The sequence below is a fragment of the Erythrobacter sp. YT30 genome (assembly GCF_001542875.1).
Lineage (GTDB): Bacteria > Pseudomonadota > Alphaproteobacteria > Sphingomonadales > Sphingomonadaceae > Erythrobacter.
The window spans coordinates 280,264-337,934 of record NZ_LMAF01000002.1 but is presented as its reverse complement, the minus strand read 5'-3'; the positions used below and the strand labels follow the sequence as shown (position 1 = coordinate 337,934).

Sequence of the window (57,671 nt, the reverse complement as noted above, 5' to 3'; positions counted from 1 at the left end):
TCGATCCAAGCCAGTCGGGCCAGATCACGGGCGATGATGGGTTCTATCGTTTCGATATTGTCGCGGGTGCAGATGCGGCCTGCCCTGTGGGACGGACCGAATACGCGATCCAGGTCACCGCGCCGACAGGCTTTGCCGATCCCATCTCAACCATCATCCTTCCCGAAGATGGCGCGCTGAATGTCGCAGGTCTTGGTGATCCAGCAGCGGTTGTTCCCAATACGCGCGCTCCGCAGGTGGGCGACCCGACGACATATTACCTCAGCTTCCTGATCGCTCAGGGTGATGCGAATGTGGTCAACAATCACATTCCACTGGATCCGTTCACCACTCGCGCTGATCTGCTTGTCACGAAGACAAGCACGAAACGCACGGCCAGCGTTGGCGAACTCGTCCCGTATACAATCACCGTTCGCAACACTGAGGCGGCTGATCGGGCAGGCATTGATGTGGTCGATATTCTGCCGCCGGGCTTCAAATATGTGCCGGGTTCTGCCCGCGTGAACGATGTGCCCGATGAACCCGAAGAGGCCGTTCGCGAGCTGCGCTGGGAAGATCAATTCCTCGCTGGCAATGCCACCAGCACCTATTCGATCATCGCGGTGATCGGTGCCGGTGTCAGCGAAGGTGATCGGATAAACACCGCGGTCGCTCAAAACGGCGCAACCAATGCCGAAGTGTCGAACCGCGCACAGGCAGTCGTTACCATCACCGCAAGCGCGATCTTCGATTGCGCGGAAATCATTGGCAAAGTCTTCGATGATTTTAACGGCAATGGCTATCAGGACGAGGGCGAGCCGGGCGTTCCTGGCGCGCGTCTCGCCACGGTCAACGGCGAACTCATCACGGTCGATGAATTTGGCCGCTATCACATCACCTGCGCTGCGGTGCCAAACGCTCAGATCGGTTCGAACTATGTGTTGAAACTCGATCCGCGCACGATCCCTGCTGGCTACACGCCGGTGATGGACAACCCGCAGTCGATCCGCCTCACTCGCGGTAAGATCAGCGAGCTGAACTTCGGCATCGTCAAGGGCCGCGTTGTCACTATTGCGATTGATGATCGTGCCTTTGCGCAAGGGTCCGCTGATTTGAAACCGGCAATGGCTGGCAAATTGGCGCAACTCGCACAGCTCGATGAGCAGCGCCTCGTGATCCAAGTCACCTATTCGGCGAAAGATGGCGAGGACACTGGCCTCATCGAACGCCGGCTCGTCGGGGTTCGCTCCGCTGTCGATGCGGTCTTTGCCGGGGATGGATGGGACGGTCCGCCGCCAACGGTTGAAACCAACATGGTGCGCATCGCCGCCAGCAAAGCAGGCGGGGAGTAAGGGCGATGACCAAGACAACGACCATCATCCGCGCTCGCAGCACTCAGATGAACGCCTTCCGGGTGATCATGCTGGCAGGGGTTTCCACGACAGCGTGTCTGACGGTATCCGCACATGCTGCCGCCATCGACACCGCTCGATCAGCCGCGGCTGGCAAAGCGCCCGCTGTGGCCGATGAAAGCACGGCAAGTGCGCTTGAAACCATGCAATCAAGCGAGCGCGGCAACCGCGCCAATGTCTTCACCGCTGATCCGGACATCCAGGCAGAAGCCGACGTACTGGTTCTGGAAGATGGCATGCAAATCACGCTTGATGCCGAAGAAGAGCGGACGATTGAAAACCCGTACTCGGTGAAAGTGCGCACCGATCAGATCCATGTTGATCCGATACTTTCTGTTGCGCTTCGCGATGCGACGCGCACCGTTCTTGCCGGTAGCGAGGCGGTGTTCGTCACTTACTCGAACTATCCTGCTTTCATTGAAAAGGGCGAAATCCGCATCTTCCGCCAAGGTGTGAGCGCCGATTCAGAGCCGCTGCAGATCATCGAGGTGAACAAGCACGGCACTGCAAAATGGACGCCGCCGGTTCTCGATGATCCGCAGCTCTACTTTGTCTACCGCGTCTATGATGAAGACGGTCAGTTCGACCAAACGCATCCGCACGAACTGACCATCATCGAGCAGGAATTCATCGAAGAAGACGATCCGGTCCTGTCGACATTTGGCAGTCTGGATGAGGCAGCGATCCGCAATATCAGCGTGGAGCGCGGCACGACGATCACTGTCACCGGCAAGGCGAAACCCTCTGACAATCGCGTTGTCATCGCCGGACAATCGGTGCCGATCGATGAAGAAGGCTTCTTTGTCAGCCAGCAGATTATCAGCCGCGATACGGAAAGCGTCGAAGTCCTGATTGGCATTGGCGACACCGTCAACTTCGCCGCCCAGCGCGATGTAGAGGCGGAAAAGGATGACTGGTTCATCGTCGGCCAGGGCGACCTGACCTTTATCTCGGCCAATGGCGGCGCAACCGCTGTCGAGGTGAGCGGTGACCCGCTGACTGATGGCGAAAATGTAGCCTCGCGGGCGGCCTTCTATGCCAAGGGTCGGTTGAAAAGCGGGGTGACCATTACTGGCGCACTCGATACGGGCGAAACCCTGCTCGAAGACATCTTCAGCAACCTTGATCGCAAAGACCCGCGTCAATTGCTGCGGCGGCTCGATTCCGATGAGTTCTACACCACTTATGGTGACGATTCGACATTGGTTGAGGATGCCCCGACGCAAGGGCGTTTTTACCTGAAGGTTGAAAAGAACCAGTCGAGCCTGCTCATCGGTAACTTCATCGCCGATATCGAGCAGGCCGAATTGGCGCAGCTCAACCGCGGTACATTCGGCGCGATTGTCGATCACGATTCGATGGCGACAACCGAATTTGGCGCGAAAAAGTTCGAATTCACCGCGTTCGCATCCGATCCGGGCACCATTCCGGGCCGCGACGAATTCAGAGGGACGGGCGGTTCGCTCTACTTCCTCAACCGCCGCGACATCACATTGGGTTCGGAACGCTTGAGCGTCGAGATACGCGATCTTGATACAGGCCTCGTCCTGTCACGGCGCGATCTCAGGCCTCAGGAAGACTACGATATCGATTACTTCCAGGGCCGGATCGTCCTTTTAAGCCCGCTATCCTCGTTTACCGATGATGGATCGCTGGTCCGCCAAAGCTCTGCGCCAGGCAATGTGCCAGTGCTGGTAGCCCGGTATGAATACACGCCTGCTGTAGGCGATGTGTCCGGCTACACTCTGGGTGGGCGTGTGTCGGGCTGGATCGGTGACACTTTGCGTCTCGGGGCAACCGCGCAGCGCGAGACAACCGATGCCGCCGATCAAACGCTGATCGCAGCGGATGCGACCGTGCGCATTCATGCCGGCACCTATGCCAAGGCGGAATTTGCACAATCCGAAGGTCCGGGCTTTGGTCAGAACAATTCGGTCGATGGCGGTCTCAGCTTTACCAATCTGGGCGCAACGGGCGTCGCTGATATCTCCGCCAATGCCTATCGCGGCGAAATCGCGATGGATTTTGGCGAGCTTACCGGATCGAATGATGATCTGGGCAAACTAACGGCATTTTATGAGAATTTCGAAGCCGGCTTCAGCGCCAATGGTCAGCTGACGCAGACTGACACCACGCGCTGGGGCGCAGCGCTTGATGCGAAGCTTGGCGATACGACGCGCCTTGGTGCCGAGATCGAGATGCTTGATGGCGACGGCGTTGGCGATCGGACCATAGCCACGGCTGATCTTGCGCAGTCGCTCGATAATGAAACGACCGTCACCATCGGCCTGCGGCACGATGATCAAACGGCAGGCCTTCTCAACACTGGGCTCTTCAGTGCAGGCGTCATCAACAGCGCCATTCAAGAGGGGCAGCGCACCGATGCGGCCTTGCAGCTGGACTACGATCCGCAAGGCAAGAACTGGTCGATCTATGGCTTTGGCCAGGTGACACTCGATCGCGACAACACCCGTCAGCGCAACAACCGCTTTGGCGCGGGCGGTAAAGTCGAGGTGAGCGACCGGGTGACCATGAGTGGTGAGCTTTCCGAAGGCGACGGCGGATTGGGTGCAGCGGTTGAACTTGCACATCGTTATGGCAATGGATCAGAGGCGTATCTCGGATATGCCCTGCTGTCGGATCGCAACGATCTGGGCGTGCAGCCCTTGAATTCGCTCGCCAATGCGAATCGCGGGACGTTGACCCTGGGCGCGCGGCACCGATTCAACACCGCGCTCAGCATCTTTGGCGAAAACCGGATCGAACACGCCGGCCCTGCGCCAGCTCTGGTGCGCAGTTTTGGCCTCAATTGGGACCCGTCCGAACGCTGGTCGCTTTCAGGTTCGTTCGAAAACGGCCGGATTGACGATGTGAATACGGGCGAATTCAAACGCACCGCCTTCACAGTCGGGCTGGGCTACACCGATGAGAAATTCCAGTTCGCCACCAATGTCGAAGGGCGCTTTGAAGAGGGCGAAAACCGCAATCAGGATGTCTGGCTGGTGCGCAACACAGCATCGGTGCAGGTCCACACTGATTGGCGCGCATTGGGCCGGTTGAACTTCGCGCTTGCCGATAGCGAGACCGACGATGTGCGGCTGGCTGATTATGTCGAGGGCACGATTGGCTTTGCCTATCGTCCGATCCTGCATGATCGGTTCAACCTGCTCACCCGCTACACCTTCCTTCAGGATCTTGGCCCCGTTGGCCAAGTGACAGCCGGAGGCACGCTCGCAGCACCCAAACAGCGCAGCCACGTCTTCTCCATCGATGGCAATTTCGATTTGTCAAAGACGCTTGTTTTGGGCGCGAAATATGCGGTGCGCGAAGGCAGCGTATCACTGGGCCGCGAAAGCGATCAATTCGTGTCGAGCAACACGCAATTGGGCGTTTTGAGGCTCGATTGGCGCGCGATCAAGCAATGGGATCTGGTGATCGAAACCAGCTATCTCACCAATGATATCGCAGGCGATGATCGCTGGGGCGGCCTCGCCGCAATCTACCGCCATATCGGCAACAACGCGAAGATTGGCGTAGGTTACAGCCTTGCCGATTATTCAACCGATTTGACGGATCAGAGCTATACAAGCGATGGCTTTTTCGTGAACTTGCTCGGTAAATTCTGATCTGACCTTTGCAATGGCGATGGGGGGAGGGGGCCGGCACGTCTGTGCTGGCCCCTATCTTTATGTGTTCAGCCGCTGTTTCTAAGCGCTGTCGCAATCGCATTGATCGACAGCTTAATCCCCTCTGCAATCCGCTCATCTTCCTCGCCCGCGCGGTGATGCTTCAGCAGCTCCAACTGGAGGAGATTGAGCGGCTCGATATAGGGAAGGCGCAAGCGGATCGAGGCATCAAGCTTCGGGTTCTTCTCCAAAAGGAAGGTTTGCCCCGTCGCATCAAGCAGCGCGTCGTGCGTTTGCTGCCAGCCTTCATCAATACGAGCGAACACTGACTTTGCCATGTCCTGATCTTCGACAAGCTGCACATATTCAGCAGCGATCGCCATGTCGGATTTGGCAAGCACCATCTCCATATTGGCGAGCACGTTTTTGAAGAACGGCCATGTGGTAGCCATCTCGCGCAGCAGGTCTTTGTCTTCAAACTGGCCCAAGGCATGGCCGACACCATACCAGCCCGGCAGCATGACCCGCGCCTGGCTCCACGAGAAAACCCACGGAATGGCGCGCAAATCCTCAATCGCATCGGACGCTTTCCGGCTGGCAGGACGCGATCCGATCTTGAGCGTCGCAATCTCTGCAATGGGCGTCATCTGCCGGAAGAAATCGACGAATTTTGGCGTGCCGTACACGAGATCGCGATAGGCGTTGAAGGCATTGTCAGAGATCGTGTCCAGTGCCTTTGCAAAGCGGGCATAGTCCTCACTTGCAACGCGTTCCGGTTCAAGTGTTGCAAGCACGCTGGCACTCGCCATGGCTTCAAGGTTTGCAGCGGCGGTTTCAGGCGTGCCGAATTTGGCCGCAATGACTTCGCCCTGTTCGGTGATGCGAATGCGGCCATTGACGGTGCCGGGCGGTTGGCCGCGAATGGCTTCAAAGGCTGAGCCGCCTCCGCGCCCCACAGATCCGCCGCGCCCGTGGAACAGCTGCATGGTGACGCCGGCCTCCGCGAACACAGGGGCAAGCGCTTCACTTGCCCGCGCGAGCATCCAGCTGGAAGTCAGATAGCCACCATCCTTGTTCGAATCCGAATAGCCGATCATCACTTCCTGCGCGCCGCGCTGCGATGTGATGGCAGCAATTTCAGGCAAGCCAAAATACGCCTTCATCACTCCCGGCGCGTTCTCAAGGTCCCCGATGGTTTCGAACAGGGGCACGGACATGATGTCGCACTTTGGCGTATCCCCCGGCTGATACAGCCCAACTTCGCGTAGCAGCACGTGCACTTCAAGAAGGTCGGAAACCGTCTCCGCCATCGACACGATGTATTGTGAGATACAGGCCGCGCCAAATTGCGAGTGTGCCTCTGCTGCCGCATCGATGATGGCGAGTTCATTGAGCGTTTCCTCGCTGTATTCAGCCCAGGGCGTTCGCAAAGGACGCTGGCCGGACAATTCGCTGCGTAGCAGGGCGACGCGCGCATCTTCGTCAAGCGCCAGATAATCTGCCTCAACGCCGGATTTCGCGAGCAGCTCGGCCACCACTCTTTCATGCACCGAGCTATTTTGGCGCAGGTCAAGGGTCGCAAGGTGGAAGCCAAATGTCTTGACCGCGCGGATCAGTTTTCCAAGCGCTCCATTCGACGCGAGTGTCTCCCCGCCCAGCTTTTCAAGCGAGCGGGCAATCGTGCGCAGATCATGCTCGAATGCATCGGGATGATCGTATGCGGGCTGATCATTCATCGGCAGGCGAGGCGGAGCCTTGCCGCAGATTTCGGCATAAGTGGCCGCCAAGCGCCCGTAGATTCCTATCAGCGCGCGTCGGTAAGGTTCATCTGCGCGGTGCGGGGAGCCATCGCCGCTGGCGTCGGCAAGCGTGATGATGTCAGGTTCGATCGCCGCAAGCTCGCTCGAGATGGAAAGCTCTGCGCCCAGCTTGTGTACCTCTTCAAGATAGAAGCCGAGCACCGTTTCCGCCCCATGCCCCAGTGCGTATCGCAGCGATTCCGCCGTGACATTGGGGTTGCCATCGCGATCCCCGCCAATCCAGCTGCCAAGGCGCAGGAAGCTTGCGGGCCGGTCGCCCAGTGTTTCTTCCCACTGGCGGTAGAGTTCGGGGAGGACTGGCAGGAACACACCGCCCAGAAAATCGAGCGCGTTATTAACCTCATCCGTCACATAAAGCCTGTCGCGGCGCAGGGTGCGCGTGCGCCAAAGAAGCGCGATCTGCCGCAGAATGGCATCTTCGGTCGCGCCCGTGTCTCTTCCAGCGGCCAGTTCCGCATCGCGGACCTTCATCAGATCCGCAATCCGCGTCCTGTGATCGATCACGCTCTTGCGGCGAACCTCGGTTGGGTGGGCGGTAAGGACCGGAACGATCAGCGAGCCCGCCAGAAGATCCACAATCTCAGAGCGTTTGACGCCGTGTGCATCAAGCCGCTCCACCGCCTGGGCAAAATCAAGACCGCTTTCAGACATAATCCCGTCGCGATCCTCTGCCAGATTGGCGAGCATCGAAAACAGCCCAAACCCGCGTACAAAGGCGAGCGTTTCATCGAGCGACAACTGATCAAGCTCCAGATCAACCAGGTCGCCGCCCCGATGCCGATTGATGCTGGCAGAACGAATATGCTCGGTCCGTTCAAACAGCCGGTCACCCCCATGCTCTCGGATGACATCGCCCAGCAGCTTTCCAAGAAAGCGGATGTCCGGGTTCTGCTGAATGGGCGGGCGAGTGCTCAAGTCGTTCTCCTTTTTTCGAAATGCGCCGATCTTGGTTGCAAATCAGGCGCGTCAATTGCACGGGGGAGGAGCAATCTGCGATAAAGACGATATGCTGCAACGCAACAATAAAAGGGACACATAGTCTGCCATGAAAGATAAATTGGCAAATCGATTGGGCGGGGCGCCCGTTGTACCACTGATCGGTGAAAATGACCCCGCGCGCGCAGTTGCGACAGCCAAGGCTCTGGGCGAGGGCGGATTGAGCGTGATCGAAGTCGTGATGCGCAGCGATGATGCGCAGAAAGGGATGGAAGCCATCCTTGCTGAAACCGACGGATTGATTGTCGGCGCGGGCACTGTGCTCACTCTGGATCAGGCGAAATCGGTGCGCGCAAGCGGAGCGGAATTTATCGTATGCCCCGGCCTTGTCGATGAAATCGCGGAATACTGTCTTGCTGAAAACATCCCGCTTTATCCCGGCACCATGACAGCAGGCGAGGTGCAGCGCGCCTATGCCCTTGGCCTGCGCGAAGTGAAGTTCTTCCCCGCCAGCCTTGCAGGCGGTGTGCCCATGCTGAAAGCCTTGTCATCGGTGTTCAGAGAGATGCGCTTTATGCCAACGGGCGGTGTGTCGGCGGGAAATCTTGCCGATTTTCTCGCGCTTCCCAGCGTCCTTGCATGCGGTGGCAGCTGGCTTACGCCCAAGGATGCGGTGGAAGCTGGTAATTACGATCGGATCACGCAGCTGGCGAAAGAGGCCGTCGACATCGCGCAATCCGCGCGCTGAATGTAAAAACACATTTCGGTTATGGCTTCGGTGTGATTTTATGGGTGAGGGATGGTATCCATTCGCCCGAGGAGATGACCCGATATGCGTAAAGCCATACTGACAAGCCTTGCCGCTGGCTTTCTGGCGCTGACACCGGGCCACGCACTCGCTGCGCCGGATGGCTTTATCAGCTACAAGGTGAAGCCTGCCGATACGCTCTATGGTCTCACGAAAGACTACCTCGTCAACGCTGCCGCGCTTGAAGAAGTGCGGCGCATCAACCGGGTGCGAAATCCGCGGCTGATGCAGATTGGCAAGACGCTGCGTATTCCGCGGCGCCTGCTGAAACATAAGCCTGCCAGATTGTCGGTGGAGAGTTTTTCAGGTCGAGTCAGTCTCGTGAACGGGCGGCAGACATTGGCGGCAAAGCGCGGTCTTGCGTTGCTTGAAGGGGTTGAGATCACCACTGGGCGCAACAGCTTTGTCGCGATTGCGGGCGATGGAAATTCGAGCGTTTCGATTCCCTCCAATTCGCGCGTGCGGATCATCGATGCGCGCCGCTATCTCATCAACGATCAGATCGACGTGCAATTGCGCGTTCTCGAAGGGCGCGGCGAAGTGATCGCCCCTACCATAGAAGGCGATGGCCGTTACCGCGTCGGCACCCCAATTGCGGTGACGGCGGTGCGTGGCACCGGTTTTCGCGTGGGCTTTTTGCCGGATGGTGATTTGAGCCTCACCGAAGTGGTTGAAGGCGAGGTCTTTGTGGCTGCCGGAGAGGAAGAGCAGGCGACAAAGGCAGGCTTTGGTCTTGCCGCGCGTCAGGATGGATTGGGCGAACAGGAACGTCTTTTGCCGGCACCTGAATTGATTGATCCCGGCCGCATCCAGACAGATGCGCTTGCCAGATTTGCCATCACCCCGCTTGAGGGCGCGGTTGGCTACAGAACCCAGATTTCCCGCGATGCTGGCTTTATCGACATTGTCACTGAACTGGTGGACGAAGCGCAGCAGGCTGATTTTGCAGAGATTGAAGATGGCCGGTACTTCGTGCGTACCAGAGCAGTTTCAGCTTCGGGCCTCGAAGGCTTTTCCAAGGTTCACTCCTTCCGGCGCAAACGGGCCGGCGTTGAAGCAAGCGCAGAACCATCAGGGCTTGAAGACGCCTTCAAATTCGCCTGGCGCGCGCAGGGCGAAGGGGATGTCTATTACGGCTTTCAGCTTTGGAATGCGGAAGAGGAGAGCGCTCTGATCGTCGATGAAGTCGGCATGCGCGAAACCGCAGTGCTGGTGTCAAAGCTTGCGCCGGGGACCTATCGCTGGAGAGTTGCTTCCTTTCAGATCGATGAAGGCGACGTGATCAAGGTGTGGGGGCCGGTGCAAGAACTCTCGATCACCGAGTAACCGGGTGAGCGGGCCTTTGGCGTTGGTGGAGCGCAGCCAATTCATTTAAGAACACTTCGACTGTTTGCTGAATGGGCCGTCATGCTGGCGGCGACCTTGGCGCTTGTGCTGATTGCCTGGCATCAGGAATGGACAGCGCGCGTTGATGCCGCATTGCTGGACCTTGCAACCTATGTGAGCCTTGAAGAGCCGAACCCCGATATCGTCGTCGTCAGCATTGATGATCGCTCGGTCTCGGAAATCGGTAACTGGCCCTGGGATCGGGAACGGCACGCAGAACTTATCAATCAATTGTCGGGTTATGAGCCAAGACTGATCATCTTCGATGTGCTGTTCGTCGATCCTTCCGATCCGGCGAGCGATGCCCAGCTTGCCGAAGCTATCGACAGCGCCGGAAACGTCGTTCTGCCGCATTCGATCATACGAGCGCCCAACACTGAAGATGCTATTGAACCGCTGATGCCGCTTCCTCAATTTGCCGAGGGCGCGTTGGATGTTGGGCACGTTTTCGTCGCTCCTGATCCTGATGGCATCGTGCGCCGCTTTGACTTCGAGCTCGAAACATCGCGGGGCGCTCACGATCATCTCGCAAAAGTCGCCTATCTCGCGCTGAGCCGGGATGCAGCGAGCCTGCCAGAACCCGGCGCCAATCCAATCGCGCCCATGCATCAGGCCGGATCGTTCCGCGATCCGAGTGCGGTGGATGTGATCTCCGGCGCGACGCCAGAAGCAATTGTGAAGGACAAGATCGTACTGATCGGCGCCACCGCGCAAGGGCTGGGTGATCGCTATGCGGTGTCCGCTTATGCGGGCGGGATCAAGACAGGCGTCGAAATGCAGGCAAGCCTGTTGAGCGGATTGCTCGATGATGAGCTTATCACGCAAGTCAGCCCTTCGATTGTGATAGCCATCCTGATCGCGACCATCCTCGTCCTGTTTCTGGTGTTCTGGCAATTCCCACCCAGTTGGACCCTGCGCGTATCCCTGGGCCTCATCGCAGCGCTCATTGCCGCCTCAGCCACTTTGCTGATCGCTGCCGATTTGTGGCTGCCTGTTTTTCCAGCTATCCTTGGCATATTGGTCGCCTATCCGGTTTGGGGCTGGCGTCGATTGAGTTCGGTCAGTCGCTTCCTGCAGGACGAAGCTGAAGAAATGGGCGGCATCATTCCCGGCGGCGAGGCGAGCGGGGGGCGTGGTTTCGATCCGATTGCCAAGCAGGTGTCGCAAGTGCGCGGGCTGATTGGCGAGACGCGCGAGCGGTTATCCTTCCTGCGCCGGATCCTTTCAGGCTCTCCCGATCCAATGCTCGTATTCGATGCCGATGGCGGGTTGATCCTTATGAACACCCGCGCGGAAAGCGTGTTTGGCGATGAAGCCGCCTGCACCGGCAAGACGCTTGCCCAATTGCGCGATGAACAAAGTGCGGTTCTCCCAGCGGACAAGCAGGAGATCGTATTCCCCGATGGCCGCGTGTTTCTACTCGCATCGTCCGAAAGCGAGATGAGCGATGGCGGCCAGATTCTCTCTCTGCGCGATATCAGCACTATCCGTCAGGCTGAAAAGCAGCGGCGCGAAATGCTCGAATTCCTGAGCCACGATATGCGCTCACCGCAGGCAGCGATTGTCGGCTTGGTGGGCGCAACTGGCCAGGCACTTCCCGAAAAAGAGAGGCTTGCCCGGATCGAAAAGCAGGCGAGGCGGACGCTCAAACTCACCGATGACTTTGTGCAGATTGCCCGGCTCGAATATGAGGGCGTTGAACCGCAGGAAACCGATATTGGCGCGCTTTTGCATGAGGCCGTTGATCGCGCCTACTCCGCTGCGAAAAAGCGTAAGATCACCTTTGACACGACTATCCCTGACGAACCCGAATTTTGCGAAGTTGATCCATCTTCAATGTCGCGCGCAATTGACAATCTGATCGGCAATGCGATCAAGTTTTCGCCCAAGGGCGAGGCTATTTCCATATCGCTCGACCGGCTGGACAATAACAGCATCCGCATCGCTGTTGCGGACAATGGGCCGGGCCTTCCTGCCGAACGGGTGAAAGACACGTTCGCCCGGTTCGGTGCGCGCGATACGCAAGCAGGGCCAAGCGCCGGTTTGGGCCTTGCCTATGTCAAAAAGGTGATTGATGAGCATGGCGCTGTGATCGAGGTGGAAACCCGCAGCGATATCGGCACACGCTTTCAGATAACTCTGCCTTGCGGCAAAGCAGGGCGCGCCACCGCTTAATCGCTGAGGATTTCGGCGGTGAGCAGTTCTGCCATCTCATCCATAGGCGGTGCGTCGCCTTCGCATGTGATGCTTTCAACCGCTGATCGTTTGATCATTTCGCCCGAGGCGCGATCAAAAACGGCAAGAGTGGCTTTGGTCCGCGCTGCCTTGCAGGCATCATACCAGCGGCGCTTGCGAATTTGTGCGATGGGCCGGGCATTCTCATCAGAAGCGCCGTCCGCAACGGCATAAAGACCAACTGAGCTGGGGCTGTCCGCGATCGCAACTTCGCCCACCGCGCCCGCATCATCGGCAAGACCAATGCCTCTTGCCTCGAACGCGCTGCCGATTGCCGTGTTCAATTGGACGCGCTGTCTTTGATTGTCGTCAGGCGCGATCAGCGCAATCTGGGAAAAACTGGGTGAACCGGCATTGTCGGATCGAACGATGGGCGGAGCGTTAACCGCACACGCCGAAACAAGGGCACAGCCAATCGCCATTCCCGCCGATTGAAACGCACTGGAAAAGCGATTGCGCCTGTGTGTCATGCCCTATCCGTTAGCAGCTTCCTCATCGATATACGCATCCATGCGATAGCCGAAACCAAAAACTGTGCGGATAACATATCCGTTTTCGGGCTTTAGCTCCAATTTTGAGCGCAAGCGCGACACGTGAACGTCGATTGTGCGCGTCTCAAGCTCGATATTGCCGCCCCAAATGCGGGAGAACAAATAGCCGCGCGACAAGGGCCGATCGAGGTTTTGAAAGAGCAGATCGACGAGGTCGAATTCCTTGGCGGTAACAGCGACAGCTGCTCCTGAAAAATCGATTTCCTTCGATTTTCGGTTCAGCGTGTATTTGCCATACCGCACTTCTGTTTCGGGGCGATCTGCTCCGATCCGGCGGCCTGCAGCTTCGAGCCGCGCGCGGATGATTTCATCGGATTCAGGCTTGGTAATGTAATCGACCGCGCCCGCTTCCAGACCGCGCACGACGTCTTCGTTTTCGCCGCGACTGGTGATCATGATGAAAGGCGGTGCCGATGGCAGATTGTCACGTGCCCAGTGCAGAATCTCAAGGCCCGTTTGCCCCGGCATGTTCCAGTCGAGCATCACAACATCATAGGTTTCCCGCTGGAGCGCCCTTTGCAGGTCTGTCCCATTACGAAAAGTTTCAACCTCGTGTCCGGCAGACATAACAATCCCTGCGATCTGATCGAGCAAGTCCTGTTCATCATCAGCAAGTGCAACCCGCATACATTCTCCCCAACGCTGTGATTTATCATTTTTGTAAAGTTCCATTACCGCGCAGCGGCTGCCTGTTCCAGCTTTAAGGCGCTCAAACCCCTTCGAGTTTGCAAGGTTTTACAGGCACAAGGCCCGCTGTCGCTCAGGCCAGAACCGTTTGGACAAGCGGATTGGTGAAACGCCGTTTTATAGTGACAGCGTAGAAAACCTCGCTGATGTCGGGGAGCTTGGCAAATTCGGTCAGCGCGCCTGTTGCAAGTTCATCGCGCACAACGATGGGCGGGATAACGGCGAGCCCAAGATCGGCGCGTGCGAGCAAGCGGATCATCGCCATGTCATCGGCTTCGGCTGCAATTCGCGGCACGACGCCAATGCGATTGAGCAGCGCGTCAAACCCGGCGCGCAGCGCGGTTTCTGGTGTGGGCAACACGAGAGGCGATGCCGCGATCAGCCTTTCAAGAGCCTTTGGGTCATCATTGGTCTTCCCCTCAACCAGCCCCACCTCTTTCGCCCTTTCCGGGGTGCCGATCAGGCTTACGTCCTGTTCATCGAGGCGATTGATTAGATATGGGCTCTCTGCATCACGCGCAGGTGGCAAGTTGGTGAGCACGATATCAAGCGACAGCGATTGAAGATCGCGCAAGAGATCGGGCTGAGTGCCTGATCGCAGCACAACTTCCACATCATCCCGCCCTGCCAGAGGCGCAATAAAGCGCATCTGGAAATTGCGAGAGAGGGTGGCAAGCGCGCCAATCCTGAGCACTCGCCTTTGCCCTTCAGCTCGATCCAATGTCGCAGTGAGGTGTTCGGCCGTTCGGAAGATCTCATCCGCGTGATCAAGCGCAATTCGGCCCGCTTCGGTCAATTTCAGCGATCGCCCGCTTCGTTCAAACAATTCATGCCCCAGTGACGCCTCCAGCGTCTTGATCTGCGTGGACACCGCAGATTGCGAGATATTGAGCGCGCGCGCGGCCCCGGTGAGAGAGCCGTTTCTTGCCACAGCTCGGAACAGGCGCAGGTGGTGTAGGTTCATTAAGTGCATCCTCAAAAGATGGCTGAACATCTAAATTCTATAAAATAGAACGTTATGCGATAATATATGTATTTTTATTGATGCAGGCAATTGGCTAGTTGAGAGCCGATCCCAAACAGGAGCCCCCTTAATGCTTCCCTCGTTCTCGCTCGCATTTCTCGCGCCAATCGTTTTGCTTTTCGCAGCGGCCATCGCGCTCACCCGGCCTGGTAAGCGCCCCGGCTTTATCCCGAGCCTTTCAGAATGGACTGCGCTTCTTGCTGGTCTTCTGGCGGCATGCGGGCTTGCGCAGACTGTCATCACCGGGCCGATGAATGTCGCAGCTTTTGATGGAGCCTTCGCGCTTTCTCTTCGGGCCGATCTTGTCAGCGCGACGATGGCGCTGCTTGTTGGATTTATCGGATGGATCGTCATGCGCTACAGCCGGACCTATATCGATGGCGAAGAACGCGAGGGCACATTTCACGCGCTGATGATGGCCACTTTGGCCGCTGTCATGGTGTTTGTGCAGGCGGGCAGCATGGCAGTGATGATTGCCGCGACCATTGCGGTGGGCATGACGCTTCGCCGTTTGCTCCTTTTCTATCCTGACCGTCCCGAAGCGCAGCGCGCAGCCACCAAGTTCGCGCTTGTCTGGCACACGGGCGATGTGGCGCTTGTCGCCGCAGCTGCTCTGCTGATTGCCGGTTTCGGCACGACCGAGCTTTCCGTGCTCACCCGGGCTGTAAGTACGCAAGGCCTCGGCACCTTTGGCCAGATCGCCGTTGCGCTCATCATTCTTGCCGCCGCTTTGAAAACGGCATCCTTCCCTTTGCATGGCTGGCTTACCGAAGTGATGGAAGCACCGACGCCGGTTTCGGCCTTGCTGCACGCTGGCATCATCAATTCAGGCGGCGTTCTGCTGATCGCGGCATCGGGCTTCGTATCGGAAAGCTCTGGCGCGATGGCGGCTTTGGCTGCGATTGGCGGGTTTACCGCATTGTTCGGCGCGGCTGTGATGTTGACGCAGAGCGCGGTGAAAACGGCGCTCGCATGGTCCACCGTTTCGCAGATGGGCTTTATGCTGCTGCAATGCGGCCTTGGCTTGTGGACGCTCGCTCTGCTGCACATCATCGCACACTCGCTTTACAAAGCGCACGCTTTCCTTTCATCGGGCGGCGCGGTGCAGGATGTGGCGAGCATTCGTCGCCCCGGCCCTGTCGCTGCGCCAAGCGTTGCCAATGTTCTCAAAAGCTTCGCGCTCGCAATGCTGCTTTACGGCGGCATCGCTACCGCATTCGCTTTCGGCTTTGGCGCAAAAAGCCCGCAGGCTTACGCTCTTGGCGCGATGCTGATCTTCGGTGTTGCCTATCTCGTTGCGCAGGGCCTTGCCGATGCGGCACCTGAAAAGCTGGCCAAGCGCACGTTTGGTGCCGCCATGGCCGCCGCGATTGCGTACTTCCTGTTCCAGGTGGTGGCAGAGGCGATCTGGGGCGCAAACTTGCCCGCAGCACCCGTGCCGAGCCCGCTTGAATGGGCGCTGATTGTAATCGCGGTCCTTTCTTTCGGGCTGGTCGCATTTGCACAGGCGCTCTTCCCGCTGTGGGCGCATCACCCATCAACCGCCGGACTGCGCGTACACCTTGCCAACGGGCTTTACCTCAACGCTTTGCTTGATCGCGCCATTGGCGGTTTCAAGACGCAATCAGCCACCCGGCGCTCAAACTGAAATCTCGCGAAGGATTGATCCACATGTTCATGAAGCATTCCCAAATCGCCCCCTCGCGGATGTCTGAAATTCTGACGGCTGCTGAAAAGGCAGCGCGTGCGATCCCGCCGGCGTTTCCGCTGGATGCGACCGTTGCCGTGAACCCTTTCCTTGGACAGACGGGAGAGGATCTGGCGACCGCTTCTGCGCGGCTTGCAAGGGTCAGCGGGACGCCGATCACGCAATCGGCCAGCACTTACGATACGATGATCGAGGAAGGCCGCATCACCGAAGATGATCTGGCCGATGCACTCGAAGCGAGCACGGTTGCGACCAAGCCCAAATCAGTTTCGATGCTCAAACTGGCCGCCAATGCGCTCGATTACATCCCCGAAGATGAAGCACTGCCGACCATTGCCGATCTTGCGGCAGAAGCGAGCGGTACCGACTGGCCTTCAGTGATCGACAAGACGTTCGGCATCTGGGCCGCCGGTCAGTTTGATCGTGGACAAGCGTTATGGTCACCTGCGCCGGGTGAAGAGGCTTATGCTGCATGGCGCGCTTTCGCTGTTCACGATCTGACGCCCGAGATTGCCGGATTGTCGGGATTTTGCGCGGCGGTTGCGGCTGCGCCCGATACGCCGGAGCGCGCGATTGTGGCTGCATCCGACGCGCTTGGCCTCACCGACAAGGCTGCTGAAACCGCGTTTCATAGGCTCTACATCAGCCTTGGCGGATGGTCGCAGCACGCGCGCTGGCTGCTATGGCAGGCAGAGCTTGCAGAAGAGAGCGATCAAACGCTTGCAGCGATGCTCGCGATCCGTCTCATCTGGGAAGAGCAATTGCTCGCCCTATACCCCGAGATCGAGGGCAAATGGAAAATGACCGTTGAGGCGCATGCCGAGCCGATTGCGCCAAGCCGCGATCAGGCTGCTTTGGCCGTGCTGCAGGATGCCGCCGACAGATCGCATCAGCGCACGCTGCTGGAAGCGCTTACCGGAAAGAGCGAAACCGATGGCCGTGCGCTGCTTCAGGCGGCGTTTTGCATCGATGTACGCTCAGAAGTGTTCCGCCGCGCACTTGAAAGCGTGGATGGTGGTATCGAAACCATCGGTTTTGCAGGCTTCTTCGGCCTTCCACTGGCTCACAAATCGCATGGATCGGATATTGTCGAAAATCGTCTGCCCGTGCTTTTGAACCCGGCTGTTGAGACGACCAGCGAAGGCGATCCCGAAACCGATTTTGACACCCGTATCGCCGCTCGCACGACCAGAGCGTGGGGCCGCTTCCGCCAGGCAGCGGTTTCCTCCTTCGCCTTTGTCGAAGCGATGGGGCCGCTTTACGCCGTCAAACTGCTCAAGTCTTCGCTCGGGCTTACAAAATCGAGCAACAACGACCCCGCGCCCAAGGTTGTCGGCGGGATGTCATTTCCTGCCAAGGTTGATACGGCTGAAACCATCCTCAAGGCCATGAGCATGACCAAGGATTTCGGCAAGATTATCCTGCTTTTGGGCCATGGCGGCAATGTCACCAACAATCCGCACGAAAGCGCCTATCACTGCGGCGCTTGCGGCGGACATCAGGGCGATGTGTCGGCGCGTGTTCTGGCAGACCTTTTGAACGATCCCGAAACGCGTCAGGGCCTCGAAACGCGAGGCCTTTACGTGCCTGATGACACTTTGTTCGTTGCAGGCCTGCACGATACGACCACTGACAAGATCACTCTGTTCGATGCCGAGAGCCCGGAGCGCTTTGATGCCGATCTGGAGCAGGTCCACCAATGGCTGCACGAAGCATCAGCCATCGCGCGGGCAGAACGCGCACCCAAACTGCCCGGTTCGCATTGGACCGATGTCGAATTGCGCGCGCGCAACTGGGCGGAAATCCGTCCCGAATGGGGTCTTGCCGGATGCGCAGCCTTTATCGCCGCACCGCGCTCTGCAACTGCGGGCAAGGATCTGGGCGGGCGCGCTTTCCTGCACAGTTATGACTGGCAGGCCGATAGCGGCTTTACGACGCTCGAACTGATCATGACGGCTCCGGTCGTCGTTGCGAGCTGGATTTCGCTCCAATATTACGGATCATCGGTTGCGCCCGATATCTTTGGCGGCGGCAACAAGCTCATTCACAATGTCGTTGGCGGCATTGGCGTGATCGAAGGCAATAGCGGCCGCTTGCGCCCCGGCCTTCCGTGGCAGAGCGTCCACGATGGCGACAAACTGATGCACGATCCGGTGCGCCTGTCAGTGATGATAGAAGCGCCGCGTGAGGAGATTTCGAAGGTGCTGGAAGCCCATCCGCACGTGCGCGATCTTTTCGATAATGGCTGGTTGCACCTGTTTGCTCTTGCCGATGGCAAGGTGAATGCACGCTATCGCCCCGGTGAAGGTTGGCAGGATGAAGGTCGCGGACTGTTAGCTGCGTAAGGGTTGCAATACGCGGCAAGCGTTATAGGAAAGACTTCTCGCACTATTCCGGCTTGATATCGGTTCGCCTCCCTAAGTGAGCCTGCCTTCGTTCTGGCGCATCCATTGCGCACACGCGAAGTGATGAGCGCCACAACAGAAGCTTCCATGTCCAGCGATCGCGCTGCCACAACTTTTCCTGACGATTTGCCTATTGATCCGCCCATGGTCGATCTTCCGATCGATACCCATGATCGCGGGTTTTACGATGGGTTCAGCCGCGAAGTGACGATCCCGGCCAAGATCATTGTCACGCTGATTATTCTGTGGGCGCTGTTTTCGGCAGCGTCGGAAACAATCTTTGGGGCAAGCGCAGAAGATGTCTTTGGCGCGAGTGCAGAGCAGGCACTGGCTGCAGCCAATGCGAGCATTATCTCGCAGTTTTCAGGCTGGTATGTGTATCTCGTCGCTGGCTTGGTTGTTGTGTCGTTAGCCCTCGCGCTGACGCCCAAGGTTGGCTCCCTGCGCATGGGGGCGCCGGGTGAAAAGCCAGAATTCTCGCGCTTTTCCTGGTTCGCCATGCTGTTTGGCGCAGGCATCGGCATTGGCATGCTGACCTTTTCAACCGGGGAGCCGCTCGCGCATTTTGTGACCAATCCCGATGTGATTGCAGGCAAGGTCGAAGCGCAATCGGCCGAAAACGTGCGTCCAGCCTATCTTTACACCTTCCTCCACTGGGGTTTCGGCGCGTGGTGCACCTATGCGCTGGTGGGACTTGGTATTGGCTATGTCGCGCATCGCCGCGGGCTGCCGCTTACCATCCGATCGGCACTGGCGCCCTTGTTTGGTCGCTACATGTCGGGCTTTTTCGGGCATGCGGTCGATGTTGTCGCGGTTGTGGCGACTATTTTGGGCGTTGCCTACACGATGTCGCTGGGTGTGCAGCAATTCGTCGCCGGGCTATTCCGGCTTACGGGAAGCGAATGGCTGATGGACGGCGATGCCGCATCCAACAGCGCGGTTGTCATCGCGCTGATCGCGTTGGTGGGAGCCTCCACGCTCAGCGCGCTGTCCGGCGTGGGGCGCGGGATCAAATGGCTCTCGAACATCAACATGACGCTGTCTTTTGCCCTGCTCGCTCTATTCGCGCTCGTGGGATCGGGCTTTTATGCGCTCCAATTGCTGGGCGTTGGCATATGGGATTACATCGTAAACCTGCCCCGGCTCTCCCTTTCGCTTTTCAGCCGCGATGGTAGCGAAGCGGGTGACGCATTGGTCGATTGGCAGCTTGGCTGGTCTGTATCCTACTGGGCGTGGTGGATCGCGTTTTCACCCTTCGTCGGCATGTTTATTGCGCGCATTTCGAGGGGCCGCACCATTCGCGAATATATCCTCGGTGTTGCCATGGTTCCCTCGCTCATGTGCTTTGTCTGGATGGCTTTGGCAGGCGGCACGGCGATCGATCTTGAATTGAGCGGCGCTGCCGAAGGAGCTATCGTCAACGCGGCCATGGCCGATCAGCTATACGCAACGCTGGCCTTTATGCTCAGCCCAGAAGTGATGGTGGTGGTCTCTGCGCTCGTCGTTGTTCTCCTGATGACCTATCTCGTCACCTCAGCTGATAGCGCAATCCTGATCATCAACACGATCAACGGCGCTGGCGAGGATGAGGGATCGCGCAAATACCACATCCTTTTCTGGGGTCTCGCGCTCGCCTTTATCGTCGGGTCGATGCTCGTCGTTGGCGGGGTCGAGGCGATCCGGATCACCATGATCATCGGCGCCTTGCCGTTTTCGTTCGTGCTGGTTTTGATGTGCGTCGCCATCGTGAAGGCAGTGTGGTTCGACATCATCCGCAAACGGCATGGTGTTCCCACAACAGCACAGGCATGTGAGGACTGGGACGGTAAAGTAACACCGGCAGAGTAAGAACACCGGGCATTTGAGAAACCTCATAATAGATTATCATTCATTTGACTATTCATGATGACTTCAGCCTGATAAATCGCACTCTATAAGTAAAATGCCGCATCCTCTTTCTTGTTGCAAAATTGATAATCTGAGTACTTGAAATTGACTTAACATCATTTTCAGTGTTGTGATTATGCAACAAGCCTGCGCTTGTTCTGCAAATCTTACCGCCCCACTGTGGCCAGCTCTATGAGAGCTTGTTAACCGGAGCGCCGTTCGCGCCCTTCTCTCTACGCGCGCGCGACCATTTCTTGGGTAACGCTGGTGCACCCCGCACCGCGACCCTAATCAGGCTCAAAGGGGCAATACATGTCAAAATATATAAGCGGGGCGTCGCTTGGCGCACTCGCAGTCGCAATCGTTTCGCCTGCGGCGGCGCAAGACAATGCGCAGCCTGAACCGGCCGCTCAGCAACGCCAGGGCGGCGTCGGCCAAATCCTCGTGACTGCACAGCGTCGCAGCGAGGATTTGCAGGATGTTCCCGTATCGGTCGCCGCAATCGGCGCTGAAGAGCTCGATGAACTCAACATCGACACGTTTGAAGATTACCTTGACCAGATCCCGACTGTGACAGCGGGCGGCAATGGCCCCGGGCAAAGCACAATCTACATTCGCGGTCTTGCCTCTACCACTCCCAACATCACGGTTGCCGGAGTTGCTGGCCTTGCCCCTAACGTCGCGCTCTATCTGAACGATCAACCCCTTTCCCAGCCCGGCCGTAACCTTGACGTGTATGCTGCCGACCTTGAGCGGATTGAGGTTCTCTCAGGCCCGCAAGGCACGCTGTTTGGTGCAAGTTCGCAGGCCGGCGTTGTGCGTCTCATCACCAACAAGCCTGATCTGTCGGGCTTTGATGCAAGCGGTTCTGCCGGTGTCTCTTTCACGAAGGGCGGCGAGACGAGCTATCAGGGCGAATTGATGCTGAACGTGCCCGTTAGCGACACGATTGCTCTGCGCGGTGTCGTCTATCTTGACGATCAGGGCGGCTATATCGACAATGTTCAGGGCACCCGCGACTTGAGCGAAAGCGCGCGTTTTCGTCCCGAAGGAACCGTCCGCGCCAATGGCGTACCCGTTTCCGCTCTGCGCGCTGGTTTCCAGTCGACTTCCGATCTATCGGGCGTGACCTTCCTGCCGACAGACAATGCCGGACTTGCCGAGGACAATTTCAACGACACGACCTATGCCGGTTTCCGCGTGAGCGGGCTTTGGGAAGTCACCCCGGACTGGACCGTCAACATCTCTCACCAGCGTCAAAGCCTTGAATCAGACGGCGTCTTCTTCGCTGATCCTGAATTGGACGGGCTCGATGATCTTGAAATTGAGCGTTTCGAAGCTGACCGTCTCGAAGACGATTTCTCGAACACAAGCTGGACGGTCGAAGGGCGCCTTGGCTTCCTCGATATCATCTACACCGGTGCTTACACTGATCGCGAAAGCGAACAGCGCGCGGACTATACCGATTACCTGTTCGCAGGCCAATATCTGCCCTACTATATCTGTGATGGCTCGGTGACGTATCCCGGTGCAGCCGCGCCAAGCGGCGTGTGCCAGCCACCCAACCTTTACATCAACTCCTTCTCGAAAACCGAAGTGTTCACGCAGGAATTGCGGTTCTCGACGCCAGAGGATTGGCGCATCCGCTTCCAAGGTGGCGCATTCTATTCTGACCTCAGCCTCGAAGAGCGCGTGGACTTTGCCTATCCCGGCAATGTCGCAGCGCAGCCCTTTGGCCCGTTCGCGACCAACTTCCCGCAAATGTCAGGTTTTGTGTCCGATCCCGGACCGTTCCCGGCGGACACAATCTTCCGCAACGACATTCGCCGGACTGACGAGCAATTCGGCATCTTTGGTGAAGCAACCTTTGACGTCGTGCCTGATCTGCTCGCCGTGACATTCGGCGCGCGCTATTACGATGTCGAGGTGGACTTTGAAGGGTCTGCCAACGGATCATTCTGTAACTCTGGCGCTGCCGAAGATCAGAATGCGTTCGGTACCGATATCAGCGATCTTTACGATGGCGACGGGCAGTTCACCTTCATCGGATCGTGCAACCCAGCGCTGCGTCAGACATTTGATTTGGATGATACCCTCGCCGATATTGAGGCAGCGGGTCTTACTCCAACACAGGCGCAGCAAGTGTTCAACGCTGTGCGCGCACCTGATGTGGCAGAGACGAGCGGCGTGATCTTCAAAGGCACAGTGACTCTGACGCCCACGCCTGATCTGCTGTTCTACGCCACCTATTCTGAAGGCTTCCGCCCCGGCTTCCTGAACCGTCCAGGCGGCGCATTGGGTCCGGTCGTTGGCGGCGAGCAATTCGTAGTGCCATTCGAGCTCGAAACCGATGAAGTGGTGAACTACGAACTCGGCTGGAAGATGGACCTCATCGATGGCCAGCTGCGCTTTAACGGTTCGGCTTTCTTCGTCGATATCACGAACCTGCAAACGCAGATTTTTGACCCGTCGATCACCAACCTGTTCTTCTCATCCAACGCAGCCGATGCAGAGATCTACGGGCTTGAGGCGGACTTCACCGTGGCCCCGTTTGCAACACCGGGCCTCACATTCTCGGGCGCGTTTTCGATCCTTGATACTGAGGTCACGGATATCCTGATCCCGACCAACGACGTGATCCTGGGCAGCGAGCTTGCCTATGCGCCGAACTTCCAGGGGAATGCGCGCGCTCGTTATGAGTGGGACCTGTCGAGCACGCTTGAGGCGTATATCCAGCCGCAAGTCACGTATTCGGCATCCAAATTCACCGATATCATTGCGATCAACAATATCGAGCTTGATAGCTACACGGTGTTTGACCTGTCGATGGGCGTGAAATCCGATCAATGGCGCTTTGAAGTGTTCGGTGAGAACCTCTCTGATGAGCGCGCGGAAATTTCGGGCATTTTCGGCAACGATCGCGAACGCATCATCACCAACCGTCCGCTGACGGTGGGTATGCGTGTGACGTTCGACTACTAAGTCGGATTGACCCAATTCAAAGCGGCGGGCGTGGCAATGGTTCACGCCCGCCGTTTTGCTGTCTAAGGCTTGGTGCATGTCGCGCGAAGAGCAATTGAAGCAGGTCCAAAAAGCGCTGCAAGCCGGGCAGTTTGAGGCTGGCCTGGATGGCGCACGCGCTGTGCTGGCGGACAACGCAGCTGACGGAGAAGCGCTCTATATGGCCGCGGTCGCAGCGCGGTATCTGAAGCGGTTCGAGGAGGCAGCAGAGCACCTGACAGCGCTGCATTCTGCGATGCCTGAATATGGCCGCGCATGGCAGGAACAAGGGCATCTGGCGCTTGCTCGCGGAGACGAAGCCGCCGCTTTGCCGGCTTTCATCCGCGCGACCCGGTTCAACCCGGCGCTCGAGGCAAGCTGGCGCGAACAGGCGCGATTGCACGCGCAAGCGGGGCAGGCTGCCGAAGCGCAAGCAGCCGAGGCACAACGCGCGCGGATCGCGGGTCTGCCGCGTGAATTGCTGGCGGTAACCAATCATTTGGCCGAAGGCAGGCTGGTGCGTGCGGAGGAAATCTGCCGCCACTACCTGCGCGCAAATCCCAAAAACGTCGAAGGGATGCGCTTGCTCGCGAAGATCGGGATTGAGCTTGGAATTCTCGATGATGCGGAATTTCTGCTTGAAAGCGCGGTCGAGTTTTCGCCGGATGATGTACAGCTGAGGCTAGACTATATCGATGCTCTGCGCCGCCGTCAGAAGTCCGCCGAGGCTAAGGAACAGGCTGAGCTCCTGCATGATCGCGACCCCGCAAATCCGCTGTTCCAGTCGCGCCTCGCGATCGAATGCATTCAGACAGGTGACTATGATCGCGGGCTTCAACTGTTCGATCAGGTCCTTGAAAAATTGCCCAATGATCCCGCCAGCCTCACAAGTCGAGGCCACGCGCTTAAGACCAAGGGTGACCGGACCGAGGCCGAAGCGAGTTACGCCGCCGCCATTGCCGCAAAGCCCGACCACGGGGATGCGTGGTATGCCTTGGCAAACCTCAAAACCTACACGTTCAGCGACGCTGAACTTGCCGCGATGCAAGCCCAGGCTGCGCGCGGTGATCTTGCGTTTATGGACCGCGTTCATCTCACTTTTGCTTTGGGCAAAGGGTTCGAAGATCGCGGGGACTATGAAGCCAGTTTCCGCCACTACGATGAAGGCAATGCGTTGAAACGCGCGCAGACCCGCTACAGCGCCGATGCCATGACGAAGGAACTCGCGCGGCAAAAGGAATGGTGCACGGCAGAACTATTCGGAAAGCATGAAGGTGCGGGTCATCAGGCGCCCGATCCGATCTTTATCCTCGGCCTACCGCGTGCCGGATCGACCCTGCTTGAACAAATCCTTGCCAGCCATTCGCAGATCGACGGCACGCTGGAGCTGCCCAATATCTTGGCACTCGCGCACAGGCTACGTGGTCGCAAGGCAGGACAATCTCAATACCCCGAAGTGCTGCACAATTTATCGGCAGAGCAGCTCGGGAAATTCGGCGCCGACTTCATCGAAAACACCCGCATTCACCGCGAAGGCGCGCCGTTTTTCATTGATAAGATGCCCAACAATTTCCGGCATATCGGCCTCATCCACCTGATCCTGCCCAATGCGAAGATCATTGATGCGCGCCGTGATCCCATGGATTGCTGTTTTTCAGGCTTCAAGCAGCTCTTTGCCGAGGGGCAGGAGTTCACTTACGGGCTCACCGAAATTGGCCGTTACTATGCAGACTACGTCGATCTGATGGAGCATTGGGATCGGGTGCTGCCCGGCAAGATCCTGCGAGTTCAACACGAGGATGTGCTCGATGATCTTGAAGGGCAGACGCGGCGCATGCTCGACTTTCTCGAAGTGCCTTTCGAAGAGGCCTGCCTCAAGTTTCACCAAACCGACCGCGCCGTGCGCACCGCATCAAGCGAGCAAGTGCGCCAGCCGATCAATCGCAAGGGTCAGGGCGCGTGGAAACCGTTTGAGCCATACTTGGGTGACCTGAAGACCGCGTTGGGAGGTCTGGTCTAATGGCTATGGTCCTCGCCATAGCCGCCATTCTTGCCACTTTCGCGTGCGCATTTTTTGCGGAGCGCGGTGACTTTTCGTTTTGGTGGACATTGCTGCCCGCCTTTCTCTCCTCGGTACTTCAGCTTATCGGAAATCCCTCTGACCTCGAAGCAGCGCTAAGAGAGAAAAAGTCAAAACGGTACATCTGGATTGCAGAATATGTCGTAGCGACAACCCTCATGGCGGTTGCTTTTGCTGGCCTATTATTTTGGATTTTCAGGGGCCTTCGCTGGCTATTCTCAAGCTAGCCGTGCTCCATCCGGCACATCCCCCGGTGCCGCGAGCACAATCGCGCCATCTTCGTCCGGAAAGCCAAGCACCAGCACTTCAGACATGAACGGACCGATCTGGCGCGGCGGGAAATTGACGACCGCCATCACTTTGCGTCCCAACAATTCCTCAGGCGAATAATGATCGGTGATCTGGGCTGAGCTTTTCTTTCGCCCGATATCGGCCCCAAAATCCACCACCAGCTTGATCGCAGGCTTGCGCGCTTCGGGAAACGGCTCTGCCTCAACCACGGTGCCAGCGCGGATGTCGACGGCCATGAAAGTGTCAAATGTGGTTTGTTCCATGGCTCAACGGGATAGAGCCTCGCCGATTTGTCGCAAGCTCAAACACGCCCATAGATTCATCTGGAAATTGCTGCTCGCCGCAGGCACACTCTTTCTCAACAAAAGAAATCCGAGAGAGGGCAGAGGAATGGCAGAGGCATCAAGCGAATTTGTGACGCGACCTGCGAACAGCGGGGCCGCGCATTGCACGGCTGATCAGTATCGCGAGATGTACGCTCATTCGGTCAATGATCCTGATGCCTTTTGGCTGGAGCAGGCAAAACGGCTCGACTGGGTAAGCGCCCCCACCAAAGGCGGCAATTGGTCTTACGATCCGGTCAACATCAAGTGGTTCGAAGATGGCAAATTGAACCTGTGTCACAACGCTGTCGATCGCCACGTGGCAGGAGGGCGGGGCGAGAACACTGCCCTGATTTTTGAAGCGGATGATCCGAATGCTCCGCCGCGTTCGCTCACCTATTCCGAGCTGCTGGCTGAAACCCTCCGCATGGCCAATGCACTGAAAGCGATGGGCATCAAAAAGGGCGACCGCGTCACGCTCTATATGCCGATGGTGTTGGAAGGCGTTACAGCCATGCTGGCCTGCGCGCGGATCGGGGCTGTGCATTCGGTGGTGTTTGGTGGCTTCTCTCCAGAGGCTCTCGCTGGCCGCATCACCGATTGCGAAAGCCGATTTGTCATCACCGCCGATGAAGGCGTGCGCGGCGGCAAACCCATCCCCTTGAAAGCCAATGTCGATGCAGCCTTGGCGATTGACGGAACCGATGTGGATGGCGTTCTGGTGGTGAAGCACACGGGCGGCGATGTGGCGATGGCCGGAGGACGCGATCACTGGTTCCACGACGTTGCGACCGAGGCCAATGTGCCGTGCGAACCCATGGCAGCAGAAGACCCGCTGTTCATCCTCTACACTTCCGGTTCAACCGGAAAGCCCAAGGGCGTACTTCATACCACTGGCGGTTACGGCGTTTGGGTGGCGACCACAGTCCACTACACGTTCGACTATTCACCGGGCGAAGTGTTCTGGTGCACCGCCGATATCGGCTGGGTCACTGGCCATTCCTATGTCACCTATGGACCGCTCATCAACGGCGCGGCGCAGGTCGTGTTTGAAGGCGTGCCCAATTACCCCGATCATGGCCGCTTCTGGGATGTGGTCGACAAGCACAAGGTCAATATCATCTACACCGCGCCCACGGCTATCCGCGCGTTGATGCGCGAAGGCGATGAGTTCGTGACCAGCCGCGACCGTTCTTCGCTACGGCTGCTCGGGACGGTGGGCGAACCGATCAATCCAGAAGCGTGGCGTTGGTATCACGATGTGGTGGGTGAGGGGCGCTGCCCGATCATCGACACTTGGTGGCAGACCGAAACGGGCGGCCACATGATCACGACGCTTCCCGCAGCGCACGATATGAAACCGGGGAGTGCCGGGCTGCCCTTCTTTGGCATTCAGCCCCAGCTTGTCGATAATGAGGGTAACCCGCTTGAAGGTGCGACGAGCGGAAATCTGTGCATCACCGCCAGTTGGCCGGGACAAGCGCGCACCGTCTATGGCGATCACGCCCGGTTCGAGCAGACCTATTTCGCGACGTACAAAGGCAAGTATTTCACCGGCGATGGTTGCCGCCGCGATGAGGATGGGTATTACTGGATCACGGGCCGGGTGGACGATGTCATCAACGTGTCTGGACACCGCATGGGCACGGCCGAAGTGGAAAGCGCGCTCGTCCTGCACAGTCAGGTCGCAGAGGCCGCGGTGGTCGGATATCCGCATGATATCAAGGGGCAGGGCATCTATTGCTACGTCAGCTTGAACGCGGGCGTAGATGGGACGGATGAGCTTTATCAGGAGCTTCGCGGTTGGGTTCGCAAGGAAATCGGACCCGTTGCAACGCCAGATCATATCCAGTTCGCAGACGCGCTTCCCAAAACGCGATCAGGCAAGATCATGCGTCGTATTCTCAGGAAGATTGCCGAGAACGATTTTGGCTCTTTGGGCGACACCTCAACCTTGGCTGATCCCTCGCTGGTGGATCGCCTGATCGAGGGGCGGCAGAACCGTTAGGCCCTATTCGAGGCCAAGTTCTTCCAGATCCATGGTGGCGGCGCTGTAGCTTGCAGCGGCAAGCCTGCCGTTGAGTTCGGCCTGTATGGCGCGGATTTCCGCCTCGGCGGCGCGCTCTTCCTGCAAGTTCACGCGGAAAAAATCGCCCGCGCCAAGGCGAAAGCGCTTGCGTTCGCCCTCAACGACTTCCGATGCAGCGGTCACTTCCTGTTCTGCCAGATCCGCTAGCTGGATCGCCGCGTTGAGATTTTCCAGAATGTTGTCGAGCTCAACCTGAATCTGATCGGCAACGCGGCGCTGATCAAGCTCAATCTCACGCAGTTCTGCCTCGGCCCGCTGCAATCGCCCGCGCGCTTCACGGCGCTGGAGGGGCACGGTGAAGGTAACGCCGACAACCGTATCGGTGGAATCGAAAGTCGAGCCTCCATCGCCAATTGCACCGAAATCCCGCGACACCTCGACAGTCGCGTCGAGCCGGGGTTTCAGATCATTTTCGCGCAAGGCAATCTTGTTCGTTGCCCGCTCAATCGCGAGGCGAAATGTCTCAAGTTCAGGGCGGCTTTCAAGGATATCGTCGCGGCGTGCTTCGATCAATGATTGCATATCGGGAAGCGCGGAGAGCTGCTCATCGCTCGGCAATTGGTTGCGCGTTGGTACGATTAGATTGCCCGCAGTATCGCGCAGATAATAGGAAAGGCTGTTCGAAGCGGTGATGAAATCGCGCTGCGCTTCTTCGAGCAAGGTTCGGCGGCGCAAGACGTTCTGCTGGTTCTCGGTCAGCGCAAGACGCGGTGTCGCGCCCAGCCGGATTTCGCGCGACAGGCCAATCGCGCGCGCTTCGGCTATTTCGAGCAGTTCTTCATAGACCGAGATTTGTTCACCCGCTGCAACCCAGCGCCAATAGGCGCGCAAAGCCTCGAATTGCACATTGAGCTGGACGAGTAGAATATCGAGCCGCGCCTGGCTGGCAGCAAGCCGTGTGTCTTCAATCGCGAAACGGCGGCTGTCGATGGACCTGTCGCGCAGCAGTGAGAACAGCGCACCAACCTTGAATTCGCCTGCCTGATTGGTGTTAAAAATGTTCTCATAAATCGGGAAAGTGCCATCGGACAGGCGGTATGACCCAAACACTTGCGCACCAAATGGGCGCAGGGGCTGGGTGGCTTTCACTTCCCCATACCCGCCCGAGAACGTGCCCGTCACCCGGTCATACACTTCGCCTTCAAGCAGCAGATCAAACGCGCCATCAGCGGCCAATTGATCGCTTCGCGCAGCCGCTTCGCGTTCGAAACTTGCGAGAATGCTCGGGAAGGTAAGGGCGGAACTGCGCAGCACTTCATCCGGCAGCAGCGCGCCTTCGGTTAAAGCCACTTCCAGCGGATCTTCAAACGGCTCGATATTCTGGGCTGCCACGCCCGAATGGGCTGTGAGCATCAGGCCCACACCCACGCAGGCGGAAAAGGCTTTTTGAAAGCGGCGCGGATCCACGGCTTAGGTCGCCTGCCCGCCAGGATCCCCGCTTCGTGCTGTTGCCTGCGGGTTTTCAGGAGGGAAATTGTTGAGCTGCCGCCAGATTTCGTACCCGACTGGAACCGTCTCCAGCAGAACCCATGCCTGCACCGAAGCGCCAAAGCGCGCAAACTGTTCGCCCGGCCATGCGTTTTCCTGGCTGGTATCCTCGGTGATCAGCACCCGGAAGCGGCCATCAGGCTGTGCCGACTGATCGACTGTCGTCACGATACCGCCAAAAGTGCCAACAGCGACAGAGGGCCAGCCGCTCGCTTGGAGGACAGGCCAACCTTCGAACTGGATGCGGGCCTTGTCGCCCGGATCGATGAGGCCAACATCACGTCCATCAACGAAAATCTCGATCACGCGCTCGGTCGTTTCGGGCACAAATGTTGCCAGCACGGCGCCCGCGCTGATCACCGTTGCGGCATCGCCGGCATTGACGCTTTGGATAAAGCCATCGCGCGGCGCGACCACCAATTGTTCAGACTGGCGCGACAGGGTTGTTTCCGTGCGCGTAAGATTGGCCCGTGCTTCGGCAACCCGTCCGCGCATCTCTTCAACGTTGATCTGCGCCAGTTCATAATCGCGTCTCGCTGCAAGCCCGGATTCGAACAATTCGCGCATCCGTCGAAGGTCAATCTCGGCGGTCGACAAGGCGTTTCGCGCGGCATTGAGCTGGATTTCAACCTGCGCGCGCTCCGCTTCCAATCGCTGGATCAGGTTCGGATCGATATCGGCAATGCGGGCAATCGGATCGCCTTGTTTGACCTGGCTTCCATCGCGCACGAACCATTCCTCGATCCGGCCCCCGACGGCGGCGTTGATTTCCTGTTGGCGCTCATTGGGATTAAGCGTCGTGACGACACCTCGCCCGCCTGTCGTCTGCACCCACGGTACGTAGATCATGAAGATGACGGTCGCGATGATGCCGAACAGGATTATCATGAAGACAGCGCGGAAAATGCGCGGAACCTTGATGTCGCTCAGCGTTTTGAAATGCGCCATATCGGTGTCGAGCGTGGTCATCTCGATTCTCCCACTGCGCCAATCTTGCGAGCGATCGGACGAGGCCCTGATGGACGGTGCGGCGGTTTCTGGTTTACCGCGAGGCAGAAATCTTCAAAATTGTCGAAATAGCGCTGCTGGTTGGTTTCGAGGTAAAGGAACCTGTCAAAACCCAGATCAATCCGGCGGCCCGAGAAGTAAATCACGGTCGAATACGCTTGCTCGCGCAATTGCGCGATGCTGCGCGCAAGAGGCTCTTCATCGATCAAATCGAACAAGCGGCTCAAAACCAGAATACGCGGCTTTTCAAGCAGGGCATTGGCCAGTTTCAATTGCTGCAATTCGACAGAGGAAAGCGGCCATCCGGTCGAGGCGATATGCGTATCGAGGCCTTCTTTGAACGAGGAGATCGTTCGGTCAAGACCGACGGTTTCCAGAGCGCCGATCATCCTTCCGGGCGCGGATTCAGGGCATGACAGCTTCAAATATTCGCGGATCGTCATGCCGACAAAGCTGGCGCGCTCCATCACGTGCACGTCTTTGCGCAGATTGTGAGATTCGATGTCGTTGAGATCGATCCCGCCCATCGACGCAAATCCCTGTCCCGGAATCTCGTGCATTTTGAGGACATTGGTAAAGAGGCGCTGGACCCCGTGATGGCTGGCCGCGGCCATCACGATTGATCCGCTGGGTATCTCAAAATCGAGCGTTGCGTTTTCATGGCGAGCAGTGCCGGAAACAGAATGGAAAACGAGCGTGTGATCGTCCCCCTTAACCGGGTTATCGCCCCGCGCTTCCTCTTGCTGAACGTCGTAGAATTGCGACAATTCCTCAACCGCGGCGCACAGATCATAGAAGTAGGTCAGATACGTGCCGAGCTGAGCCACGCCGAAGAAGGCGACCGACAAGACAAGCTCTGCAGCCACCAATTGGCCGAGCGAGAGCTGCTCCTGCAAGACGAGCCATCCACCAAGGCCAAGAAGCGCGGCACTTGCGGCGGCATAGAGGACGAGAAACGCGATGGTCTGAGCAAAGTGCTGGCGGAAATGGCGTTTGCGTTCGCCGATATAGCGATCGGTGTAATCGTCGGTGCGCTTCAGCGCGTAATCAATCCGGCGCTGCGATTTGAAAAAGCCGTTGGATTCGCCCAGCGTCTCAAGCCAGGCAGCAGTGCCATGCTTGGCATGTGACAGGTCGATCCCGGTGCGCACAGCCTTGCTGCCCCAGATGAGCCAGATCGCCCAGATGAGCACGGACATAACAAGCGTGAACACAAGAAAGAGCGGGTGATAGAGCGATACGAGCACAAACCCGACTGCCACTTGCAAAACGACAGTAAACCCGCCGACAAACAGGATAGGCAGCGCCTTTTGTACGTTGATGACGTCAAAATAGCGATTGAATAGCCACCCGTTCTGATTGTCGACGAAGAACGGATTTTGCGCATAAACCGAGATGAGCGAGATTTCCGCGACCATGCGGGCATAAAACCGCCGCGCGAACAGCTCCATCAGGTGTATGCGCAAGGCATTGAGCAGGCCGAACAACAAAAGAAGACCAAACAAAGTGGCCGAAAGGACAAAAAGCGGTGCCGTCAGAGCCGTGTTTGCCACGGTGTTAATCAGCATCTGCACCGAAATCGGCGTCGCGAGCGAAAGCATGCTGACACCGACGCCATAAACCAGCGTCAGCCAGTAAAAATTGCTTTCAGGGCGCAGAATTTCCACAAATTGACGGAAAAAACGCACGAGCGAGAGCTTAGAGCCGTGGCTCTCAAGGTGGGGGGCAAGGGTCTTCGCCATAGGCGCCGGTTCCGTCCAAAAAGCGTCAAAAAAACGCAGTCATGTTCTTGCATCTGCCCGTGATCCCTTACGGGCGCGTGACAGGGCTTTGCGCAGCCCCCATCATCACGCTACCGATTGAACGAGCAAGGACGCTTGCGGTTCCTGCAAGTTGATCCTGCGATTGTTGATTTGTTAACCGGCGGTATTCCTGCGTGCACCAAGGCAATAAATTTGGAAATCTCAGCGTGTTGCGCGCCTTCGAATGAACACGACAAGAAACCGCGATGAAAAGCATCTCGTGCTTGTCGGCGGCGGGCATGCGCATGTGGCCGTGCTGGCTGATTGGGCAAAGCACGGAATGCCCGCCGATCGCGCGACTTTGCTCACGCCAGAGCCATATTTGCGTTATTCCGGCATGGTGCCAGGCTGGATATCGGGCGAGCATGCCAAGGATGAAGCGCGCGTTGATCTAGCCGGATTGGCGCGCGCCGGAGGCGCTGAGCTTGTGCTTGATAGATGCGTAGCGATTGATCCTGATGCGCGATCAATCCTCACACAGGCGAACGGCGTCCTGACATTCGACATCGCCTCAATCGATACGGGCGGGGTGGGGCATGCAGCCAAGGTGCTTGGCGATGATCCGCGGCTCATTGATGTGCGCCCGATTGATGGCTTTGTTGATCGCATCGCAGAATTGCCTTCAGCCGAACGGATCGCGGTGATTGGCGGCGGCGCGGGCGGGATTGAAATTGCTTTCGCGCTGCGAAATCGCGCCAGTGAGCAGCAGGTGCCCGCTGTAACGTTGGTATCGGGTGAGGCAGGCCTGCTTCCCGACTTTTCACCTGCCGTCAGAGGTAAAGTGCGCAGCGAACTGGAACGTCAGAGCATTGATTTGATCGAAGCAAATGCGCGGTTCGAGAATGGCGAACTCCTTGCGGGCGACCAATGCCTTGAACTTATCGATGTGGTGATCGGGGCAGTAGGGAGCGGCGCGCCTGATTGGCCGCGTGCAAGCGGGCTCCAATGCGACCCTGATGGCTTTATCGCGGTCGATAGCCATATGCGCTCGCTTTCGCATGGTCACATCTTCGCGGTTGGCGACGTCGCCGCGCGTCAGGATCGTCACATCGCCCATTCTGGCGTCCATGCGGTGATGGCGGGGCCAGCGCTTGCCGCCAATCTGCGGCGGGAAATTCAGGACCTGCCTGCGCAAGAAAGCTACCACCCACGCCCAGCTAGCCTCTACCTGCTTTCCACCGGGCGGGGAGAAGCGATTGCGAGTTATGGCCCATTCGCTGCGCAAGGACGCTGGGTTGCAAAGCTGAAAGCGTGGATCGACAAACGCTGGATCGCGCGATACGCGGCTATTTCAAGCAGCTCGTAACCGCTTGCGCCAGCGCCGCGAACACAGGCGTGAAGGGGACTAGGTTTGAAGAAAATCATCATTATCGCAGCGCTCGCAGCGCTGATTGCGGCATATTTCTACTTCGATCTCGGTGCTTACCTTTCGCTCGAAGGGCTCAAGGACAGCGTCGATCAGGCGAGCGGGTTTTACGCCGATAATCCGGTACTCGTTATCGCTGGCTTCTTTCTGCTTTATGTCGCGGTAACCGCTGCATCGCTTCCCGGAGCCGCCATCATGACGCTTGGCGCGGGCGCTCTGTTCGGCCTTGTGACCGGTACGATCATTGTGAGCTTTGCCTCAACCTTGGGCGCTACTCTCGCGTTTCTGTCCTCACGCTATGTCCTGCGCGACACGATTGAGGCGCGCTTTGGAGACCGCCTGAAAGCCATCAATACCGGGCTTGAGCGCGACGGGGCATTTTATCTCTTCACGATCCGCATGATCCCCGCCTTCCCATTCTTTGTGGTCAATCTGGTGATGGGGCTAACCCGCATCAAAACCTGGACTTTTGTGTGGGTGAGCCAGATCGGGATGTTGCTTGGCACGATTGTCTATGTGAACGCGGGAACGCAGCTTGCAGAGATTGAGAGCACGTCGGGCCTTTTGTCGCCGGCGCTGATCGGATCGTTCGTCCTTCTCGCTATCGTTCCATGGATAGCAAAAGCCATTGTGGGATGGATCAAACGCCGCAAAGTCTATGCCGATTTCACACGCCCCAAAAGCTATGATCGCAACATGGTGGTGATCGGCGCAGGAGCGGCTGGGCTGGTTTCCTCGCTCATTGCCACGACTGTGAAAGCCAAGGTGACACTGGTCGAAGCGAACAAGATGGGCGGTGATTGCCTGAACACCGGCTGCGTACCATCTAAAGCGCTGATCAAAGCCGGAAAAGTCGCCGCGCAAATGCGCCATGCGGACAAGTATGGGATCGAACCGCACGAGCCCAAAGTGCCTTTCAAACAGACAATTGCGCGCGTCATGGATGCGATCAAGACCATTGAGCCGCACGACAGCGTTGAGCGCTATGAAAGCCTCGGCGTCGATTGCGTCGCTGGCTATGCAAAGATCGTCGATCCCTGGACGGTCGAGATTGCGCGCGATGATGGTGAAACACAGCGCCTGACGACGCGCACCATTGTCATCGCTGCAGGAGCAAGGCCTTTTGTCCCTCCCATCGAAGGGTTGGCGGAAAGCGGATACCTCACCTCAGACACGATGTGGGATGCGTTTGCCGAAATGGATGCGCCGCCAAAGCGGGTCGCTATCCTTGGCGGCGGGCCGATCGGGTGCGAAATTTCGCAAAGTCTGGCGCGGCTCGGATCGAATGTCACCCAGATCGAAATGGAAGACCGGGTGATGGGCCGCGAAGACCCCGAAGTCTCCGAACTTGCCAAGCGCACATTGGAAGATGCGGGCGTCACCGTGTTGACGGGTCACAAGGCCGTGAAAGTGGCCTTTAGTGAAGTCATTGCAGAACACGATGGCGGCGAAACCGCGGTTCCGTTCGACACGTTGATCGTCGCGGTCGGAAGGGCGGCGCGCCTTACTGGCTATGGCCTAGAAGAGCTTGGCATCGACACGAACAAGACCGTTGTCACCGATGAATTCCTGGCGACCAGGTTTCCCAATATCTATGCATGCGGCGATGTTGCAGGGCCCTTTCAATTCACGCACACAGCATCGCATCAAGCGTGGTTTGCCAGCGTCAACGCGCTGTTTGGCCAATTCAAGAAGTTCAAGGCCGATTATTCGGTCATCCCTGCCGTCACTTTCCTCGATCCTGAAATCGCGCGCGTCGGCATCAATGAGACCGAAGCCAAGGAGCAAGGCACCGAATACGACGTGACGACATACGATCTTGATGATCTTGATCGTGCAATTGCCGAGCATGAGACGAAAGGCTTCGTCAAAGTGCTCACCCAGCCGGGCAAAGACAAGATCCTCGGGGCGACCATTGTGGGCTATAATGCGGGCGAGATGCTGGCCGAATTCACGCTTGCGATGAAGCACGGGCTTGGCCTTGATAAGATCATGGGCACGATCCATCCCTATCCCACCATGGCAGAGGGCAATAAATTTGCCGCCGGTGAATGGAAAAAGGCGCGCAAGCCTGAAAAGCTGCTCTCCTTCGTTGAGAAGTATCACGACTGGATGCGCGGCTAAGGGGCGCTGAGCTTGGAACTGTTTGATCAGCTGCGCGGCATCATCGGCATTGCCGTCTTGCTCGGCATTGCGTGGGCGCTGAGCGAGGATCGCGGCAATCGCCCGACATGGCAATGGATTGCAGGCGCCTTGGCGATGCAGGCCGTGTTGGCGCTCATCATCGTGCGTGTGCCCTTTATCTGGTCCATCATGAAAGGCGCCAATGCTGGCGTCGAAGCGATCAGTGATGCCACCGTGCAGGGCTCGTCTTACATGTTCGGCTATCTGGGCGGCGCGCCTTTGCCGTTCGTTCTCAAGGAAGGGACTGAGCCGCCGGTCATCATTGCATTTCAGATATTGCCATTGGTGATCGTGTTTTCCGCTTTGGCCGCGCTGCTATGGCATTGGGGCGTGTTGCGCTGGCTGGTGAATGGGCTTTCCTTCGCGCTCCAGCGAACATTGGGCGTGAGCGGCGTTGTCGGCCTATCGGGCGGGGCAAACCTGTTTCTGGGCGTGGTTGAAAGCCCGCTTGTAGTGCGTGCCTATTTCGCACGGATGAGCCGCGCTGAATTGTTCCAGGTGATGACGCTCACCATGGCGAGCATAAGTGGGGCCGTGCTGGTGCTTTATGCCAGCACTCTGCAGAGCGTGCTGGGTGATGGCGCGTCGGGTCATTTGATCTCGGCGTCTCTCGTATCGCTGCCCGCCGCCTTGCTGATCGCAAGGCTGATGGTGCCGGGCGATAGTGAGGCCAAGACCGAAACGAGCGAGGATGATGAACCCGGCCTCTCCTACGCCTCGAGCATTGATGCGATTGTCAAAGGCACGATGGATGGGATGCAGCTGTTCCTGGCTGTGATCGCAATCATTATCGTTGTGTTTGCTCTGGTGGCCTTGGGCGATCAGATCCTTGCCGCTTTCCCTGTCGTCGATGGAGAGCCGCTTTCGATCAAGCGCATATTCGGCTGGATATTCGCGCCCTTTATGTGGCTCCTCGGCGTGCCATGGGCTGAAGCGCAAGCAGCCGGAAGCCTGATGGGCACAAAGGCGATACTCAACGAATATGTCGCCTTTCTCGAGCTTGCAGCGCTTGAAGATGGTATGCTTTCACCGCGAGGGCTTTTGATCGTCACCTATGCGCTGTGCGGGTTTGCCAATCTTGCGAGCATTGGCCTGCTCGTTTCCACCATCGGGACATTGTGCCCCGAACGGCGCGCAGAGGCGGCGGGTCTGGGCATTAAAAGCTGGATTACAGGCAATATCGCGAGCGCCATGACGGGCGCGTGGATTGGACTTGTGACTTTCGCGGTCTAGTGACGCGCCATGCTCGATGCAAAACTGCGCCCTCTGATCGATCCCCCACTCAACGCGATGGGCAGGGCGCTGGCGGGTGTTGGCATCAGCGCCAACGCGCTCACTTTCACCGGATTGGCGCTAGGCCTTGGCGGCGCGGTGGCGATTGCGTTGGGGGAGCTATGGCTGGGCCTTGCGCTTATCATTGCGAACCGCATTTTCGATGGGCTTGACGGGGCAGTTGCGCGGATACGCGGGCCGAGCCAATTGGGCGGGTATTTCGACATCGTCGCCGACTTTGCCTTCTACGTATCGATCCCTTTGGGCTTTGGCATTCTATCGAGCTCAAACACGCTGCCGGCGCTGGTTTTGGTGGCGAGTTTCGTGCTGACCGGCGTCAGCTTCCTCGCTTTCGCCGTCATCGCCGCGAAACGCGGCGAGGAAACAAGCGCGCACGGGACAAAGAGCTTTTTCTATTCAACTGGACTTGCCGAAGGGACAGAGACCATCGCTGTGTTCGTCGCGATGTGCCTGCTGCCCGCATGGTTTGGCACCATCGCATACGTCTATGCTGGGTTATGCGTGCTCACCGTGTTTCAGCGCAGCGCGCTTGCAATAACCCAGTTCAAATGACCCTTACCGCTGCCCAATGCGAGCGGCAGTTGCTTCGCGCAAGGCCTTGATCCGCTTAGAATTGGCACCCAGATCGCTGCGCCCAACGCGGCTCACCGATCGAAAATCAATCTGGGTGTCGCCAACACGCGCCACCACATCATCCTTGAAGCCGAACCAGAATGTCTCTGCCACACCTTCAACGCGGCCCGCATCAATGTCCGTGCGGATGTTTTCCATCCCCATATCGTCCATCGCCGCAGCCACGGCTGCAATCGCATCCTTGCGACTGGCACTGCCAAGCGGAAGCGGTGCCAGATTGGCGTAGTATTCGGTGATGACCTGAGCGTGGCTTTGGATTGCCATTTCCGGTGCAATGCCTTCAAACGTCGATAGCTCACCCAAAGGCGTTTGATAATCGCTCACCGGATTGGCGCCAGCTTCTTCGCGCGCCAGCATGGTCTGCTCGGAAAACACGGGTGGATTGCCCGTATCGGTTGCCACGTCATGGATGGGATGGCCTGCCGCATTGCTGCGCGCAATAACCGCGAAAAGGGCAAAAGCTGCCGGGATCGCCATGCCCAGAACCGGCCAGATCCACCCCTTGCGCGGCTTCCTGATCACCACAAGCAACAGCGAAAGTAGAGCAAGACCTGCCACGATCGGCACCAGAAACATGCCAGCCCCAAATGTCAGCGACATCAGGCCCGTCTGCCAGCTCCACAGCCCGAATTTCGTGCCAAACGCAGCGATTGCGAAATAGACCGGCAAAAGCAGTGCCAGATAAAATGCCCAGCGCGCGTGGCGCGGCGTCTTTGGTTTTGGGTTTAATGTATCCATGGGCATCCCTTTAGACGGGCGATGGATTTACGCAAACACCTGGTCTCTGCGCCTGCACTGTGCGCCGTGCCTCTCTCGCTTTTAACCGAGGGGGAAGGGAACAAAGCGTTTGCCTGTGCTTTTCATCGAAGGGTCCCGCTTTCCATAGCGTCCAAAACCGTTTAGAGGCGCTGTGTCGCGGGAAGATAAAGTATTTCAACAAGGGAATTTTTTTATGAAGCGTAATGTTCTTTTGGGCGCAGTGGCTGCAACCAGCCTTATCGCGCTTTCCGCATGCGGTGGCGGTGCACAAGAAGCGCCTGCAGCTGATGACGCAGCAGAAGCGCCCGCCGAAGAAGAAACCACAGCAGAAGCGCCTGCCGAAGAAGTCGAAGCTGTTCCTGCAGCCGAAGCCAACGGCACCATCATCGAAGTTGAAATGCTCACACGCGATCCCGACACGGGCCGCCAGGTGTTCAAGCCCGGCCTCGTTCGCGCGAAAGTTGGCGACACGATCGTTTTCAAACCAACCGATCCGACCCACCAGTCGCAATCAATCGACGAAATGATCCCAGCCGGCGTCACCGGATGGCAGGGCGCGATCAACGAAGAAGTGTCCTATGTCGTCCCGGCACCGGGCATTTACGGCTACAAGTGCAACCCGCACTATGCAGCTGGCATGATCGGCCTGATCGTCGTTGAAGGCGAAGGCATGGAAGCCAACCTCGAAGCTGCCAAAGCTGTGACCCACCCCGGTCTTGCTGGCAAAGCGTTTGAGGAACTGTTTGCTGAGGCAAGCCTCTAAACAGACGGTCTTTCGAGACAAGAAAAGGGCGGCAAGGGATGACCTTGCCGCCCTTTTTGTATCTGGGTGGGAGCGGGCTCTGAGCCTCGCCGGAGAAACCCTTTGCTATCAGGCCGCCATCTTGCCGCGAGCTAGCTCGCACTGGCTCCAGATTTCGCTAAGTGCGGCAATCAGGCGGTCGATATCGCCATCGTCATGCACGGGTGAAGGCGTCAGCCGAAGCCGCTCTGTCCCTACAGGCACGGTCGGATAATTGATCGGCTGCACGTAGATGCCGTGATTGTCCATCAGCCAGTCGCTGATCATTTTGCACTTCTTCGCATCCCCCACCATCACCGGGATGATGTGGCTGGGATTGGGAAGATGCGGGATGCCAACGATATCGAGCTGACGGCGCACTTGCTCCACCCGATCCTTTTGCAGATCGCGTTCGTCATTGCTGTGCTTGAGATGACGAATGCTCGCCGCAGCGCCCGCTGCCACTGCAGGTGGAAGCGCGGTTGAAAAGATAAACCCGCTCGCAAAGCTGCGTACGAAGTCAACGAGATTGGAAGAAGCAGCAATGTAGCCGCCCATCACGCCGAATGCTTTGCCAAGCGTTCCCTCGATAACATCGATTCGGTCCATCAAACCCTCGCGCTCGGCAATGCCGCCGCCGCGTGGGCCGTAAAGGCCAACTGCGTGGACTTCATCGATGTACGAAAGCGCGCCATGCTTCTCGCACACGTCGAGAATGTCGGCGATGGGCGCGATGTCGCCATCCATCGAATAGACGCTTTCAAAAACGACGAGCTTCGGAACTTCGGGGCCGAAATCGGACAGCATCCGGTCTAGGTCTTCCGGATCATTGTGCTTCCAGATCTTGTAGGGCGCTCTCGAATGGCGAACCCCTTCGATCATGCTCGCGTGATTGAGCGCATCGGAAAACACCACGCATCCTGGGATTTTCGCAGCGAGAGTGCCAATCCCCGCCCAGTTCGAAACATAGCCCGAGGTGAAGAGCAGAGCGCTTTCCTTGCCATGCAGATCGGCAAGCTCGGCTTCCAGTTCGACATGGTAGTGATTGGTGCCCGAAATGTTGCGCGTACCGCCTGCGCCCGCACCGCATTCATCGAGGCAGGAATGCATCGCCTCGATCACTGTGGGGTGCTGGCCCATGCCGAGATAATCGTTCGAACACCACACGGTGACCGCCTGCGTTTCCTCGCCGATAAAGCGCGTTGCATGCGGGAATTTGCCGCGGTGCCGCTTGATATCGGTGAAGACTCGGTAGCGACCTTCTTCGCGAACGCCGTCCAGCTCCTTCGCAAAATAGGTTTCGTAATCCATGGCGTTTCCCTCTGCTTCTAATTCTTATGCGTTCAGTTCTGATGAGTCTTGCGACGCGAAAAGGCCCAACCCCACAGCATTCCATCGCGAAACGGCAGGGCGAGAAAGACGTGTTCCAATGCGCCCAAGAGGCACAATGTCGTAAGAAGGCTGGCCCCTACCATTTCGGCAGAGCCAACAGGCGCAGACAGCGCAAGGCTGCCAAACCATCCGGCAAGCGCGGCAATCGCAATCACCGATGCGGCGAGCAGAACTGTCATCCGATTGGTGCCGAAATAGGTGCGCAAATAGGCAAGGTGTGCGGGCAGCATTTCCGATGAGGAATTGGGGACACCAACATAAAGATTGATCTTCGAAGACAGGCGCAGGCCAAACAGCAGCACAAACACCGTCGCGCCGATCTGGTTGGGCATGTTCCAGGAGAGCGAAATCAGCAACAGGGCCGTCAGCGCCAGCGTGATTTCGTGATGGAGCACTGTGGCGCTTGCCTGCGCGAAACGACGTGCGCCGCGAAGGGAGGGATCAGCCCCTTCGCGGCGCGGACCGGCAGAAGCGCCGGTCAAAAAACCAATTTCATGCCAGCCCCAAACCATCAGCGCGCCGATGAATGCGAGGTAAACCGAGCTCACCGAAACGCTCATCGAGGCAAACAGGATCACCAGCAATCCGGCTATCCCGCCAACACCGCCGATGGTGAGGCTGCGCGAAAATGTGGCGCGGCCAAGATTGTCCGCCCAGGCGATAAGCCCGGTGGCGAAAAACCAGATCGCAACCGCCACGATGAACGGGATAATATGGCCCGCCCAACTTACCATGCAGGCTGGAGTCTTATCGTCTGTGGCAAAACGTTGCGCTTGGGTGTTTGGAAATACATCCGCGCAAAGTTGTATCCAGCGCCTGCCATCCCGCTGATGCGCTTCAAAAGCCCGCCAATGCCACCTTGCGCTTTGCCATCTTCAATGCGGATCGATGCTTGGCGCAGCGCCTCCATGCGGGCACGGAATTTGGGATTATCGATATCGAGTTCGACCGGATAGACCTGGCGCGAAATCTGATTGCAGATATCGAACACTTTGTAGTCATATTCGGTCGGATCAATGCCCAGTGCTTTGTGAAAAACAGGCCGTGAGTGATCGCGCACATACATTGTCGCATAGACCGACAAGAGGAAGAACCGGATCCAAAGCTTGTTATGCCCCTTCAGAAGGTCGGGGTCGGCATGCATCAACATTGCAAAAGCCTCGCCATGGCGAAACTCATCATTGCACCATTCCTCGAACCAGTCGAAAATGGGGTGAAATTTGTTCTCAGGATGCTTTTCAAGGTGACGATAGATCGCAATGTAACGTGAATATCCAATTTTTTCAGATAGATAAACCGCATACCAGATGAATTTAGGTTTGAAGTAAGTGTACTTCTTGGTCTTCGTCAGAAAGCCCAGATCAACGCCGATCCCTGCATCCTTCAGGCTCTCATTGATAAAGCCTGCATGGCGGCTTTCATCGCGGGCAAGCAGTTTGAAAAGCTGCTTCACATCAGGGTTCTTCGTGCGCCGCGCGATCTCTGCATAGAGAACGCAACCCGAAAACTCCGAAGTCATCGAGCTGACGAGGAAGTCGGTAAACTCAGCCCGCAGTTCCGGCTCAAGGCCTTCGATAATGCCTGCAAAATCGTTCTTGTGGCGAAAGTGCTTCTTGTTGGGATCGCCCACCATATCGGCGATCAGCTGATCCCACTCCTCGCGCACAAGCGACACATCAATTGCATCGAGCGCGTCGAAATCGGTGGTGTAGAAACGGGGGGTCAGGATCGTGTCCTGCGTCGCCAACGCCATCGCTTCTTCGCTGGTCATCATTTCCTGATTGGCGGATGCTTTGATATCGGTATGGGCGTTCATTTGATCCTCCCGGCGTTAAAGCTGACCTCGTACAATTCGGCGAGATCGAAGTAGGCAGCGCACTTGATGGCGAGGCGTTTTAAAGGTCCGGCCCGCGTCACTGTGGCGCTGCGTTCAAAAACTTCGCGGCTGCCAAACGGGATCGAGATCGGATCGCCATGGACGCGAACCTTGTCGCCCGGCTCCATCTCAATCTCTTCGGGCAGTTCGACATGCGCATGAAAGTGCTCAGAGCTTTGTTCGACCGTGATCGTGCAGCGCGTTTCAAATTGCCGCGCATGGATAGCCGATCCCTTAGCTATCGCGTCCGCCATCAGTTCGCTCCCTTTTGTGACAAAGTGGCTGTGGGCAGATCAGCGTGCAGCATATCTGCAAAAATCTTGCGATTGTCCGGCCCGAAAGAGGCAAGTTCGATCGACTTGTCGGTTGCCGGATCGAGCAGGGTCAGCGCGCCGTCGTCCCATTCGATCAGCTCAAAACCAGTCTCTGCCCCGATCCCGCGAATGCGGCGCTGGTGAACGAGCGCGCGGGCGGTCTGGCGCACAAATCCCCCCGTGCCGCGGTCATATTCGCCAATCACCGCGCCGGTTTCAGCATCCTCAACCCGCACCATGCCGCCTTCTGCATCAAAGAACTGGATTTGCCGCGTGGCGACTTCCTTTGTGCCAGCCTCTGCGCGCACTTCGCTTGGCACGGCTTCCACATCGAAAAAGCCCCAGCTTACCGATGCCGTCATCGCGATGGTGCTGATGACCAGCACGCACGCCATGATGAGCGGCACGCGGTGGACTTTGATATCGTCGTCCTCGTCATAGGTTTTGACGATCATGCCGGGGCTCCTTCCAGACCAGTTTTATTGTCAGGACTGCGATGGCCCGACACGGCCGGTTCGTTCTGCGGCTTGGCGACCGGTGCGTCCTTGACCTGAGTCAAATTGCGCTCAATCGCGCCAAAGGCGCTGCGTGCTTCGGCCAGTTTCATGGCCACTGCTTCTGCATCGGGCACTGCGCGTAGCATTGGCTGCGGGTGCTGGAAGCGAAACGGGCGCACATGCGGCCAGAGCAGGAAATAGCCGAGGAGCCGCTCGCCCTTGAGCTCCAAAGCGATATCGCCGTGACCCTTACCGCGCGTTTTCAAGTTGGCCGCTCTTACCTGTTTCAAAGGCACGTTGATGCGTGCCTCGATCGCCATGCCAATCCGCAGGATAAGGCGTGCATCGGTCAGGATATAGAGGCTCGTGCGAGCGCTGATCTGCGCCAGCAGATAAAGAACGCCGATACCAAACGCGCCCAGTCCAGCAACGAACAGAGCCCGTTCGAGCGAGCCGAATGCAAAAGCAAGCGCCGTCAGGATCGCAAAGTAAATCGCGACAGAGCGTGTGTGGAAAGCCGTGCGCGCCAGCAGCGCTGCATCGGGCCGTCCCTTCCACAAAACACGCTCATCAACAGCAGGCGTGCCCATCGGATCGCCATGTGCCTTTGGTCCGTGCTGATCCAGTTCAGCGGCAGAATTGGCCCCGGCTGAGGACGCGAGATCGCGCCCGTCAGCTTGGGAGCCAGGTAACGTATTCAGATCCACGGTTCCGCTCTTTCCGGCGTCGCATACATGTATCCGCCGCCATAATAGGCCATGATCTTGTCTTCCTCGAGACGGGTGATCTGGCCGGGTGTGGCAAGCCGCGGGACGTCCGCGAATTGCTCTGATGTGATCGCGTCGATTTCAACCTCATCGGGCTTGTCAGGCCAGATGCCGGACAACAGGCCCTTGCCGCCGACAACTGCGACAAACATCGGTGCCAGCACCTTGTCGCCTGCATTGGTTTCGACCTCGAGATAGCGAATGAGGTGCTCTGATTGGTCAACCCAGATGTCGGACACTTTGCCCGCCACCTTCTTGTCCGCGCCAATTACCGGCCAACCGACGATGTCTGGATCGCCAGGGGCAATCTCGATCTCATGGCTCAGGCCAATCGGCACAATCCGGTTGCGGCCATCAAAGGTTAGGTCTGGATAATCCTGGCGCTGAGTGAAGGCAGCAGGACCCATGCCATCCTTCATCGGATTGCCTGTTGGCTCCCATGGTGCGCCGCCGCCGCTGAAAGTGCGCTGGGCAGGGATATTGCCGACCTTGCTGAGCTCATCGCGCGGCTCATCCTCGGGGACATAGACCCCGCGGCCATGTGGCAATTTGAAGGTCTTTTTGTCGCCCACGTTGAGAAGCGGCATGCTTTCCACGCGGCCCGTGACTTCATCTTCGAGTGGATAGCCTTCGCGGCGGCTTTCCCGCGCTAGGTAGAGCACCAGAGCGATGAAGAAGAAGAAAAACAGGAAAAACGCCAGCTCTGCGACGTCGAATGTACCCACGATATAGGCGGTTCTCATTATACGGTCCTTTCCAAAGTAAGGGCGGCTGATCCCTTAGGCCGCATCATGTCGGAAACTCACGCAGGCCGAACGGCTGGTCTGCGCTATCCCCGGTATCGGTGGTTGTGGTGCGATGCCGACCAACTAGTGGTCCGATCGCGGCGAGCGCTGCAAGAAGCAGCAAAATTTCAAATATGTAGACGACGCTGTACCCGGTCGCGCGGGTGGCAATGGCTGAGGAAAGGTCCCCGCTCATCGCGATAGCAGCAGTGCCGTCACGGATCGCTCCGCCGAGCGCAATGCCCGCGCCAGCACACGTCGCCTGCACCGCGCCCCATGCGCCAAGGGCGAGGCCCGAAGTTTCGGATTTGGCAAGGTTCATGGCCTCGATCAGCGTGCCAACCGAGAACAATCCGAGGCCAAGGCCGATGGTAATGCTGCCTGCAAAGAGCATCGCACTCGATCCGAATGGTGCGGCAAACAGCACCAGCAGAAAGGCATTTATGCCGAGCACCAGCCCGCTTCCTGCAATCCGCAGCGGATCACCGCCGCGTGCAAGCGAACGCCCGGAAATCAGGAAACCGACCAAAGCGCCCAAGGCCCATGCGCCTGTCAGCCCGGTGGTCGCGCCAACTGACAGCCCCAGAATCTCGCCGCCATAAGGCTCAAGCAAGGCATCCTGCATCGCAAAGCCCGCCGCGCCAATGCCGATCGCTGTAAGGAGCCGTGCATTGCGGCCATCGCGCACAAACGCGCGCCAAAGATCGCCAAAATCGGGCGTTTCGCGATCGGGAGCGGTTGCGGCCTTGTTGCGCGCTTCCTGCTTCCATAGCGCTGCGATATTGAGCGCCATCGTCAGCACAGCTGCACCTTGGATAACCTGTACAAGCCGCGTTGGGCTGAAATCGATCAGCAACCCGCCAATTACGAATGCGCTGAACATCATCCCGACAAGCAGCATGACATAAAGCAGCGCAACTGCGCGTGGACGTTTGTCTTCGGGTGCAAGATCGCTTGCGAGCGCGAGACCAGCTGTCTGCGTGATGTGAAAGCCAGCACCCGTCATCAGGAAGGCCGCCATAGCTGCAACTATGCCCACCGTCTGTTTGGCTGGTTCTTCCAGCAAGAGCAGCGCAAACGGCATGATCGCAAGACCGCCAAATTGCAGCATCGTGCCCATCCAGATGTAAGGAACGCGTCTCCATCCGAGCACCGAGCGGTGCGTGTCTGATTTATGTCCGATGAGCGCGCGGAATGGCGCGACCAGCAGCGGCACTGCGATCAGCAGCGCGACAATCCACGCGGGCACACTCAGTTCAACGATCATCACCCGGTTGAGCGTCCCGTTGAGCAGCACTGCTGCCATCCCGACGCTCACTTGAAACAGCGCAAGCCTCAACAGCCGCCCCAATGGCAGATCCGCGCTTGCCGCATCGGCAAACGGGAGCCAACGCAGGCTAAGCTGCATCAGAGGGGAGGGAGGGCGAGGCCGTGTGCTCATTTCTGCCTGACAAGCTCCATCGCTTGGCTCGTGTAGAAGCCGGAAGAAATCCGCTCGCTGCGCCCGATTGACCAGCCATCGAGTGTTGAAAGACTAGCACGCAATTCAGCCTCTGGTACGGGCACGATCGCGGGTGACCTGTCGCCCTTTGGAAAGGCTTTTCCAACCGTGTGCATCGCGCCCAGAAGACGAGTGTGCGGGGCGAATGTGAAGAGGATTGATTGCGCCGTGCGCTGAGCAAGCTTTGTAAGGGATTCCACCAGATCTTCAGGCGAATAGTGGATTAGCGAGTCCATCGCGACCGTATGTGCAAATTCGCCATAGGCGGGATCAAGCATATCGCCAGCCCGCCAGCGAACCTTGCCATGGCCAACGAAACCCTGCGCGCGTTTGCGAGCGACTTCGACGAGGCCTTCTGCCACATCGACGGCGGTGACATCCGCGCCCCGGCACGCCGCGGCCACAGCCAAAGCGCCCGTTCCGCAGCCCGCATCAAGAACGCGCGTGCGGCGTAGATCAGATGGCAGCCAGCTCATCAAAGTCGCGCGCATGTCATCTCGTCCCGCGCGAACGGTTGCGCGGATGCCGCTGACTTTGGTGTCCGATGTGAGATCGATCCACGCCTGTTTCGCTGTGCTGTCGAAATAGGTCGCAAGTCTTTCGCGCTGCGCGGTGTATGGTGTGTCAGATACGCGTGTGGCCATCATTCAAACCCCAAAAAGTCGAAAATGTCGCGGTCTTTCATCGGCGCTGCCGTGGTCGGATCGACGCCTGCCCACAGCATTGCTGCAAGGCGCAGATATTCGTCCTGGGCCGCGACCACTTCAGGGTCATCGCCCATTTCGAACAGAGTGCATTTTTTGAGGCGCGAGCGGCGGATCGCATCTACATCGCGGAAGTGCGCAAGGCGCTGCATCCCGATCTTGTCGCAGAAGCGGTCAATCTCGTCGGTTTCGCGGCTGCGATTGGCGACAACGCCTGCAAGACGCACGTCGTAATTCTTCGATTTCGCTCCGATAGCAGCGACGATCCGGTTCATTGCAAAGATGCTGTCGAAATCGTTTGCGGCAACCACAAGTGCGCGCTCTGCATGTTGCAAGGGCGCGGCAAATCCGCCGCACACCACATCGCCGAGCACATCGAAAATAACGACGTCGGTGTCTTCCAAAAGGTGATGTTGTTTGAGGAGCTTGACCGTCTGCCCCACGACATATCCGCCGCAGCCTGTGCCCGCAGGAGGGCCGCCGGCCTCAACGCACATGACGCCGTTATACCCTTCGAACATGTAATCGTCCGGGCGTAGCTCTTCGCTATGGAATTCAACCGTTTCGAGCACGTCGATCACAGTCGGCATCAGCTTTTTGGTGAGCGTGAAAGTGCTGTCATGCTTGGGATCGCAGCCGATTTGCAGGACCCGGTGGCCAAGCTTTGAAAAAGCAGCCGACAGGTTCGAAGACGTGGTCGATTTCCCGATCCCGCCTTTGCCATAGACGGCAAAGACTTTCGCGCCTTTGATCTGATCGCGCGGGTCCAATTGGACCTGAACGGAGCCTTCTCCATCCGCTTTGCTGAAGCTCGATTTTGGCGTTTGCAAATTCATCGGTTTGGCGATCCCTTGTTTATCCCTCACTCGCGAACACGCCTTCGAGGCGGTCTTCGAGTTCATCATTAGCTTCGCGAAGTGCGGCGAGTGTCTCATCATCCGGCGCCCAAAGCTGCCGGTCACACGCTTCGAGCAAGCGGCCCGCAACGCGAGCGGAGGCTTTCGGATTGAGCTCGGACAGGCGGCGGCGCATGTCCTGATCGAGCACGAACGTTTCGGAAATTTGCTGGTAAACCCAAGGCTTCACCTGGCCCGTCGTCGCCGACCATCCGAGCGTGCTTGTCACATGCCCTTCGATGGCGCGTACGCCTTCGAAACCGTGATCGAGCATTCCTTCGAACCATTTGGGGTTGAGCGTGCGGGTGCGCGCTTCGAGATCGATCTGTTCGGATAGAGTGCGCACCTTGGCGTTTTTGCCGCGCGTCGCATCTAGGATGTAGACGGGAGCCTCTTCGCCTTTAGCCTTCGCAATCGAGCGGGACACGCCGCCAAGACCGTCAACATATTGATCAACATCGTTGATGCCGAGTTCGATGCTTTCCAGATTCTGATAGGTGAAATCGACCGTGCCGAGTGCGCTCTGCAGCAATTCGCGTTGCTGCACCGGTTTGCCGTTCACTCCGTAAGCATAGCCTTTATTCACCTCGAAAGCGTTGGCGAGTTCGTCCGGGTCCGCCCATACGCCGCCATCGATCATCTGATTGACGTTCGCGCCGTATGACCCTTCGGCATTGGAAAAGACACGCAAGGCCGAGGTTTCCACATCGCAGCCGTGTTGTTCAGCATGAGCGAGCGAGTGCTTGCGCACGAAATTTTGCTCAAGCGGCTCATCCGCTTTCGCAGCAAGCAGTGCAGCTTCGGCCAGCATCCGGGTTTGCAAGGGCAGCAGATCGCGGAAAATGCCCGAAAGCGTCATCACCACGTCAATGCGCGGGCGTCCGAGATCAGCGATCGGGATCAATTCCGCCCCGCACAGTCGACCATAGGCATCACGGCGGGGCTTGGCACCGATAAGCGTCATCGCCTGTGCGATCTGGACGCCTTCGGTCTTCATATTGTCCGTGCCCCACAGCACCATCGCAATGCTCTCGGGGAAGGGATCACCGCTTTCGACATGCCGCGCGATCAACTTTTCGGCCTGATCGCGGCCCTGCATGCAGGCATAGGCAGATGGAACGCGGAAGGGGTCAAACCCATGGATGTTGCGACCCGTGGGCAGGACATCAGCGTTAGCGACGATATCGCCGCCAGGCGCGGGCTGGACGTAGCCGCCATCTAGCGCGTGAATGAGCGAGCCCAGTTCATCGCTTGCATCGAGTTTCGCCGCCAGTTCGTCGCGCGCGGGTAACTCGCCAGCCGCTTCAGCCGCCTCGAACATGGCATCGAGCATATCCTCGCGATCAGCGCCTTGCGGGTTTTGTCCCAGGACATGGAGCCCATGCGGGATCAGCGATTGCTCAATCTCATAAAGCTGTGCGGAAAGATCCGAAATGTCGCCGCATTCGATATCAAGCGCGTCGCATTGATCGGCTATCAATTCAGCCAGATCAGCGCTTTCCTGCGCGTCGCTCGATGTGCGCCAGCGCTCAACGCCTTCTTTCAGTTCAGTAAGGCCCTTGTAGAGTCCTGCCTGCGCGAGCGGCGGCGTCATATAGCTTACAAGCGTTGCCGCAGACCGCCGTTTTGCAAGCATCCCTTCGGACGGATTGTTCGCAGCATAAAGATAGTAGTTGGGCAGATCGCCAATCAGCCTGTCCGGCCAGCAATCACCCGACATGCCCACCTGCTTACCCGGCATGAATTCGAGCGCGCCATGCGTGCCAAAATGCAGCACCGAGTGCGCGCCAAAGTCTTCGCGGATCCAGCGATAGAACGCGCTGAATGCATGGGTGGGCGCAAAGCGGCCTTCGAAGAGAAGCCGCATTGGGTCGCCCTCATAGCCGAACGCGGGTTGAACGCCGACAAAGACATTCCCGAATTCAGCGCCGAGGACTTGAATGTGCGAGCCATCCGATTGCGCTTTTCCCGGGGCAGGTCCCCAGTGCTCCTCGATTTCGGCAAGGTGCGTTTCGCGGCGGACATGCTCATCTGCCGGAATGCGCGCTGCGACATTGGCATCGGATCCGAAGCGTTCCGAATTGCCCTTGAGGAGTGTGTCACGCAACGCGTCAACGCTTTCGGGGACATCGACACTGTATCCTTCAGCAGCGAGCCGTTTGAGCGTTGCGTGCAGCGATTCAAACACGGAAAGGAATGCCGCGCTGCCCGTCGCGCCTGCATTGGGCGGGAAGTTAAACAGGACAATGGCGAGCTTGCGAGCTGCGCGCTCCGAACGGCGCAATGCGATGAGTTTTGTGACGCGAGCGGCGAGAGCCTCGGCGCGTTCAGGACAGCCCTGCATGGCGCGCACACCCTTTGTCTCTGGTCGCTCGCAATGGCGGTCACATCCTGTGCATTCGCCGCCGCCAGCACCGGCTCTTCCGCCAAAGACGCTCGGCACGCTTGATCCGTCGAGTTCGGGTAACGCGACCATCATGGTGGCTTCAATCGGGAGAAGCCCCTGATCACGTCCGCGCCATTCCTCAATCGTCTGGAATTCCAGCGCGTGCGCTGCGAGATAAGGCACGTCGAAATCGCCCAAAACCTCGCTCGCGGCGGACGCATCGTTGTACGCAGGACCGCCTACGAGGCTGAAACCTGTTAGGTTCACGATTGCATCGACGCTCGGCTTACCGTGCTTGTCGCGGAAGAATTTCTCAATCGCCGGACGCGCATCGAGACCGCTTGCGAAGACGGGCATCACATTGAGGCCAGCTTCTTCGAATGCGGCAATCGCGCCGTCATAGTGACCGCTGTCGTGGCCAAGCAGGTAAGACCGCAGCAGGATCAGACCGACAGTGCCGTTCTTTCCCTTCGCGGGAGGGAGCAGGCGAAGCCCTTCGGAAATGCGCTGAGTGGTGCGCGGATGATAGACGCCGGTTTCAGGGTATTCGCGGGGTGGCTCTGCCTTGGTGATGCCGCGCCGGGCCATCCGCTCACCACCGGCATACCGATCAATGAGCGCGCGAACCATCGCGACGACGTTCTCATCCGACCCCGCAAGCCAGTATTGCAGCGTGAGGAAATAGGCGCGCACGTCCTGCGCGGTGCCGGGTATGAATTTGAGGATCTTGGGCAGGCGGCGCAGCATCTTCATCTGGCCAGCACCCGATGATGCGCCCTGTTTTTTCGATCCGCGCAGCTTCTTCAAAAGCGCCAGCGGACCTTTGGCCGGTGCATCCATGCGATAACCGCCCAGCCGCGTCAGTTTGACGATTTCGCCCGCCGACATGAGGCCGAGCATCGCATCGCAATTTTCGCGGCGCTCTTCCAATGCGGGCAGGATGGCGCGCACATGGTCATCGAGGAACAGCATGGTCGCGATGACGATATCAGCCTCGGCAATGGCGGCTTTGGCTGCGTCGAGATGCACGCCATCGCGGTCCCAATCGGCCGCGGCGTGGAGCGTCAGATCAATATTATCTTTTGAAAGGGTTTCGCCCGCGCGTTCAGCGGCGCCTTTCAGATGGTTGTCGAGCGTTATGATCGCCACCCTGACGGGCGCCTTGCTGCGCAGGGCAGGAGGGGCAGGGCGCTCACTATCGCGCATAATGCGCCTTCGCATCGTAAAGCGTTTCGAGATCGATTGGAGCGCGGCCCTGTTCGGCGGCGAAGCTTTCCGTATTCCGGCGCGCTTTTCCGCGCACGAAGAACGGTATTTTCTTGAGTTCGCGCGCGGCTTCATCGGTCCAGACAGCGGCATCGAGCGCGGTTACTTCGGGTTCGGGATGCGCCTCGGGTACGACTTCGGATAGTGTCGCAGGCGTCTTGGGCGAATGCGCCGCGTGGTGCGAGGCGCCCGCTTCATCGGAGAACTCAAAGTCCTCACGGAACATGGTGAGGAGGTGCTCTTCAAGCCCCATCACCAGTGGGTGCACCCACGTGTCAAAGATCACATTCGCGCCTTCAAAACCCATCTGAGGCGAATGACGCGCGGGGAAATCCTGCACGTGGACAGGTGATGAAATCACTGCGCAGGGCAGGCCAAGGCGTTTGGCGATGTGCCGTTCCATCTGCGTGCCCAGCACCAGCTCGGGCGACGCGGCTGCAATCGCTTCTTCGACCTCGAGATGATCGTCGGTGATCAGCGCTTCGAGTCCGTGCTCTTTCGCCTCTGCCCGCACATCGCGAGCGAATTCGCGGTTGTAGCAGCCAAGGCCGCACACTTCGAAACCAAGCTCATCACGAGCGATCCGGGCGGCAGCGACAGCATGTGTCGCATCGCCAAAGATGAAGACGCGTTTGCCGGTGAGATAGGTCGAATCGACGCTGCGGCTCCACCATGGCATGCGGGAAAGGGTGTCGCCGAGGGCAAGCGTGGGATCTGCACTTGCCAGCTCGGCGACGTCGGCAATGAAAGCGCGTGTGGCGCCCACGCCGATAGGGATTGAGCGGACCGTGGGCTGCTTGAACGTGCGTTCGAGCCAGCGGGCCGCTTCATCTGCTATTTCGGGATAAAGGGAGATATTGAAATCGGCAGCGCCGATCCGTGTGATGTCATGTGGGGTTGCGCCCAACGGGGCGACAAGGTTTACATCAACATCGAGTTTTTCGAGGATTTTCTTGATTTCAACGAGGTCATCGCGGTGGCGGAAGCCAAGCGCGGTTGGGCCAAGGATATTGGCGCGCGCGCGCCGTTTGCCATTGGGGCCTTCACGCGGTTCGCGCACGATATCCTTATCCGCCAACCCGCGAACAATCTGATAGAAGGTTTCAGCAGCGCCCCAGTTTTCCTTGCGCTGGTAGCTCGGCAGCTCAAGCGGGATAGCGGGGCAGGGCAGGTCCATCGCTTCGGCAAGGCCAGCCGGGTCATCTTGGATCAGCTCCGCCGTGCAAGATGCGCCCACAATCATCGCCTGCGGTCTGAACCGCTCAGCAGCATCGCGCGCAGCCTCCTGGAACAGCTCGGCAGTATCCTTGCCAAGATCGCGCGCTTCGAATGTGGTGTAGGTGACCGGGGGACGCTTATTGCGCCGCTCAATCATCGTGAAAAGCAGATCGGCATAGGTGTCACCCTGCGGGGCGTGCAGCACGTAGTGGAGCTTATCCATCGCAGTTGCAACGCGCATCGCGCCGACATGGGGCGGGCCTTCATATGTCCAGACGGAGAGCTGCATCGTTACACCTCCAGCCTGTCTCGGCGGCGCAGGGGCCGCGCGAAGAGTTCTGCAAGGTCGCCTGCCTGATCGAAACCGTGAATGGGCGAAAAGACGAGTTCAATCGCCCATTTGGTCGTGAAACCTTCGGCTTCGAGTGGGTTTGCAAGGCCGAGGCCGCATACTGTGAGATCGGGCCTGTCAGCGCGCACGCGGTCCAATTGGTTGTCGACGTGCTGGCCTTCGCTGATCCGGGTCGTTTCAGGCAGCAGCGCCAGATCGCCTGCGCAGTGTCCGCGGTGGAGATAGGGCGTACCTACTTCAACCGGCTCCATGCCGAGTTCCGTGGCGAGGAAACGCGCAAGTGGCACTTCCAATTGCGAATCCGGCAGGAAGCTGATGCGTTTGCCTTCGAGCGCGGCGCGCGAATGCTCAATCGCGAGTTTTGCCCGTTCGCGGCCGGGCGTTATCACTTGCTCGGTGTGAGCAGGATCAATGCCGAAAGCGTTTGCGGCGGCGCGAAGCCAGTCCGAGGTGCCTTCCGCGCCGAACGGAAAGAGCGCCTCAATCCGCTTGGCGCCGCGGCTTTCCAGAGCCATGGCCGTTTCTGCGAGGAAAGGCTGGGCGAGGATATAGCGCGTGTTCGGCCCCAATGCGGGCAATTTGCGAGCGTTGCGCGCTGGAAGCACGCCGACGCGCTTGATGCCAAGCTGATCAAAGAGGCGCAGGAATTGATCTTCAACAATGTCAGGAAGCGCGCCGACAATCAGCAGCTCTTGCAGCGCGTCTTCTGCCAGCATGGGCATTTCGGGCACTAGCGCTGCAAGGCAAGCATCCTCGCCTTGGGTGAACGTCGTCTCAATCCCGCTGCCTGAATAATTCAGGATACAAACATCAGGCATATGCCGCGCGCCGAGGCGTTCCGCAGCTTTGGCAAGATCGAGCTTGATCACTTCAGACGGGCACGAACCGACGAGGAACAGCGTCTTGATATCGGGCCGCCGTGCAAGCAGGCGATCAACCACTCGGTCAAGCTCATCCTGAGCATCGACCATTCCGGCAAGGTCACGCTCTTCCATGATCGCGGTCGCAAAGCGTGGCTCTGCAAAGATCATGACGCCCGCTGCCGATTGCAGTAAGTGCGCACAGGTGCGCGAGCCTACGACGAGGAAGAACGCATCCTGCATCTTGCGGTGCAGCCAGACGATGCCGGTTAGCCCGCAGAATACTTCGCGTTGTCCGCGCTCGCGCAGGATTGGGCGCGCGTCATCCGTATCCGCTTTGGCGAGCGGGGCATCGCAGCCGGGGAGGGTGGTCGCGACGCTCATGCTGGCACCGCCTTGTGGGCAGAACCCTCAAGCCTCGCCATACGCAGCTTCCACAGGAACTGGCCAGCATTGATCACATAAGTCGCATAGGCGGCAAGCGCGACGCCCAAACGCTGCTCAACTGTGCCAATGCCGCTAAACAGCATCACCAGATACAGCGTATGCAGGGCGAGCACCGCCATCGAGAAAACATCTTCCCAGAAGAAGGCGGGCGCGAACAGCCATTTGCCGAACACGACCTTTTCCCAGATCGATCCGGTCACCATGATGGCGTAGAGCACCATTGTCTTGATCACGATGGAAAGATCGGCAGCGAACGCACCTTCGCCTGTTGCAAGCGTGCGGATCACCAATCCAAGGCTGATCAGGAAAACAACAAATTGGACGGGTGCGAGGATCCCCTGAACCAGGGTCCAACGCGACTCATCACGCCGCCGCCTTTCAGCAGGCGAATAGAGCGTTGCGCTTGATCCCTCTTTATCGTTCGGCGGCGATCCGATTGCCGTCGTGTCGACCGGGGATGCGTGATCCGTCCGAGTCATAATTAGGTGAAAACCTTTTCTCACAGACTCAGCGAAGTACGCCCCTTACACCCGGGGTGTCAACTCTTATTGACGTACAGTTAAACTTACACACAGGGGCGAAAAACGGGCGGTCATTGCGGAAATGACAATTTCAGCGTAAGGCCTGCTTGACGGACGAAGGACTCGCGATCTTGCGATATGCGTTCGGCACGGTTGCAACTGCTAAGCGCGATGCATTTGCTGCCCACAAGGCCCGAGGAGGGTCTGCTATGACACGACCCAGCGGCAAAGGCTCAAAGCGGCAGTCACCCAACACTGAAACCATGTTTGGCGCCTCGTCTGCAGCCATACGCAAGGTCATGGATCGCTCGCTGGGAAGAGCAAAATCAAAGCCCGATGACGAGGTGTCATTTGCCGCTTTTTCGGAAGGTGCGCTGGCAAAGACCTTGTCGATGGATCCGGTTAACAGTGCGATAGAAGGGGAAATTATACCCCGTCTGATGATGGCGCATGCCGCCACGCTTGATCCCGCGCCTGACCCAGCCTCTGCACTGGAGATTTCCATTCAGACATCTGATTTTGCATTGCTTCCTCTTCAGATGGAAGCCGCCGATCTCCTCGAACATATCGATGAGTTCCTGAACCAAGGCATCGATTTCGAAACGATTTGCGTCGATGTTCTGGCGCCTGCCGCCAGAAAACTGGGCGAGATGTGGTGCGAAGATGAGTGCGACTTTGTCGATGTCACAATGGGATTGTGGCGCCTTCAGGAAGTCATGCGCTCTCTTTCGGCTCGCGTGCCGACGAAGACGCCGCGCAATGTTATTCCCGGCACCGCGCTATTCTCGCCCATTCCGGGCGATCCCCACGCATTCGGCGCGCAAATGATCGATGAGATTTTCGCGAAGGCGGGATGGTTGAGCGAAGTCATTGTTAAACCTCAGCGCCGCGAATTGCTCGATCAGCTTTCGAAAAAGCCGTTCGATCTCGTCGGCCTTACGATTACGCGCGACAGCCCGATTTCGGCGATTGCCAGCCTGGTAAAAACCATGCGCGGCGTATCGGCCAATCCGGACGTTTTCATCCTGATCGGTGGAAACATGGTCAATGCCAATCCCGGCCTTGTTGACGAGGTGGGTGCGGATGGTACCGCCATAAACGCACGTGACGCACTGAAACTGGCGGAAAGCCTAGTCGAAGCGTCCGCGCATAAAGCGCTCACATTGCGGTAGGCGAAGAACAAGATGCTCACACGCAAGCACTCCATTGAAGGGAAAAACCCCTTCGGCGCAGCTTCCGGGCTGTTCGATAGCCTGGATGCCGATGCAGCGAAGAAACTCGCCATGGTGGCGGGCGATGTCACGCTTGTTCTCGATGATACCGGCACCATTCTGGATGCGGCGTTTGATCCCAAGGATTTCCCCGATTTTGAGAATTGGGTGGGTGAAAACTGGATCGAGACGGTTACCGACGAAAGCCGGCCCAAGATCATGGAAATGCTGGCCGCCGCACGACGCGGAGAGGTACAGCATTGGCGCCAGGTCAATCATCCTACACGCAATGGCGATGTGCCGATCCGCTATGCCGTATTGAGCGTCAATGGCGGCGAGCACTTTATCGCCTTTGGCCGCGATCTGCGGGAAGCGGGCAAGCTCCAGCAACGACTTTTGCAAGTACAACAATCACTTGAGCGCGATTACCTGAGAATGCGCCAGCTGGAATCGCGCTATCGCATGCTGTTCGATCTTTCGGCAGAGCCTGTGATGATTGTGGAAGCATCGAGCCTGCGCATTCGCGAAGCCAACCCTTCGGCGCACAGTCTGGTGGGTGCGCGTCTGGGCAGTCTTCCGGGCAAGAAATTGCTCAGTCTTGTGGACAGATCATCGCGTGATGCGGTGCAGGCACTCGTCGGCGCGGCGCTCGCATCCGAAGCGATTGGCCCTGCGACTATCAAGATCGCCAAGGGTTCGCGCGAAGTCACCGCATCGTTTTCCGGCTTCACGCAGGATCGCGGGCAATATCTGCTTGTTCGCCTGGTCCCGGCCGAGGAGAACGCCTTGGCCGAAACCTCGCCGATCGCTGATCTGGTCGATAACATGCCGGATGCCTTTGTTGTGGCCAACAGCAATCTGGAAATTGTCAACGCGAACAATGCCTTTGTCGAGTTGGTGAATGCCGCCAGCCTCGATCAATTGCGCGGTCAGCACCTGTCTGAAAACATCGGCAGACCGGGCATTGATCTCGACCTAATAGAGGGTCAGATCGATCAATATGGCGCTGCTCGCAATGTCAGCACGGTGCTGCGTTCGGGCAATGAAATCGATGGTGAACCGGTGGAGCTTTCCGCTGTGCGCAGCGGGGGTGACGAACCGCTTTATGCCTTTGTCA

At 58.1% G+C, this 57,671-nt stretch carries 41 protein-coding genes (2 of these 41 only partly in view); 18 read left to right on the top strand and 23 right to left on the bottom strand.

From position 1 onward, the window contains the following. Positions 1 to 1,331, top strand: the end of a protein-coding gene (locus tag AUC45_RS06315) for a DUF11 domain-containing protein (RefSeq protein ID WP_067599968.1). 6,409 nt of this gene lie to the left of the window's left edge; only the last 1,331 of its 7,740 coding nucleotides appear in the window; its start codon lies off the left edge, out of view; it ends in the stop codon at positions 1,329 to 1,331. A 5-nt stretch (positions 1,332 to 1,336) separates the two neighbouring features. Continuing rightward, entirely contained in the window at positions 1,337 to 5,017 is a 3,681-nt protein-coding gene (locus tag AUC45_RS06310) for a hypothetical protein (RefSeq protein ID WP_067599964.1), read from the top strand. A 68-nt stretch (positions 5,018 to 5,085) separates the two neighbouring features. Here AUC45_RS06310 and ppc read toward each other — a convergent pair whose 3' ends face one another. Beyond that, on the bottom strand, positions 5,086 to 7,752 hold the full coding sequence (gene ppc, locus AUC45_RS06305) for a phosphoenolpyruvate carboxylase (RefSeq protein ID WP_067599961.1): 2,667 nt from the start codon (positions 7,750 to 7,752) through the stop codon (positions 5,086 to 5,088). A 130-nt stretch (positions 7,753 to 7,882) separates the two neighbouring features. Between ppc and AUC45_RS06300 the strand changes: the two genes are divergently transcribed. The 3 genes from AUC45_RS06300 to AUC45_RS06290 all read left to right on the top strand — a co-directional run bounded on the left by AUC45_RS06300 (position 7,883) and on the right by AUC45_RS06290 (position 12,142). Beyond that, complete coding sequence (locus tag AUC45_RS06300; protein WP_067599958.1) at positions 7,883 to 8,521, top strand: bifunctional 4-hydroxy-2-oxoglutarate aldolase/2-dehydro-3-deoxy-phosphogluconate aldolase; 639 nt, start codon at positions 7,883 to 7,885, stop codon at positions 8,519 to 8,521. Positions 8,522 to 8,605: 84 nt separating this feature from the next. Then, positions 8,606 to 9,907 carry a FecR domain-containing protein gene (locus AUC45_RS06295; protein WP_067599955.1) on the top strand — a complete coding sequence of 434 codons (1,302 nt, stop codon included), beginning with the start codon at positions 8,606 to 8,608 and terminating at the stop codon, positions 9,905 to 9,907. Between the two features lie 81 nt (positions 9,908 to 9,988). After that, positions 9,989 to 12,142, top strand: a complete 2,154-nt coding sequence (locus AUC45_RS06290) for a CHASE2 domain-containing protein (protein WP_067599952.1) — start codon at positions 9,989 to 9,991, stop codon at positions 12,140 to 12,142. On the opposite strand, the gene AUC45_RS06285 is transcribed toward AUC45_RS06290, so the two are convergent. From AUC45_RS06285 to AUC45_RS06275, 3 genes are all read right to left on the bottom strand, one after another. Further along, the gene (locus tag AUC45_RS06285; RefSeq protein WP_156423772.1) at positions 12,139 to 12,672 is read right to left on the bottom strand and encodes a hypothetical protein; all 534 of its coding nucleotides are present in this window, start codon (positions 12,670 to 12,672) and stop codon (positions 12,139 to 12,141) included. The genes AUC45_RS06290 and AUC45_RS06285 overlap by 4 nt on opposite strands. Positions 12,673 to 12,675: 3 nt before the next feature. Continuing rightward, entirely contained in the window at positions 12,676 to 13,380 is a 705-nt protein-coding gene (locus AUC45_RS06280) for a response regulator transcription factor (RefSeq protein WP_067599946.1), read from the bottom strand. A gap of 133 nt (positions 13,381 to 13,513) precedes the next feature. Continuing rightward, a complete protein-coding gene (locus AUC45_RS06275; protein ID WP_369815223.1) occupies positions 13,514 to 14,404 on the bottom strand; it encodes a LysR family transcriptional regulator in 891 nt (296 codons plus the stop codon). Between the two features lie 130 nt (positions 14,405 to 14,534). Between AUC45_RS06275 and AUC45_RS06270 the strand changes: the two genes are divergently transcribed. The 5 genes from AUC45_RS06270 to AUC45_RS06250 all read left to right on the top strand — a co-directional run bounded on the left by AUC45_RS06270 (position 14,535) and on the right by AUC45_RS06250 (position 25,484). Then, positions 14,535 to 16,112, top strand: a complete 1,578-nt coding sequence (locus tag AUC45_RS06270) for a proton-conducting transporter membrane subunit (protein ID WP_067599943.1) — start codon at positions 14,535 to 14,537, stop codon at positions 16,110 to 16,112. A 29-nt stretch (positions 16,113 to 16,141) separates the two neighbouring features. Then, positions 16,142 to 18,517, top strand: a complete 2,376-nt coding sequence (locus AUC45_RS06265) for a YbcC family protein (protein ID WP_197409520.1) — start codon at positions 16,142 to 16,144, stop codon at positions 18,515 to 18,517. A gap of 123 nt (positions 18,518 to 18,640) precedes the next feature. Further along, complete coding sequence (locus AUC45_RS06260) at positions 18,641 to 20,425, top strand: BCCT family transporter (protein ID WP_233998558.1); 1,785 nt, start codon at positions 18,641 to 18,643, stop codon at positions 20,423 to 20,425. A gap of 351 nt (positions 20,426 to 20,776) precedes the next feature. After that, the gene (locus AUC45_RS06255; protein ID WP_067599937.1) at positions 20,777 to 23,446 is read left to right on the top strand and encodes a TonB-dependent receptor; all 2,670 of its coding nucleotides are present in this window, start codon (positions 20,777 to 20,779) and stop codon (positions 23,444 to 23,446) included. Positions 23,447 to 23,522: 76 nt separating this feature from the next. After that, on the top strand, positions 23,523 to 25,484 hold the full coding sequence (locus tag AUC45_RS06250; protein WP_067599934.1) for a tetratricopeptide repeat-containing sulfotransferase family protein: 1,962 nt from the start codon (positions 23,523 to 23,525) through the stop codon (positions 25,482 to 25,484). A gap of 278 nt (positions 25,485 to 25,762) precedes the next feature. On the opposite strand, the gene AUC45_RS06240 is transcribed toward AUC45_RS06250, so the two are convergent. Then, entirely contained in the window at positions 25,763 to 26,098 is a 336-nt protein-coding gene (locus AUC45_RS06240) for a tRNA-binding protein (RefSeq protein WP_067599928.1), read from the bottom strand. Between the two features lie 127 nt (positions 26,099 to 26,225). Between AUC45_RS06240 and acs the strand changes: the two genes are divergently transcribed. Further along, positions 26,226 to 28,166, top strand: a complete 1,941-nt coding sequence (gene acs / locus AUC45_RS06235; RefSeq protein WP_067599925.1) for an acetate--CoA ligase — start codon at positions 26,226 to 26,228, stop codon at positions 28,164 to 28,166. A gap of 3 nt (positions 28,167 to 28,169) precedes the next feature. Here acs and AUC45_RS06230 read toward each other — a convergent pair whose 3' ends face one another. Genes AUC45_RS06230 through AUC45_RS06220 form a run of 3 tightly spaced genes read right to left on the bottom strand, consistent with a single transcriptional unit; the run spans position 28,170 to position 32,485 of the window. Then, a complete protein-coding gene (locus tag AUC45_RS06230; protein ID WP_233998556.1) occupies positions 28,170 to 29,654 on the bottom strand; it encodes a TolC family protein in 1,485 nt (494 codons plus the stop codon). 3 nt (positions 29,655 to 29,657) lie between these two features. Next, the gene (locus AUC45_RS06225; RefSeq protein ID WP_082701003.1) at positions 29,658 to 30,704 is read right to left on the bottom strand and encodes an efflux RND transporter periplasmic adaptor subunit; all 1,047 of its coding nucleotides are present in this window, start codon (positions 30,702 to 30,704) and stop codon (positions 29,658 to 29,660) included. Further along, positions 30,701 to 32,485: an ABC transporter ATP-binding protein gene (locus tag AUC45_RS06220; RefSeq protein ID WP_082701002.1), complete on the bottom strand. Its 1,785-nt coding sequence runs from the start codon at positions 32,483 to 32,485 to the stop codon at positions 30,701 to 30,703. The genes AUC45_RS06225 and AUC45_RS06220 overlap by 4 nt, the downstream gene beginning before the upstream one ends. Positions 32,486 to 32,729: 244 nt before the next feature. Here AUC45_RS06220 and AUC45_RS06215 point away from each other — a divergent pair, with 244 nt between their 5' ends. The 4 genes from AUC45_RS06215 to AUC45_RS06200 are packed head-to-tail and all read left to right on the top strand — an operon-like array spanning position 32,730 to position 37,940. Next, a complete protein-coding gene (locus AUC45_RS06215) occupies positions 32,730 to 33,851 on the top strand; it encodes an FAD-dependent oxidoreductase (protein WP_067599919.1) in 1,122 nt (373 codons plus the stop codon). 45 nt (positions 33,852 to 33,896) lie between these two features. Then, positions 33,897 to 36,035 carry an FAD-dependent oxidoreductase gene (locus AUC45_RS06210; RefSeq protein ID WP_067599917.1) on the top strand — a complete coding sequence of 713 codons (2,139 nt, stop codon included), beginning with the start codon at positions 33,897 to 33,899 and terminating at the stop codon, positions 36,033 to 36,035. Positions 36,036 to 36,047: 12 nt separating this feature from the next. After that, positions 36,048 to 37,328 carry a NupC/NupG family nucleoside CNT transporter gene (locus AUC45_RS06205; protein WP_067599914.1) on the top strand — a complete coding sequence of 427 codons (1,281 nt, stop codon included), beginning with the start codon at positions 36,048 to 36,050 and terminating at the stop codon, positions 37,326 to 37,328. 9 nt (positions 37,329 to 37,337) lie between these two features. Further along, a complete protein-coding gene (locus tag AUC45_RS06200) occupies positions 37,338 to 37,940 on the top strand; it encodes a CDP-alcohol phosphatidyltransferase family protein (protein ID WP_067599911.1) in 603 nt (200 codons plus the stop codon). A gap of 3 nt (positions 37,941 to 37,943) precedes the next feature. Here AUC45_RS06200 and AUC45_RS06195 read toward each other — a convergent pair whose 3' ends face one another. Continuing rightward, positions 37,944 to 38,759 (bottom strand): DUF1499 domain-containing protein, encoded by an 816-nt coding sequence (locus AUC45_RS06195; protein WP_067599908.1) that lies wholly within the window; start codon positions 38,757 to 38,759, stop codon positions 37,944 to 37,946. Between the two features lie 214 nt (positions 38,760 to 38,973). Between AUC45_RS06195 and AUC45_RS06190 the strand changes: the two genes are divergently transcribed. After that, positions 38,974 to 39,543 carry a pseudoazurin gene (locus AUC45_RS06190; protein WP_082701001.1) on the top strand — a complete coding sequence of 190 codons (570 nt, stop codon included), beginning with the start codon at positions 38,974 to 38,976 and terminating at the stop codon, positions 39,541 to 39,543. A 108-nt stretch (positions 39,544 to 39,651) separates the two neighbouring features. Here the strand turns inward: AUC45_RS06190 and hemA are convergent, their stop codons facing one another. Genes hemA through bchF form a run of 14 tightly spaced genes read right to left on the bottom strand, consistent with a single transcriptional unit; the run spans position 39,652 to position 55,301 of the window. Beyond that, positions 39,652 to 40,872 (bottom strand): 5-aminolevulinate synthase, encoded by a 1,221-nt coding sequence (gene hemA / locus AUC45_RS06185; RefSeq protein WP_067599905.1) that lies wholly within the window; start codon positions 40,870 to 40,872, stop codon positions 39,652 to 39,654. Between the two features lie 32 nt (positions 40,873 to 40,904). Next, a complete protein-coding gene (gene puhE, locus AUC45_RS06180; protein ID WP_067599903.1) occupies positions 40,905 to 41,687 on the bottom strand; it encodes a putative photosynthetic complex assembly protein PuhE in 783 nt (260 codons plus the stop codon). Continuing rightward, a complete protein-coding gene (gene acsF, locus AUC45_RS06175) occupies positions 41,681 to 42,769 on the bottom strand; it encodes a magnesium-protoporphyrin IX monomethyl ester (oxidative) cyclase (RefSeq protein ID WP_067599900.1) in 1,089 nt (362 codons plus the stop codon). Before acsF ends, puhE begins: the two co-directional genes overlap by 7 nt. Beyond that, positions 42,766 to 43,083 (bottom strand): hypothetical protein, encoded by a 318-nt coding sequence (locus AUC45_RS06170; RefSeq protein WP_067599897.1) that lies wholly within the window; start codon positions 43,081 to 43,083, stop codon positions 42,766 to 42,768. Before AUC45_RS06170 ends, acsF begins: the two co-directional genes overlap by 4 nt. Beyond that, positions 43,083 to 43,598: a photosynthetic complex assembly protein PuhC gene (gene puhC, locus AUC45_RS06165; RefSeq protein WP_067599895.1), complete on the bottom strand. Its 516-nt coding sequence runs from the start codon at positions 43,596 to 43,598 to the stop codon at positions 43,083 to 43,085. The genes AUC45_RS06170 and puhC overlap by 1 nt, the downstream gene beginning before the upstream one ends. Continuing rightward, positions 43,595 to 44,347: a photosynthetic complex putative assembly protein PuhB gene (puhB, locus tag AUC45_RS06160; protein WP_233998554.1), complete on the bottom strand. Its 753-nt coding sequence runs from the start codon at positions 44,345 to 44,347 to the stop codon at positions 43,595 to 43,597. The genes puhC and puhB overlap by 4 nt, the downstream gene beginning before the upstream one ends. Next, positions 44,338 to 45,150, bottom strand: coding sequence for a photosynthetic reaction center subunit H (puhA, locus tag AUC45_RS06155; protein WP_067599891.1), 813 nt, complete (start codon positions 45,148 to 45,150; stop codon positions 44,338 to 44,340). Before puhA ends, puhB begins: the two co-directional genes overlap by 10 nt. A 46-nt stretch (positions 45,151 to 45,196) precedes the next feature. Further along, positions 45,197 to 46,633, bottom strand: a complete 1,437-nt coding sequence (locus AUC45_RS06150) for a BCD family MFS transporter (protein ID WP_067599888.1) — start codon at positions 46,631 to 46,633, stop codon at positions 45,197 to 45,199. Continuing rightward, the gene (gene bchM / locus AUC45_RS06145; protein WP_067603590.1) at positions 46,630 to 47,337 is read right to left on the bottom strand and encodes a magnesium protoporphyrin IX methyltransferase; all 708 of its coding nucleotides are present in this window, start codon (positions 47,335 to 47,337) and stop codon (positions 46,630 to 46,632) included. The genes AUC45_RS06150 and bchM overlap by 4 nt, the downstream gene beginning before the upstream one ends. After that, positions 47,337 to 48,233, bottom strand: a complete 897-nt coding sequence (gene bchL, locus AUC45_RS06140) for a ferredoxin:protochlorophyllide reductase (ATP-dependent) iron-sulfur ATP-binding protein (protein ID WP_067599885.1) — start codon at positions 48,231 to 48,233, stop codon at positions 47,337 to 47,339. The genes bchM and bchL overlap by 1 nt, the downstream gene beginning before the upstream one ends. 19 nt (positions 48,234 to 48,252) lie before the next feature. Next, positions 48,253 to 51,885, bottom strand: a complete 3,633-nt coding sequence (locus tag AUC45_RS06135; protein ID WP_067599882.1) for a magnesium chelatase subunit H — start codon at positions 51,883 to 51,885, stop codon at positions 48,253 to 48,255. Then, positions 51,875 to 53,452: a ferredoxin:protochlorophyllide reductase (ATP-dependent) subunit B gene (bchB, locus tag AUC45_RS06130; RefSeq protein ID WP_067599879.1), complete on the bottom strand. Its 1,578-nt coding sequence runs from the start codon at positions 53,450 to 53,452 to the stop codon at positions 51,875 to 51,877. The genes AUC45_RS06135 and bchB overlap by 11 nt, the downstream gene beginning before the upstream one ends. A 2-nt stretch (positions 53,453 to 53,454) precedes the next feature. After that, on the bottom strand, positions 53,455 to 54,759 hold the full coding sequence (locus AUC45_RS06125; protein ID WP_067599876.1) for a ferredoxin:protochlorophyllide reductase (ATP-dependent) subunit N: 1,305 nt from the start codon (positions 54,757 to 54,759) through the stop codon (positions 53,455 to 53,457). Then, positions 54,756 to 55,301 (bottom strand): 2-vinyl bacteriochlorophyllide hydratase, encoded by a 546-nt coding sequence (bchF, locus tag AUC45_RS06120; protein ID WP_082700999.1) that lies wholly within the window; start codon positions 55,299 to 55,301, stop codon positions 54,756 to 54,758. The genes AUC45_RS06125 and bchF overlap by 4 nt, the downstream gene beginning before the upstream one ends. 251 nt (positions 55,302 to 55,552) lie before the next feature. Between bchF and AUC45_RS06115 the strand changes: the two genes are divergently transcribed. Both AUC45_RS06115 and ppsR read left to right on the top strand, forming a co-directional pair. Continuing rightward, entirely contained in the window at positions 55,553 to 56,515 is a 963-nt protein-coding gene (locus tag AUC45_RS06115) for a B12-binding domain-containing protein (protein ID WP_233998552.1), read from the top strand. A gap of 12 nt (positions 56,516 to 56,527) precedes the next feature. Continuing rightward, positions 56,528 to 57,671, top strand: partial view of a transcriptional regulator PpsR gene (ppsR, locus tag AUC45_RS06110; RefSeq protein ID WP_067599873.1) — the 5' portion only. It continues 278 nt past the right edge of the window; the window shows 1,144 of its 1,422 coding nt (coding positions 1-1,144); its start codon is at positions 56,528 to 56,530; its stop codon lies beyond the right edge, outside the window.

Coding starts and splice junctions, on each gene's coding strand:
- AUC45_RS06300 (WP_067599958.1), top strand. CDS start 7,883: ATGAAAGATAAATTGGCAAATCGATTGGGCGGGGCGCCCGTTGTACCA.
- AUC45_RS06125 (WP_067599876.1), bottom strand. CDS start 54,759: ATGAGCGTCGCGACCACCCTCCCCGGCTGCGATGCCCCGCTCGCCAAA.
- AUC45_RS06280 (WP_067599946.1), bottom strand. CDS start 13,380: ATGCGGGTTGCACTTGCTGATGATGAACAGGACTTGCTCGATCAGATC.
- acsF (WP_067599900.1), bottom strand. CDS start 42,769: ATGAACGCCCATACCGATATCAAAGCATCCGCCAATCAGGAAATGATG.
- AUC45_RS06255 (WP_067599937.1), top strand. CDS start 20,777: ATGTCAAAATATATAAGCGGGGCGTCGCTTGGCGCACTCGCAGTCGCA.
- AUC45_RS06240 (WP_067599928.1), bottom strand. CDS start 26,098: ATGGAACAAACCACATTTGACACTTTCATGGCCGTCGACATCCGCGCT.
- acs (WP_067599925.1), top strand. CDS start 26,226: ATGGCAGAGGCATCAAGCGAATTTGTGACGCGACCTGCGAACAGCGGG.
- AUC45_RS06190 (WP_082701001.1), top strand. CDS start 38,974: ATGAAGCGTAATGTTCTTTTGGGCGCAGTGGCTGCAACCAGCCTTATC.
- AUC45_RS06200 (WP_067599911.1), top strand. CDS start 37,338: ATGCTCGATGCAAAACTGCGCCCTCTGATCGATCCCCCACTCAACGCG.
- puhA (WP_067599891.1), bottom strand. CDS start 45,150: ATGAGAACCGCCTATATCGTGGGTACATTCGACGTCGCAGAGCTGGCG.
- hemA (WP_067599905.1), bottom strand. CDS start 40,872: ATGGATTACGAAACCTATTTTGCGAAGGAGCTGGACGGCGTTCGCGAA.
- AUC45_RS06265 (WP_197409520.1), top strand. CDS start 16,142: ATGAAGCATTCCCAAATCGCCCCCTCGCGGATGTCTGAAATTCTGACG.
- puhE (WP_067599903.1), bottom strand. CDS start 41,687: ATGGTAAGTTGGGCGGGCCATATTATCCCGTTCATCGTGGCGGTTGCG.
- AUC45_RS06275 (WP_369815223.1), bottom strand. CDS start 14,404: ATGAACCTACACCACCTGCGCCTGTTCCGAGCTGTGGCAAGAAACGGC.
- bchB (WP_067599879.1), bottom strand. CDS start 53,452: ATGCAGCTCTCCGTCTGGACATATGAAGGCCCGCCCCATGTCGGCGCG.
- AUC45_RS06260 (WP_233998558.1), top strand. CDS start 18,641: ATGAGCGCCACAACAGAAGCTTCCATGTCCAGCGATCGCGCTGCCACA.
- AUC45_RS06250 (WP_067599934.1), top strand. CDS start 23,523: ATGTCGCGCGAAGAGCAATTGAAGCAGGTCCAAAAAGCGCTGCAAGCC.
- AUC45_RS06285 (WP_156423772.1), bottom strand. CDS start 12,672: ATGACACACAGGCGCAATCGCTTTTCCAGTGCGTTTCAATCGGCGGGA.
- puhC (WP_067599895.1), bottom strand. CDS start 43,598: ATGATCGTCAAAACCTATGACGAGGACGACGATATCAAAGTCCACCGC.
- bchM (WP_067603590.1), bottom strand. CDS start 47,337: ATGGCCACACGCGTATCTGACACACCATACACCGCGCAGCGCGAAAGA.
- AUC45_RS06270 (WP_067599943.1), top strand. CDS start 14,535: ATGCTTCCCTCGTTCTCGCTCGCATTTCTCGCGCCAATCGTTTTGCTT.
- AUC45_RS06220 (WP_082701002.1), bottom strand. CDS start 32,485: ATGGCGAAGACCCTTGCCCCCCACCTTGAGAGCCACGGCTCTAAGCTC.
- AUC45_RS06225 (WP_082701003.1), bottom strand. CDS start 30,704: ATGACCACGCTCGACACCGATATGGCGCATTTCAAAACGCTGAGCGAC.
- AUC45_RS06115 (WP_233998552.1), top strand. CDS start 55,553: ATGACACGACCCAGCGGCAAAGGCTCAAAGCGGCAGTCACCCAACACT.
- AUC45_RS06295 (WP_067599955.1), top strand. CDS start 8,606: ATGCGTAAAGCCATACTGACAAGCCTTGCCGCTGGCTTTCTGGCGCTG.
- AUC45_RS06215 (WP_067599919.1), top strand. CDS start 32,730: ATGAACACGACAAGAAACCGCGATGAAAAGCATCTCGTGCTTGTCGGC.
- AUC45_RS06290 (WP_067599952.1), top strand. CDS start 9,989: ATGCTGGCGGCGACCTTGGCGCTTGTGCTGATTGCCTGGCATCAGGAA.
- bchL (WP_067599885.1), bottom strand. CDS start 48,233: ATGAATTTGCAAACGCCAAAATCGAGCTTCAGCAAAGCGGATGGAGAA.
- AUC45_RS06310 (WP_067599964.1), top strand. CDS start 1,337: ATGACCAAGACAACGACCATCATCCGCGCTCGCAGCACTCAGATGAAC.
- AUC45_RS06170 (WP_067599897.1), bottom strand. CDS start 43,083: ATGGCGGACGCGATAGCTAAGGGATCGGCTATCCATGCGCGGCAATTT.
- AUC45_RS06195 (WP_067599908.1), bottom strand. CDS start 38,759: ATGGATACATTAAACCCAAAACCAAAGACGCCGCGCCACGCGCGCTGG.
- AUC45_RS06150 (WP_067599888.1), bottom strand. CDS start 46,633: ATGAGCACACGGCCTCGCCCTCCCTCCCCTCTGATGCAGCTTAGCCTG.
- AUC45_RS06135 (WP_067599882.1), bottom strand. CDS start 51,885: ATGCGCGATAGTGAGCGCCCTGCCCCTCCTGCCCTGCGCAGCAAGGCG.
- bchF (WP_082700999.1), bottom strand. CDS start 55,301: ATGACTCGGACGGATCACGCATCCCCGGTCGACACGACGGCAATCGGA.